The organism is Rhizobium sp. 2YAF20 (assembly GCF_052114685.1).
GTDB lineage: Bacteria > Pseudomonadota > Alphaproteobacteria > Rhizobiales > Rhizobiaceae > Rhizobium.
The window spans coordinates 1-56124 of sequence record NZ_JBFRFF010000028.1; the positions used below are offsets into that span (position 1 = coordinate 1).

Annotated in this window: 57 protein-coding genes and 9 pseudogenes (1 of these 66 only partly in view); 30 read left to right on the plus strand and 36 right to left on the minus strand. The window is 59.7% G+C overall.

The annotated features are described in order from the left end of the window. From AB4Z52_RS25005 to AB4Z52_RS25015, 3 genes are all read right to left on the minus strand, one after another. A partial coding sequence (locus AB4Z52_RS25005) for a 3'-5' exonuclease (RefSeq protein WP_442220601.1) occupies positions 1-745 on the minus strand: 745 nt, incomplete at its 3' end. Positions 746-1094: 349 nt separating this feature from the next. Continuing rightward, a complete protein-coding gene (locus AB4Z52_RS25010; RefSeq protein ID WP_442220602.1) occupies positions 1095-1421 on the minus strand; it encodes a helix-turn-helix domain-containing protein in 327 nt (108 codons plus the stop codon). Next, positions 1414-1707, minus strand: coding sequence for a type II toxin-antitoxin system RelE/ParE family toxin (locus AB4Z52_RS25015; RefSeq protein ID WP_442220603.1), 294 nt, complete (start codon positions 1705-1707; stop codon positions 1414-1416). The genes AB4Z52_RS25010 and AB4Z52_RS25015 overlap by 8 nt, the downstream gene beginning before the upstream one ends. A 222-nt stretch (positions 1708-1929) precedes the next feature. Between AB4Z52_RS25015 and AB4Z52_RS25020 the strand changes: the two are divergent. From AB4Z52_RS25020 to AB4Z52_RS25030, 3 genes and pseudogenes are all read left to right on the plus strand, one after another. Beyond that, positions 1930-2686 (plus strand): annotated as a pseudogene (locus tag AB4Z52_RS25020) (recombinase family protein); the annotation flags it as partial. Between the two features lie 86 nt (positions 2687-2772). After that, entirely contained in the window at positions 2773-2961 is a 189-nt protein-coding gene (locus AB4Z52_RS25025) for a type II toxin-antitoxin system TacA family antitoxin (protein WP_442220679.1), read from the plus strand. Next, entirely contained in the window at positions 2961-3326 is a 366-nt protein-coding gene (locus tag AB4Z52_RS25030; RefSeq protein ID WP_442220687.1) for a hypothetical protein, read from the plus strand. Before AB4Z52_RS25025 ends, AB4Z52_RS25030 begins: the two co-directional genes overlap by 1 nt. On the opposite strand, the gene AB4Z52_RS25035 is transcribed toward AB4Z52_RS25030, so the two are convergent. Then, on the minus strand, positions 3255-3722 hold the full coding sequence (locus AB4Z52_RS25035) for a DUF3309 family protein (protein WP_442220604.1): 468 nt from the start codon (positions 3720-3722) through the stop codon (positions 3255-3257). The genes AB4Z52_RS25030 and AB4Z52_RS25035 overlap by 72 nt on opposite strands. A gap of 4 nt (positions 3723-3726) precedes the next feature. Between AB4Z52_RS25035 and AB4Z52_RS25040 the strand changes: the two genes are divergently transcribed. From AB4Z52_RS25040 to AB4Z52_RS25065, 6 genes and pseudogenes are all read left to right on the plus strand, one after another. After that, on the plus strand, positions 3727-4740 hold the full coding sequence (locus AB4Z52_RS25040) for a sensor histidine kinase (RefSeq protein ID WP_442220680.1): 1014 nt from the start codon (positions 3727-3729) through the stop codon (positions 4738-4740). Positions 4741-5054: 314 nt separating this feature from the next. After that, positions 5055-5417: a response regulator gene (locus AB4Z52_RS25045; RefSeq protein WP_442220605.1), complete on the plus strand. Its 363-nt coding sequence runs from the start codon at positions 5055-5057 to the stop codon at positions 5415-5417. 180 nt (positions 5418-5597) lie between these two features. After that, complete coding sequence (locus tag AB4Z52_RS25050) at positions 5598-8294, plus strand: PAS domain S-box protein (RefSeq protein ID WP_442220681.1); 2697 nt, start codon at positions 5598-5600, stop codon at positions 8292-8294. 285 nt (positions 8295-8579) lie between these two features. Beyond that, positions 8580-9017: a DUF1810 domain-containing protein gene (locus AB4Z52_RS25055; RefSeq protein ID WP_442220606.1), complete on the plus strand. Its 438-nt coding sequence runs from the start codon at positions 8580-8582 to the stop codon at positions 9015-9017. A 266-nt stretch (positions 9018-9283) separates the two neighbouring features. Next, the gene (locus AB4Z52_RS25060; RefSeq protein WP_442220607.1) at positions 9284-9511 is read left to right on the plus strand and encodes a hypothetical protein; all 228 of its coding nucleotides are present in this window, start codon (positions 9284-9286) and stop codon (positions 9509-9511) included. Between the two features lie 799 nt (positions 9512-10310). Next, a pseudogene (locus AB4Z52_RS25065) lies at positions 10311-10445 on the plus strand (integrase); the annotation flags it as partial. Between the two features lie 95 nt (positions 10446-10540). Here AB4Z52_RS25065 and AB4Z52_RS25070 read toward each other — a convergent pair. Beyond that, positions 10541-10918 (minus strand): hypothetical protein, encoded by a 378-nt coding sequence (locus tag AB4Z52_RS25070; RefSeq protein ID WP_442220608.1) that lies wholly within the window; start codon positions 10916-10918, stop codon positions 10541-10543. Between the two features lie 314 nt (positions 10919-11232). Between AB4Z52_RS25070 and AB4Z52_RS25075 the strand changes: the two are divergent. The 6 genes and pseudogenes from AB4Z52_RS25075 to repC (AB4Z52_RS25100) all read left to right on the plus strand — a co-directional run bounded on the left by AB4Z52_RS25075 (position 11233) and on the right by repC (AB4Z52_RS25100) (position 18669). Further along, positions 11233-12400: pseudogene (locus tag AB4Z52_RS25075) on the plus strand (ATP-binding protein). A 90-nt stretch (positions 12401-12490) separates the two neighbouring features. After that, a pseudogene (locus tag AB4Z52_RS25080) lies at positions 12491-12754 on the plus strand (tyrosine-type recombinase/integrase); the annotation flags it as partial. Between the two features lie 297 nt (positions 12755-13051). Beyond that, positions 13052-13969: a DUF1003 domain-containing protein gene (locus AB4Z52_RS25085; RefSeq protein ID WP_442220609.1), complete on the plus strand. Its 918-nt coding sequence runs from the start codon at positions 13052-13054 to the stop codon at positions 13967-13969. A gap of 955 nt (positions 13970-14924) precedes the next feature. Further along, on the plus strand, positions 14925-16139 hold the full coding sequence (repA, locus tag AB4Z52_RS25090) for a plasmid partitioning protein RepA (RefSeq protein ID WP_442220610.1): 1215 nt from the start codon (positions 14925-14927) through the stop codon (positions 16137-16139). Further along, on the plus strand, positions 16136-17161 hold the full coding sequence (gene repB, locus AB4Z52_RS25095; protein WP_442220611.1) for a plasmid partitioning protein RepB: 1026 nt from the start codon (positions 16136-16138) through the stop codon (positions 17159-17161). The genes repA (AB4Z52_RS25090) and repB (AB4Z52_RS25095) overlap by 4 nt, the downstream gene beginning before the upstream one ends. A gap of 194 nt (positions 17162-17355) precedes the next feature. Beyond that, positions 17356-18669: a plasmid replication protein RepC gene (repC, locus tag AB4Z52_RS25100; RefSeq protein WP_442220612.1), complete on the plus strand. Its 1314-nt coding sequence runs from the start codon at positions 17356-17358 to the stop codon at positions 18667-18669. On the opposite strand, the gene AB4Z52_RS25105 is transcribed toward repC (AB4Z52_RS25100), so the two are convergent. Further along, positions 18561-18947, minus strand: coding sequence for a ProQ/FINO family protein (locus AB4Z52_RS25105; RefSeq protein WP_442220613.1), 387 nt, complete (start codon positions 18945-18947; stop codon positions 18561-18563). The genes repC (AB4Z52_RS25100) and AB4Z52_RS25105 overlap by 109 nt on opposite strands. Next, positions 18875-19060 (minus strand): hypothetical protein, encoded by a 186-nt coding sequence (locus AB4Z52_RS25110; RefSeq protein WP_442220688.1) that lies wholly within the window; start codon positions 19058-19060, stop codon positions 18875-18877. Before AB4Z52_RS25110 ends, AB4Z52_RS25105 begins: the two co-directional genes overlap by 73 nt. A gap of 101 nt (positions 19061-19161) precedes the next feature. On the opposite strand from AB4Z52_RS25110, the gene AB4Z52_RS25115 reads away from it, so the two are divergent. Beyond that, positions 19162-19716 carry a sigma factor-like helix-turn-helix DNA-binding protein gene (locus AB4Z52_RS25115; RefSeq protein WP_442220614.1) on the plus strand — a complete coding sequence of 185 codons (555 nt, stop codon included), beginning with the start codon at positions 19162-19164 and terminating at the stop codon, positions 19714-19716. Then, positions 19616-20155 carry a DUF6596 domain-containing protein gene (locus AB4Z52_RS25120; protein WP_442220682.1) on the plus strand — a complete coding sequence of 180 codons (540 nt, stop codon included), beginning with the start codon at positions 19616-19618 and terminating at the stop codon, positions 20153-20155. Before AB4Z52_RS25115 ends, AB4Z52_RS25120 begins: the two co-directional genes overlap by 101 nt. Before the next feature lie 221 nt (positions 20156-20376). Here AB4Z52_RS25120 and AB4Z52_RS25125 read toward each other — a convergent pair whose 3' ends face one another. The 5 genes from AB4Z52_RS25125 to repA (AB4Z52_RS25145) all read right to left on the minus strand — a co-directional run bounded on the left by AB4Z52_RS25125 (position 20377) and on the right by repA (AB4Z52_RS25145) (position 26355). After that, positions 20377-20826: a deoxycytidylate deaminase gene (locus tag AB4Z52_RS25125; RefSeq protein ID WP_442220615.1), complete on the minus strand. Its 450-nt coding sequence runs from the start codon at positions 20824-20826 to the stop codon at positions 20377-20379. Between the two features lie 75 nt (positions 20827-20901). Beyond that, complete coding sequence (locus AB4Z52_RS25130) at positions 20902-22566, minus strand: IS66 family transposase (RefSeq protein WP_442220616.1); 1665 nt, start codon at positions 22564-22566, stop codon at positions 20902-20904. 228 nt (positions 22567-22794) lie between these two features. Further along, positions 22795-24009, minus strand: a complete 1215-nt coding sequence (gene repC / locus AB4Z52_RS25135; RefSeq protein ID WP_442220617.1) for a plasmid replication protein RepC — start codon at positions 24007-24009, stop codon at positions 22795-22797. A 154-nt stretch (positions 24010-24163) separates the two neighbouring features. Continuing rightward, positions 24164-25159 (minus strand): plasmid partitioning protein RepB, encoded by a 996-nt coding sequence (gene repB, locus AB4Z52_RS25140; RefSeq protein ID WP_442220618.1) that lies wholly within the window; start codon positions 25157-25159, stop codon positions 24164-24166. Next, the gene (repA, locus tag AB4Z52_RS25145) at positions 25156-26355 is read right to left on the minus strand and encodes a plasmid partitioning protein RepA (protein WP_442220683.1); all 1200 of its coding nucleotides are present in this window, start codon (positions 26353-26355) and stop codon (positions 25156-25158) included. The genes repB (AB4Z52_RS25140) and repA (AB4Z52_RS25145) overlap by 4 nt, the downstream gene beginning before the upstream one ends. 200 nt (positions 26356-26555) lie before the next feature. On the opposite strand from repA (AB4Z52_RS25145), the gene cobF reads away from it, so the two are divergent. From cobF to AB4Z52_RS25170, 5 genes are all read left to right on the plus strand, one after another. Next, a complete protein-coding gene (cobF, locus tag AB4Z52_RS25150; RefSeq protein ID WP_442220619.1) occupies positions 26556-27326 on the plus strand; it encodes a precorrin-6A synthase (deacetylating) in 771 nt (256 codons plus the stop codon). 88 nt (positions 27327-27414) lie between these two features. Then, positions 27415-28827 (plus strand): precorrin-3B synthase, encoded by a 1413-nt coding sequence (gene cobG / locus AB4Z52_RS25155; protein ID WP_442220620.1) that lies wholly within the window; start codon positions 27415-27417, stop codon positions 28825-28827. Between the two features lie 2 nt (positions 28828-28829). Then, positions 28830-29462, plus strand: coding sequence for a precorrin-8X methylmutase (locus AB4Z52_RS25160; RefSeq protein WP_442220621.1), 633 nt, complete (start codon positions 28830-28832; stop codon positions 29460-29462). Beyond that, complete coding sequence (locus tag AB4Z52_RS25165) at positions 29459-30196, plus strand: precorrin-2 C(20)-methyltransferase (RefSeq protein WP_442220622.1); 738 nt, start codon at positions 29459-29461, stop codon at positions 30194-30196. Before AB4Z52_RS25160 ends, AB4Z52_RS25165 begins: the two co-directional genes overlap by 4 nt. Next, complete coding sequence (locus AB4Z52_RS25170; RefSeq protein ID WP_442220623.1) at positions 30193-30957, plus strand: precorrin-3B C(17)-methyltransferase; 765 nt, start codon at positions 30193-30195, stop codon at positions 30955-30957. Before AB4Z52_RS25165 ends, AB4Z52_RS25170 begins: the two co-directional genes overlap by 4 nt. On the opposite strand, the gene AB4Z52_RS25175 is transcribed toward AB4Z52_RS25170, so the two are convergent. Further along, positions 30921-31691 carry a cobalt-precorrin-6A reductase gene (locus tag AB4Z52_RS25175; protein WP_442220624.1) on the minus strand — a complete coding sequence of 257 codons (771 nt, stop codon included), beginning with the start codon at positions 31689-31691 and terminating at the stop codon, positions 30921-30923. The two genes, AB4Z52_RS25170 and AB4Z52_RS25175, sit on opposite strands and share 37 nt — an antisense overlap. Here AB4Z52_RS25175 and cbiE point away from each other — a divergent pair. The 3 genes from cbiE to AB4Z52_RS25190 all read left to right on the plus strand — a co-directional run bounded on the left by cbiE (position 31690) and on the right by AB4Z52_RS25190 (position 34276). Beyond that, entirely contained in the window at positions 31690-32937 is a 1248-nt protein-coding gene (gene cbiE, locus AB4Z52_RS25180) for a precorrin-6y C5,15-methyltransferase (decarboxylating) subunit CbiE (protein ID WP_442220625.1), read from the plus strand. The genes AB4Z52_RS25175 and cbiE overlap by 2 nt on opposite strands. Positions 32938-32940: 3 nt before the next feature. Then, the gene (gene cobM / locus AB4Z52_RS25185) at positions 32941-33699 is read left to right on the plus strand and encodes a precorrin-4 C(11)-methyltransferase (protein ID WP_442220626.1); all 759 of its coding nucleotides are present in this window, start codon (positions 32941-32943) and stop codon (positions 33697-33699) included. Positions 33700-33955: 256 nt separating this feature from the next. Next, complete coding sequence (locus AB4Z52_RS25190; protein ID WP_442220627.1) at positions 33956-34276, plus strand: hypothetical protein; 321 nt, start codon at positions 33956-33958, stop codon at positions 34274-34276. A gap of 228 nt (positions 34277-34504) precedes the next feature. Here AB4Z52_RS25190 and AB4Z52_RS25195 read toward each other — a convergent pair whose 3' ends face one another. Genes AB4Z52_RS25195 through AB4Z52_RS25210 form a run of 4 tightly spaced genes read right to left on the minus strand, consistent with a single transcriptional unit; the run spans position 34505 to position 36577 of the window. Next, complete coding sequence (locus tag AB4Z52_RS25195; protein WP_442220628.1) at positions 34505-34828, minus strand: YnfA family protein; 324 nt, start codon at positions 34826-34828, stop codon at positions 34505-34507. A 54-nt stretch (positions 34829-34882) separates the two neighbouring features. Beyond that, positions 34883-35590: a cytochrome c biogenesis CcdA family protein gene (locus AB4Z52_RS25200; protein WP_442220629.1), complete on the minus strand. Its 708-nt coding sequence runs from the start codon at positions 35588-35590 to the stop codon at positions 34883-34885. A 4-nt stretch (positions 35591-35594) separates the two neighbouring features. Beyond that, positions 35595-35978 (minus strand): thioredoxin family protein, encoded by a 384-nt coding sequence (locus tag AB4Z52_RS25205; protein ID WP_442220630.1) that lies wholly within the window; start codon positions 35976-35978, stop codon positions 35595-35597. Then, positions 35975-36577, minus strand: a complete 603-nt coding sequence (locus tag AB4Z52_RS25210) for a hypothetical protein (protein WP_442220631.1) — start codon at positions 36575-36577, stop codon at positions 35975-35977. Before AB4Z52_RS25210 ends, AB4Z52_RS25205 begins: the two co-directional genes overlap by 4 nt. Before the next feature lie 74 nt (positions 36578-36651). Here AB4Z52_RS25210 and AB4Z52_RS25215 point away from each other — a divergent pair, with 74 nt between their 5' ends. Next, on the plus strand, positions 36652-37095 hold the full coding sequence (locus AB4Z52_RS25215; RefSeq protein WP_442220632.1) for a MerR family transcriptional regulator: 444 nt from the start codon (positions 36652-36654) through the stop codon (positions 37093-37095). A 66-nt stretch (positions 37096-37161) separates the two neighbouring features. Here the strand turns inward: AB4Z52_RS25215 and AB4Z52_RS25220 are convergent. Beyond that, positions 37162-37299: pseudogene (locus AB4Z52_RS25220) on the minus strand (integrase); the annotation flags it as partial. Between AB4Z52_RS25220 and AB4Z52_RS25225 the strand changes: the two are divergent. Both AB4Z52_RS25225 and scpB read left to right on the plus strand, forming a co-directional pair. Further along, positions 37269-37940: pseudogene (locus AB4Z52_RS25225) on the plus strand (DUF1403 family protein); the annotation flags it as partial. The pseudogenes AB4Z52_RS25220 and AB4Z52_RS25225 overlap by 31 nt on opposite strands. A gap of 3 nt (positions 37941-37943) precedes the next feature. Further along, a pseudogene (gene scpB, locus AB4Z52_RS25230) lies at positions 37944-38618 on the plus strand (SMC-Scp complex subunit ScpB). Positions 38619-38744: 126 nt separating this feature from the next. On the opposite strand, the gene AB4Z52_RS25235 reads toward scpB, so the two are convergent. Then, entirely contained in the window at positions 38745-39008 is a 264-nt protein-coding gene (locus AB4Z52_RS25235) for an HIT family protein (protein WP_442220633.1), read from the minus strand. A 151-nt stretch (positions 39009-39159) separates the two neighbouring features. Here AB4Z52_RS25235 and AB4Z52_RS25240 point away from each other — a divergent pair, with 151 nt between their 5' ends. Continuing rightward, positions 39160-39963: a sulfite exporter TauE/SafE family protein gene (locus AB4Z52_RS25240; RefSeq protein WP_442220634.1), complete on the plus strand. Its 804-nt coding sequence runs from the start codon at positions 39160-39162 to the stop codon at positions 39961-39963. A gap of 44 nt (positions 39964-40007) precedes the next feature. Here the strand turns inward: AB4Z52_RS25240 and arsK are convergent, their stop codons facing one another. The 7 genes from arsK to AB4Z52_RS25275 are packed head-to-tail and all read right to left on the minus strand — an operon-like array spanning position 40008 to position 44386. Then, positions 40008-41243 (minus strand): arsenite efflux MFS transporter ArsK, encoded by a 1236-nt coding sequence (arsK, locus tag AB4Z52_RS25245; RefSeq protein WP_442220635.1) that lies wholly within the window; start codon positions 41241-41243, stop codon positions 40008-40010. Beyond that, on the minus strand, positions 41240-41983 hold the full coding sequence (gene arsH / locus AB4Z52_RS25250; protein WP_442220636.1) for an arsenical resistance protein ArsH: 744 nt from the start codon (positions 41981-41983) through the stop codon (positions 41240-41242). The genes arsK and arsH overlap by 4 nt, the downstream gene beginning before the upstream one ends. Continuing rightward, on the minus strand, positions 41940-42362 hold the full coding sequence (arsC, locus tag AB4Z52_RS25255; RefSeq protein ID WP_442220637.1) for an arsenate reductase (glutaredoxin): 423 nt from the start codon (positions 42360-42362) through the stop codon (positions 41940-41942). Before arsC ends, arsH begins: the two co-directional genes overlap by 44 nt. Next, entirely contained in the window at positions 42359-43063 is a 705-nt protein-coding gene (locus tag AB4Z52_RS25260; RefSeq protein WP_442220638.1) for an aquaporin, read from the minus strand. The genes arsC and AB4Z52_RS25260 overlap by 4 nt, the downstream gene beginning before the upstream one ends. After that, positions 43060-43503 carry an arsenic resistance N-acetyltransferase ArsN2 gene (gene arsN2 / locus AB4Z52_RS25265; protein WP_442220639.1) on the minus strand — a complete coding sequence of 148 codons (444 nt, stop codon included), beginning with the start codon at positions 43501-43503 and terminating at the stop codon, positions 43060-43062. Before arsN2 ends, AB4Z52_RS25260 begins: the two co-directional genes overlap by 4 nt. After that, positions 43503-44033, minus strand: a complete 531-nt coding sequence (locus AB4Z52_RS25270; protein ID WP_442220640.1) for an arsenate reductase ArsC — start codon at positions 44031-44033, stop codon at positions 43503-43505. The genes arsN2 and AB4Z52_RS25270 overlap by 1 nt, the downstream gene beginning before the upstream one ends. Beyond that, complete coding sequence (locus AB4Z52_RS25275) at positions 44030-44386, minus strand: ArsR/SmtB family transcription factor (RefSeq protein ID WP_442220641.1); 357 nt, start codon at positions 44384-44386, stop codon at positions 44030-44032. Before AB4Z52_RS25275 ends, AB4Z52_RS25270 begins: the two co-directional genes overlap by 4 nt. Positions 44387-44428: 42 nt before the next feature. Between AB4Z52_RS25275 and AB4Z52_RS25280 the strand changes: the two genes are divergently transcribed. Then, complete coding sequence (locus AB4Z52_RS25280) at positions 44429-44950, plus strand: DUF6428 family protein (RefSeq protein WP_442220642.1); 522 nt, start codon at positions 44429-44431, stop codon at positions 44948-44950. A 71-nt stretch (positions 44951-45021) separates the two neighbouring features. On the opposite strand, the gene AB4Z52_RS25285 is transcribed toward AB4Z52_RS25280, so the two are convergent. From AB4Z52_RS25285 to AB4Z52_RS25330, 10 genes and pseudogenes are all read right to left on the minus strand, one after another. Then, positions 45022-48195, minus strand: coding sequence for an efflux RND transporter permease subunit (locus AB4Z52_RS25285; protein WP_442220643.1), 3174 nt, complete (start codon positions 48193-48195; stop codon positions 45022-45024). After that, positions 48192-49634, minus strand: coding sequence for an efflux RND transporter periplasmic adaptor subunit (locus AB4Z52_RS25290; RefSeq protein WP_442220644.1), 1443 nt, complete (start codon positions 49632-49634; stop codon positions 48192-48194). Before AB4Z52_RS25290 ends, AB4Z52_RS25285 begins: the two co-directional genes overlap by 4 nt. Then, positions 49631-50005, minus strand: a complete 375-nt coding sequence (locus AB4Z52_RS25295; RefSeq protein ID WP_442220684.1) for a FixH family protein — start codon at positions 50003-50005, stop codon at positions 49631-49633. The genes AB4Z52_RS25290 and AB4Z52_RS25295 overlap by 4 nt, the downstream gene beginning before the upstream one ends. Before the next feature lie 157 nt (positions 50006-50162). Then, entirely contained in the window at positions 50163-50546 is a 384-nt protein-coding gene (locus AB4Z52_RS25300) for a hypothetical protein (RefSeq protein ID WP_442220645.1), read from the minus strand. A gap of 247 nt (positions 50547-50793) precedes the next feature. Next, positions 50794-51660, minus strand: coding sequence for a TniQ family protein (locus AB4Z52_RS25305; protein ID WP_442220646.1), 867 nt, complete (start codon positions 51658-51660; stop codon positions 50794-50796). After that, positions 51660-52537 (minus strand): annotated as a pseudogene (locus AB4Z52_RS25310) (TniB family NTP-binding protein). The gene AB4Z52_RS25305 and the pseudogene AB4Z52_RS25310 overlap by 1 nt, the downstream one beginning before the upstream one ends. A 6-nt stretch (positions 52538-52543) precedes the next feature. Further along, positions 52544-54196, minus strand: a complete 1653-nt coding sequence (locus AB4Z52_RS25315) for a transposase (protein ID WP_442220647.1) — start codon at positions 54194-54196, stop codon at positions 52544-52546. 44 nt (positions 54197-54240) lie between these two features. Continuing rightward, positions 54241-54534, minus strand: a pseudogene (locus tag AB4Z52_RS25320) (hypothetical protein); the annotation flags it as partial. Continuing rightward, positions 54444-54881 (minus strand): hypothetical protein, encoded by a 438-nt coding sequence (locus AB4Z52_RS25325; RefSeq protein WP_442220648.1) that lies wholly within the window; start codon positions 54879-54881, stop codon positions 54444-54446. The gene AB4Z52_RS25325 and the pseudogene AB4Z52_RS25320, both read right to left, overlap by 91 nt. A gap of 175 nt (positions 54882-55056) precedes the next feature. After that, positions 55057-56124, minus strand: the 3' portion of a protein-coding gene (locus AB4Z52_RS25330) for a sensor domain-containing protein (protein WP_442220649.1). Its footprint extends 1134 nt past the window's final position; only the last 1068 of its 2202 coding nucleotides appear in the window; the start codon falls outside the window, past its right edge; the stop codon is at positions 55057-55059.

A 56124-nucleotide genomic window follows, 5' to 3' on the forward strand; every position in this document is an offset into this window, starting at 1 on the left:
TTTGGCTTGCTTCATAGAGCTCGGCGAAAGCGGTGGAAGCCGGTCCGTCGATTTCTCGAGCCAGGACCTCCAGAAGGGCAAAGCAATCGTCGACCGCACGATGACCCTCATGAAAATATCCTGCTTGCCCGAGCAGATATCCGAGCTTGGTGCCTTCATATCCCCGCAACGACCAGTCGATCTCAGAGTTGGAGCAAGCCCAGGCCTTACCGGAAAACAGGTGAGAAAATGCCTCGCAGAATGGCCGGTCGAAACCGGCATTGTGGGCGATCAGCAGATCAGCCGGTTCAATCAGCGCCTGCAACGCAGCCATATCGATTGACTGCCCGGCCACCATATCATCTGTGATCCCGGTGAGCTTGGTGATTTCGGGGGGAATGGTAACGCTTGGCTGCTGAAGTCCACTATAGATGCCGGTCACGTCACCGATGCTTCCTGTCGCATCGAAGGTGAAAGCGATCACGCCAATCTCGATGATCTCATCCTTGCGAGCGTTGAGGCCCGTGGTCTCGGTGTCGAGAATGATGCCCTTGAGGGGGTACGCTGGTCGGGCAGATGGTACGATTGCGCGCGGCATAAGTTTCTGCAGGATCCGATATCGACCCGTTTCCGACAGATGTCGGACCATATCCTCTTCACTCATGGAGATGGCATGTTTGTCGGGTTTGGCGGATTTGGAGGGGCCACGCGCAACCACCTGGTTCCGTGGAGCCTGCTCCGAAAACATGTCAAACTGTTCTGCCATTCCTGTTGTCAAAGCCCCGCCGCCAATTTGCCTACTTCAAAACACGGCACGATCGGCAGATCAACCTTGTTGGTGAGGAGGCGATTTCAGCCAACCTGGCGAGCAAGTTTTGCAATCGCTCAATTTCACGCAGTCACAGCTCTTGGGTCGTTGCGCAGAAGCGTCCAGAAAGGAAGGGCATACCAGCTGTAGCGAAAATCGCCGATCAGCAGTCCGAAAGATAGATGGGGTATCCTACGCGCTTACGTTGGAAGTACTGTAAGCGGGTATCAGCGTCGTAGGGACCGTTTCCGCGTCAATCTCACCAAGTCCGCCGGCCTGGAAGGGCCATCCCCTACCACTGGTTCGCTCAGATCTTTGATCCGTGTCGGGAGCGTTCTGCAATGCTGGAAAGATCGACTTTCTTGCCGGCAACATCCGCGACGATTTTCAAAGTGCCGCCGAGGGATTCGACATAGTCGCGAAGCGTTGAAAGTTTCATATCGGCGCGCTTCTCGAGTCTCGAGACATTGGTCTGCTTAAAACCGGTCCCGGCAGAAACGTCTTCTTGCGTCCGCCCAGCGAGCGTCCGCAATTCACGCAGATTGTGCGCAGTCACAAGCTCCTCAGTGCGCTTGACAACTGCGCGCTGTTCTTCGTCGGGGAGCGACTGTATCAGCTTATCGAGATCATCCATGTTTCTTCTCCAACTTGCCCAAACGCTCATCGTATCGTCTGTCCGCCAGGTCGATCAGCCGCTTGTAGAACAGCTTCTGGCTCATGCCACTTTGCGCACCTCCGCAGAGGACGACGGCCTTTCGTTCCGGATCGAAGGCAAAGGCGAACCGCCATTGAACCTTCAACACCTTGATGCGCAGTTCCTTCATGTTCGCGTGTTTGGAACCTTCGAGTGTGCCGACCTCAGGTCGTCCCAGTCGAAACCCCTTTTCGCGAAGCAGCACAAGCTGTGCGAGCAATTCCACCCGGACATCGCCTGGAGATCTGTGATCTCGCCCTTGAATCGGTCATGAAACTCGACCTTCCATTCCGGCATTTCATATCCTGAATGATATAGATACTTCAGGATATATACGGCGCGTACTCATGTAATGCAATGGTGGCGTTGATCCAACGCGTAAACAAAGGAACCTTTTCTCACCCATTCCTTATCTGTACAAACGCCACTAAAAGCAGGTCGAAAATCAATGACGAAAGCGATAAAGGCCAGTCCCCCTCCCCTCGCCCAAAGACTGATCGGATACGCCCGGGTTTCGACCGACGATCAGCTCAATGACGCGCAGGGTGGACGAATTGCTGACAGCCGGCTGCCACCGCATTCATCAGGAGCACGGATCAGGCGCGTCACGCGCAAGACTGGTCCTTACCAAGCTGCTGAAAGATCTCAGCGCCGGCGACGTGCTCGTCGTCGTTCGTTTGGATCGCCTTGCCCGATCGGTCAGCCATCTGCTCGACGTCATCGAAGATCTCGAGAAACGGGGCATCCACTTTAGGTCCCTGCGCGATCCAATCGACACATCCACGCCGCAGGGCATGTTTTCCTTGCAGGTGCTCGGCGCCGTGGCCCAGCTTGAACGTGCGCTCATCGCGGAGCGAACCAAGTCCGGCATGCAAGCTGCCAAGGCGCGCGGCAGACTTGCCGGCAATCCTGGGCTTCGGGAGCGCCGGCCTGAGGCGGCGCGGGCGGTCTCGGCCGCTCGTGGCCGCGCCTATCTGGACGAACTGATTGTGTCGGCTCAGGCATGGCTGCCGACCGTGCGGCAGTTGCGCCCACAGCATAGTTGGGACGATGTCGTCCGGATCCTCAATCGGAAAGGTCATGGCTGGACTGTCGAACGACTGCGTCGTGCAGTCCACCGTATGGTGAGCCAGAAACTCGCCGAGCCGGAATTGCTTGCTCGCTCTCCTCGGCGGCCACCGGAGGATCATCTGATGCGGCTGGTCAAGTTGCGTACGGAATGAATCCGTACCATACCAACACTTATGCAGGAGAAATGTAATGGCCCGTCCACTGACCGAAACCAGATCGTATCGAGCTTAGGATCCCGCCGGAGGAGAAAGCGGTAATTGCACGTGCCGCTGCACTCGAACACCTCAATGTAGCGGGTTTTATCCTCCGCACGGTGCTGCCAAAGGCACGTGAACTCGTCGAAAAGGCCGAATATCTGAAACTTTCAGTGCCAAACGACAGCTGTCCACGTGGTCTCGGCGCCCCATGATGAAACTCATCCCCTCGTCCGGGCGGATGCGGGAAGACGGCATCACGATCCGAGAATTACATCAGCATGCAACGCGGCTGAACGTTCCGGATCGCAACACCGTCTACAACAAGGCCGGTGCGAAACGACACTGGAAGCGACTACTGTCATTTTTTTGCCGAGACCCTGAAATCTCAAATATAAGATTCAGCATGGGGGGCTCAAACGTGGTCGCCGTGGACGGGGCGCAACCGTCGGCTCAAGAGCGATCGACGTTGCCAACGCTGCTCGTCACATTCGGCGCCGATGCGCGATCAGATAGCGCCGCTGCCGAAGCCGTGAAGGCCACCCACAAGCCACAGGATAATCAAAATGACCAGAACTAGACCAAGAATGCCACCGAGACCGCGGCCTCCATATCTGCCGTGTGCGTAATAACCGCCGCCACCGCCAAACAGCAAAATCAAAATTACAATTATCAGGATCGTTCCCACAGGCTTGTCTTTCGTTCGTGGCTGAGGAACCCTGGTCATCTCCATCACGCTTGGCTGCGCGGTGCGTTGCCCTTGTCGTACCCCAACGATGAGTAATGTGCGGCCGTGGGTTTCGTTCCATTCAGGCACCCAGGCAAAAAGCGGCTTTGATCGATTTCCGTACTTTTCAGGGCGATCCGTGATAGGTTCCAAGAACCAAAAGAAATACTGCAGCTCGACCCAGCAATGTATTAGCCGGGGAAGGCTTTCGCTCCGCGAGCCTCCGGTCCCCCAAGGGACACTATTCATGACAATTGCCGCATCTCCTCCGCCAAATGGCGTGATGAGCCTTGGCCTTGCAATCGTCGCCTCGTCCAGCGCGCCGCTGTTGCTGTTGGATGGCACCTTAATGGTGATCGCCGGCAGTGCCTCGTTCTGCCGCGAGTTCCAGATTGATCCGGCATTGGTTTCAAATCGCCCATTGGCCGCGCTCGGTCATGGAGAATGGAACGTGCGGCAATTGTCATCGTTGCTGGAAGCCACGGCGTCTGGAAGTGCGGCCATCCACGCTTACGAAATGGACCTGAAGCGCGAGGGCAAAGGCTGTCGACGGTTGGTCCTGAACGCCCAGAAACTCGACTACGATGACACCGACGGCGTCCGCGTGCTCCTTTCCATCGCCGACGTTACCGATGCCCGCCTTGCCGAAAGGCTGAAAAACGACCTGCTGCGCGAAAAGGAAATCCTGCTGCAGGAGGTCCAGCATCGTGTCGCCAACAGCCTGCAGATCATTGCAAGCATCCTGTTGCAGAGTGCCCGCAAGGTCCAGTCGGAAGAGAGCCGCTCGCATTTACAGCTTGCCCATGGCCGCGTGATGTCCATTGCCGCCGTTCAGCGCCAGCTTGCGACGTCAAGTCAGGGGGATGTGCAACTGCGTCCCTATTTCATAGAGCTTTGTAAAAGCCTCGGGGCTTCGATGATCCTCGACCCGGAAGAAATCTGCATCGAAGTGAACGTCGACGACAGTAGCGCCAAGGCCAATGTCTCGGTCAGCCTCGGCCTGATCGTAACGGAATTGGTCATCAACGCGCTGAAGCACGCCTTCCCCGCTCATCGAAGTGGCAAGATCATCGTTGACTACCATTCCGATCAGGCTGGATGGTCGCTATCGGTCAGCGATGATGGGGTCGGCATTCCCTCCGATCCGACACTTTCGAAGCCAGGCCTTGGCACCGGGATCGTTGATGCGATGGCAAGGCAGCTCGATGCCAAGTTCAGTCACGCCGATGCAAATCCCGGAACGAGAGCTGGCGTGATCCATGTCTGAACCAGAAGTTGCCGGACCGATGGCCGCCAATTAAGATCGGCGCCACCTCTGGCCACCAAACAATCGACACGAGTGCTCTGCCGTCATGTGTTTGCTCCTACGAAAACCGTATAAGACGAGACGCGTCGTCCGAGCGCGCTTCAATTTGTTGCCCGCCGCCATTGGGGCAAGTCGCGCACAGTGGCTCTGAGATAATGTCAGAAATCGCCGTAAACCTTTGCATGGTTCACGGGTTTCGTGTAGCACGCTGAGAGCCAAACAGGGGACGCGTTGGGGATATTTGAAATGCCACGATCACACGCAATGGCCCTTTGATGGCCGTTGTTCTTTTGGTCGAGGACGAAATGTTCATTCGTCAGGCCGCCGAGTGGGCTCTCGAGGATCTGGGACATACGCCGCTAGTTGCAGAGGACCTCAGCGGCGCACTTTTACACCTTTCCGCCACTCAGCATATCGATGCACTCTTCGTTGACATACGCCTCAACAAGCTGGCGTTGGGCGGATACGATGTCGCCAATCAAGCCATCGGCATCAGGCCGAACTTGCGGGTGCTCTATACGTCCGGTAGCACGCTCACCGATGATATGACCGACATGTTCGTCGCGGGTGGCCAGTTCATACAGAAGCCATATTCACCGGCGCAGCTGGAGTTCGCCGTGCGCAAGCTGCTCCATTAGTTTCGAGTGAACCTTTCAATTTGAAAGCGTCACGGCCCGTTTATCTTGAGTTAGGAATTTTCCATCTCTATTTCGAAGACGGAAACAGGCGAGGAGGCTCCGCTCGCTCGGGCTACTGGATTCGCCATCTCCAGCCTGACGGAAGAATCGATCGTCGATGCCGGCGCGCTGCAGAGCGCGATCTTCAACAGTGCCAACTTCTCGAGCATTGCCACCGATGCCAAGGGCGTGATCCAGATCTTCAACGTTGGCGCCGAGCGGATGCTCGGCTACTTGGCCGCCGAGGTGATGAACACCATCACGCCGGCCGATATCTCTGATCCCCAGGAACTGATCGCACGGGCTGAAGCCTTGAGCGCGGAACTTTCAACCGCTATCAACCCCGGTTTCGAAGCGCTGGTGTTCAAGGCCTCTCGCGGCATCGAGGACATCTACGAGCTGACCTATATCCGCAAGGACGGAACCCGGTTTCCCGCCGTGGTGTCGGTGACGGCGCTGCGCGACGCTCAAGACGCCATCATTGGCTACCTGCTGATCGGCACCGACAACACCGCGCGCAAGGAGGCTGAAGAGGCACTGCTGAAAGCCGGCGCGCTGCAAAGCGCGATCTTCAACAGCGCCAACTTCTCCAGCATCGCCACCGACGCCAAGGGCGTGATCCAGATCTTCAACGTCGGCGCCGAGCGCATGCTCGGCTACGCGGCAGGCGACGTCGTCAACACCATTACCCCGGCCGACATTTCCGATCCCCAAGAACTGGTCGTCCGGGCCCGTGCCCTGAGCGCGGAACTGGCGACCCCGATCGAGCCCGGTTTCGAAGCCCTGGTGTTCAAGGCCTCGCGCGGCATCGAGGACATCTACGAGCTGACCTATATCCGCAAGGACGGAACCCGTTTCCCGGCTGTCGTCTCGGTAACGGCGCTGCGCGATGCCGCCGGCGCCATCATTGGCTACCTGCTGATCGGCACCGACAACACTGCGCGAAAACTGGTCGAGGAAGAGCAGAAGAAGTCTGACCAGCGCCTGCGCGATCAGCAATTTTACACCCGCTCGCTGATCGAATCCAACATCGACGCCCTGATCACAACCGACCCCGCGGGCATCATCACCGACGTCAACAAACAGACAGAGGCGCTGACCGGTTCGACCCGCGACGAGCTGATCGGCGCGCCGTTCAAGGATTGCTTCACCGACCCCGAGCGCGCCGAGGCGGGGATCCGGCGCGTGCTCGCTGAAAAATCGCTCACCGATTACGAGCTGACAGTGCGACGGCGCGACGGCAAGCAGACCGTGGTCTCCTACAACGCCACCACCTTCTATGACCGAGGCCGTACGCTGCAGGGTGTCTTTGCGGCAGCGCGCGACGTCACCGAACGCAAGCGGGTTGAGGCCGAGTTGCAGCAGGCCAAGGCCGACGCCGAGAGCGCCAGCCGGACGAAGTCCGAATTCCTCGCCAGCATGAGCCATGAGATCCGCACGCCGATGAACGCGGTCATGGGCATCGCCGACCTGCTGGCCAAGACTTCGCTCACGCCCGAGCAGGACAAATACGTCCAGATCTTCCGCCGCTCAGGCGACAACCTTCTAAACCTGATCAACGACATCCTGGATCTGTCCAAGGTCGAGGCCTCGCAGCTCGACCTCGAGCAGACCGGCTTCTCGTTGAGCGACCACCTCGAGAAGGTGATAGAGATGGTGGCACCCAAGGCACAGGAAAAGGGGCTGGCCTTGGTCTGCGAGATCGCGGCGAACGTTTACAACGATCTGGTCGGCGATCCGACTCGCCTCCGTCAGGTGCTACTCAACCTGCTCGGCAACGCCATTAAGTTCACGGAGACTGGCAAGGTCTGCCTGAAGGTCGAAAGGGACCAAGATGGCACCGTCCCGACCGCTCTTCGGTTCTCGGTGTCGGACACCGGCATCGGCATCGCCGACGACAAGCTCGCGCGCGTCTTCGAGCGCTTCACCCAGGCCGATTCCTCCACGACGCGCCGGTTCGGCGGCTCAGGCCTCGGCCTGACGATCTCCAAGCGCCTGGTCGAGTTGATGGGCGGTCAGATCTGGGTGACCAGCACAATGGGGCGGGGTAGCGTCTTCGCTTTTTCCGTCCCGTTCGAGATCTGGGTCGCCGCCAAGCGGCCTGTCAGCGCGCCCGTCGGCGCCGGCCCAGAGGCTCCGTTGCCTACCCTGCGCATCCTCATGGCCGAGGATTCTCCGGACAACTGCATCATCGCCTTAGCGTACCTCGAAGATACGCCCTATTTCGTCGATGTCGCGGAGACTGGGCTAATCGCCTGCGAGATGTTCAGGGCCGGCCACTATGACCTGCTGCTGATGGATCGGCAGATGCCCGTCATGGACGGTCTAACCGCTACACGCACGATCCGAGCTTGGGAAAAAGCCAATGACCGTGCGCCAACCCCAATCATCGCCCTGACCGCGTCAGCTTTGAAGGGCGACCGAGAGGCTTGCTTGGCAGCGGGATGCACGGCCTATCTGACTAAACCTATCAAACAGGATGTCCTGCTGCAGGCGATCAAGGACTACTCCGCGAGCGCGTTGCACGTTCGGCAACACGATGACCTCCGGGAATCCTCTGTATCCCGGCAGCCAAGCGCCCGTCTCGCGGCCCGCGTCCCCGCCTACCTAGAGAGTTGTAGACAGGATGCCATCGCCATGGGCGACGCGCTGGACCGGGCTGACTTTGAGGCGGTGACGATCCTTGGCCACAATATGAGGGGATCGGGCGGGGCGTTCGGCTTCCAAGCCATCACCGATTTCGGCGCAGAGCTCGAGCAGGCGGCCGAAGACGCCGATATCGGCAAGTCCCGCCGTCTGGTGGGCGATCTGGCCATCTATCTGGAAAATCAACGCTAAAAGCCGTTCATCGTTGCCGGCTTCGGTGGCGTGGGGTGCTCGGCTCACCATGAGTTGGCCGCTGTCGATTTCTCTTTAATACGGCTTGCGTTTTGTTACGATCACCAAGCCTGGACCGATCGGCCCTCTCCTGAAATTGATGGCCGAAACATGCTCGGAACAAAAATATTGCCCAGAACGCAAGACCGGAAAGTCTGGGGCCGAATGAAAATGGCCGCAACGGCGGTCTCCCTCGCAACACCCGATATGGGCGACAATGTCAAAGTCGAACTCTGAGTTTCAGACATGACCAGTATGCACACCTACGATCTACGTCGTTTTAGGGAAGCGCAGGAAGGCGTCTATCAAACTGCGCTCGCGGAGCTGCGGAATGGAAAGAAGCTTTCACACTGGATGTGGTTCATGTTTCCGCAGGTCAGCGGGCTCGGCATCTCGCCGATGGCGTTGCGATATGCCATTGGATCCGAGGCGGAAGCCAGGGCTTATCTTTCTGACAACATTCTCTATTCCCGGCTCACTGAAATGACCCGCGCGATGCTTGACCTCAAGGGAGTGAACGCAAGGGATGTCCTTGGATATCCCGATGATGCCAAGTTCAGATCTTGCATGACGCTGTTTGCAGCCGTCTCCAACGATGCTGTGTTCAACCGCGCCCTGGAGCGCTTCTTCAAAGGCGAGGCCGACGAATTGACGCTCGAATTTCTGCGAGGATCGAACGCGTGAAGGCCTAGGCAGTGCATCAGAGCCCACCCCTGAAATCGCGCAACCCTAAGCATCAGCGCGCGACAACTTTGAGGAGCGACGTCCCTACGCCTACTGTTGGACGTAGTTCGATCTGATTGGCTCCAACCCTGGAACTATAGGTGGCGGCGAGGGTTTGATCGAAAGATCAACAACCCGAAAGGGTGCAAGCCATGACGACGATCAAAGCCAAAGCATCTCTTTCGCCAACCCAAGCGAGGCAAGGCGGACGCGGAATGCGCGTTTTCGTGATCCTGATTGCTGCTCTGGTTCTGGCTGCGATCGCTTGGGCAGGAGTCGAAATGCGGGGTCAGCATATCGAATCAACAGGCTCGATCGCCCAACCAAGCAAAATCGACAACAGCGCTCCGGCCAGCCAGCCGACGCAATCGGCACCGACGGACAGAAGCGAGAACAAGCAGCAAGACATCAAAAACACGCCTGCGCAGCCGGGCCCTGACGGCGTTCAGAATTAGGGTGGAACGGCCTATTCGAAGTCGGAAATCTCCCCATGGTGATAAGGGAGTTGCGGCGCGATGACAAACAAGCGCTACCTGTCTGCGATTGGCGGCTTATCTCCACGGCGCTTCCAAATCACTTTAGCATGATTGGACGAGCGCCAATTGCATATGCGCCCAGGGGGCTGAGCCCTTCCCCGGCTCAGCGCCAGCGGCCCCTCGCCTTCAACTACGAGGTCGAGAATACCACCATGACTAACGCAGCCCAGAAAAGGGCGGACATTTCAGCGGCCAACAAAAAACCAAATGCTCTTTCGCTCATAAAGTCCTCCTCAGGCAACCTCCATTGCCATGAGAAGACTATACGGGACCCCAAATCGTTTCGCTAGCCACTGCTCCTATCGAGTTGATGTTCCTTACACGATTTTCGTCGTTTCCGGTTGTTGCGACGGGACTTGAATGGCACGCGGAGCGCTTGTCGCCGGAAGATGGCAACGCCGCAGGGCCGGGATCCAGCGGTTTGAGCGGAGACTGGATGAAGCCCTCTGCCTGAGGACGGCGACCAAATGCCCTCTCTCTGTTGAATTCAACCAGGAAATGACCCGCATTTCCATCTCTGTTTGACCCACTGAATTGTAAGTATTCTTCGGGCGGCCGGCATAAACCGGACTTTAAACCGGGTGCATGCCAAATGGAAAGATGGGTGAAATTATAAGGGAACTCAACAAGCATGCCGCATAAGCCCAACGCCTCCCATCGACCGACGCAAGACAAACGGAGGCCAGCCGCGTTACTCTGATCTGGCGATCGAAACTACTCTGAAGCGGCCAACCGCGGCATCCCGCTTCAGGAAGCCATGCAGCAGTCGCTACATAAATCGGTGGCGCAGGCTGCAAGGTACTACAACAATGCAGAACGGAAGAACGGGCGGGCCGCAAAGCTGGTGATTTGACGGAACTGACCCTCAAATCGCACAGTTGGCGCAAAAGTTCTACGAGGGCAATTCAGATCGCCGTCATAGAACGCTGGAAACCTACGTGGTCTGTATCAACGCCAACCACTGTCATAACGATAGCCTGTTCCGTCAAAATCGCGATAACCGGAGTTGTCCTCGTAACGCGGACCACCGCTGTAACGGTAGCCCGAGTCACCATAGTCGCGATAACCGACATTACCTTCATAGCGCGGGCCGCGGCTGTAGCGATAATCTGCACCTTCATCATACCGCGGACGATCCCTATCCTCGATGAGAGCACCGGCAACCAGTCCGCCGATGAGCCCCGCCGCCAGCCCACCAACGATGGCAGCACCCCTGTCGCCGTGCCGGTGCTCGCGATAATCATGTGCGCTCGCGGAGCCATAGGAAGTGAAGATGCTGCCGGTCGCGACCAGTGTGGCAAGTGTCGAGAGAATGATCTTTTTCATCGGCTACTCCATCAGAGCCTGTGTTGGGAGGTAAGGCTCTTTCTGGTTACTTGATGACATTGGCGCGCTGAACAGGCTGTGAATGTTGCGTTTCGCTGCCGTTCATCGACCGTTGGAGTTAAGGCCCCACGCCATCGGTCGCGGTAGAAATCAATCCAGTCATCGACCTTGGGTTAAAGATGGCGTTCCGAACGACCGACGCGGCGAGCCTTTAGCGCACAGCAACGTGAACGACGCGCGACGCGCCAGCCGACGCAGCCCAGGCATCAACAATCTTCCTTGCAATTGCGGAATTATACTCCATCAATGCAAGGATGATTGAACGTCGAATATCTACAAAAACTGACTGAGTTGATCGATTCGAGGCCCGCCGTTGCGCTCATTGGCCCGCGTCAGGTCGGCAAGACTACGCTGGCTCTCGCCATAGCCGAACAGCGCCCATCAATCTATCTCGACCTGGAATCGGATGCCGACCGCGCCAAACTCACCGAGCCAGAACTATATCTCAGCCAGCATAGCGACAAGCTTGTTATCCTGGATGAGGTTCACCGGCTACCAAATCTTTTTCAGAATTTGCGTGGGCTTATCGATCGGAGTCGGCGAAATGGGAGGAAGGCTGGCCATTTCCTCCTGCTCGGGTCCGCATCCATCGATCTATTGAAATAGTCGGGTGAGACGCTGGCCGGTCGCATCGCCTACCTTGAAATGCGTCCGATCGACGGCCTGGAAGTGCCAGTTGATGATCTGAATACGCTATGGGTGCGAGGCGGCTTCCCGGATAGTTTCCTTGCTGAAAATGATCGTGCAAGCCAGCGCTGGCGGCAGGACTTCATACGAACCTATCTGGAACGAGACATTCCAATGCTTGGTCCTCGTATTCCTGCCGAGACATTGCGGCGTTTCTGGATCATGCTCGCACATCGTCAATCCGGACTTCTGAATGCCGCAGAATTCGCGCGTTCCCTCGGCGTCGATGGCAAGACGGTCGCCTCCTATCTCGATCTCCTGGTTGATCTACTCCTCGTGCGACGCCTTGAGCCTTGGCATGCGAATGTTGGCAAGCGCCTGGTCAAATCACCGCGGGTCTATGTTCGCGATAGCGGCATCATCCACACCCTTTTGGGACTGACCACTCAGGAGGACCTACTCGGACACCCGGGCGCCGGGGCAAGCTGGGAAGGGTTAGTGATCGAGACGTTGATTGCAGCAGCACCGCCCGGAACTCAGTGCAATTTTTACCGGACGTCGGCTGGTGCGGAGATCGACCTCCTTCTGACGCCCCCGGGTGAACGACCTTGGGCTATACAAATCAAGCGGAGCCTGACGCCGAAACTCGAGAAGGGCTTCTATCTTGCATGCGAAGATCTCGACCCAGCACGACGTATCGTCGTTTACCCTGGGCAGGAAACTTTCTCCCTAAAGCACGATGTCGAAGCAATGCCCCTAGCCTCGATAGGCAAAGCGCTGGTTGACCTTACCTAGTGAATGGATAGATGCATCGCCTGTAGAAGCCCGCTCCAGTATCTCTCTGGGCATCAATGCGGGAACAATGCGATAGCGCTGCCATTCAAACACTGGGGCAATCTCGACCGGCGGCCCCTGACGCCGCAATCGATCAACTTGATCCTGAAGGCTCGGGTCCGGCAAGCCGGTCTCGATCCGATGATGTTCTCGGCGCATGGCTTGCGTTCTGGCTATCTAACCGAGGCCGCCAACCGCGGCATTCCGCTCGCCGAAGCGATGCAGCAGTCGCTACACAAATCACTGACCCAGGCGGCAAGCTTTTGCAACAACGCCGAACGGAAGAACGCTCGGGCGGCGCAGCTGATGATCTGAGCGCGGTCACGCGTCATAGAAGGGGCAGCCGGTGAATTTGTCCACTGAAAGATGCATACTGCAAGGCAACATGATGGTGCCCAAAAGGTTGCTGGAATCGTTCGCCGTTGGAAACAATCCGACGGATTTCCAGGAATGTCCCGGATAGGCTTTCGGAACGATTTAGCCTTCAACGGTCAAGCGGCAAACAACGGGACTGTATAATGCCAAGACCCGATCTTCACCGCTAATAAACTGTCATATTCTTGTTCTGATCATTGGTTAGACGGGCGGGAAACTACAAAAAGGGGTTCTTAAATGACAGACGCGAAGACATTTGATTCGGCGGAGGGAATAGTCGACTTCGATGCGGGCGAAGGCGAAGCCGCGACCGTTGAGATGCACGACTACACCAAAAGCCTTGCCCAGGCCAAAGCGAAGTCCGTCAAACTGGTCGATGCAATTACCGGCGCGGTGCTCAAAAAGAAGGACGCTGTGCATTTCGACGATCTACGCCCGTCTCTTGCGGAGTTCATGCGCCAGAAGCACCCGGGAATCCGCTCCGACGACTATATCAGCCGAAAGGCGATGGACGATTATCGCGGCCAGTATATCGCCGAATTGCTGAGGGACGAGCGGGGCGAGCTTTCAAATCTCGAGGACGAGGTTGTCGAAAGTCTGAAGACGCATGACACCTTGGCCGAGAATATCGAAGAAGATTACGAGGATCATCGGTCAATCGGCGACCGAATGGCCGATATCGTTGCGTCATTCGGCGGCAGCTGGACCTTCATAATCTCGTTCTGCCTGTTCCTGACGGTATGGATGGGTATAAATCTAGCCTTAGGCGCGACAGCAGCTTTCGATGTCTATCCGTTCATTCTGTTGAATCTGATCCTTTCGACGATTGCGGCACTGCAGGCGCCAATCATCATGATGAGCCAACGGCGGCAGGAAGCAAAGGATCGATTGCGCGCACTCAACGACTACAAGGTCAACCTGAAAGCCGAACTGGAAATCCGCCACCTCCATGAAAAGGTTGATCATCTTCTCAATCGCCAATGGGAGCGATTGACTGAAATCCAGCAGATTCAAATCGAGATGATGCTGGAGCAGGCAAAGGCAGCGAGCCGCGCGCTGAAGGTCAGCAAGGCGTCGAAAGCGAAGGCCAATACGTTGAAGGGCACGCCTGGAGCCACCACCAAGCCGCCAATGCCAGAAAGCTCGACGGACTAGGTTATGTGGACAGTTGGGGTTGGTCGCGATAAGGGGACGCCTCGCGACGCCGCCCCCTCCCACACGACCGGGCATACGGGTACGAACCACGACGGTTCGATCAGATTACGCTTGGGCAGGGACATGGAGACTGGGGAGACCGGGAGACTCGAAGTACTGGTTGCGGAGGGCCTGTTGGACCGCAGGGTGTCCTGACATGCGCCTGAATCCCGGCTGCGAGAGCGATGCTCTCGTAGGGCCTCATACATAGAGACGGGCCATGGACGAGACTATCACATACGTCGGACTGGATGTTCACAAAGTGCGGAGTATGGAAGGCGCTGAAGAGAGCCGTATTGGCAATGCTGTGACGACACGCCTACCGGGCTGGGGCCAGCCCGAATAAGTTGCCACATGGCAACTCAGTTTACCGGGGCATTGGCCCAACAAAAGTTGCCACATGGCAACTGCCGACCGCGACCGCGGCCGAGTGCGCCTTTTGACCCCTTACAGGGTTCCCTCGCGCCTGCCTGCCGAGCGCGTCGGCTCGACCATGACCCGCCCGCCATTATCCACCAAGGGCGCTCGACGGCGACATTCGGAGGCTTGGACCGGTGGCAGCCAGTGACAAAGCCCGGGCCGTCCCGGCGCTATAGCCTACGTCGCTTGACGCAGGACACTCGAGCCTTGAATCTTGAATGAAGCAGACCTGGCTGGAAGCCGGGTGGTGTCGGGGCCATCACGCCACACACAACTGGCGAGGTGACGTGTCTGGACGCGGGTCGAGATCTCGATGCGGCGACGTCGCGCAGGTGTTGATCAGGCTCGTTCTTCTCGGGGACCGAAGAGTTCGGACCACGAAATTCTCTGGGCACGCTGTTGTCCGTTCGTTAACCCTTATTTTCTTGCCAAGTATTGCGACTCGGGGCACGTTCGCCTACGGAATATTCGTCCACTAGGGAGAATTATCGTAGTTATGGCGAAGGCTCGTAGTCAGCTCGCGGAACCACTCGCACCCAAACGCCTGATGACGGAGATTATTGCGGCCGATGGAGCCGCTCTGTCCGAGGAGTTGTTGGCAATGCGGCAGGCGCTCTTCCCGCCGGTGTCGCACAAGGCGCTACGCTCGTTCTCGTCAGTGGAATCGGCAAAGCTCATCGGTATCGCCGATGCCTATCTCCGCCAGCTTTCACTAAACGGCAAGGGCCCTCAACCGACGATAAGTCCCGGCGGCAGGCGGTCATACACGCTCGACCAGATCAATCAGATCCGCACCGTTCTCGACGAGAATTCCAAGGGGAAGCAGTATGTGCCTCGTCGACGTGGCGACGAACATTGCCAGGTAATGGCTGTGGTGAACTTCAAGGGCGGCAGTGGTAAAACAACGACCGCCGCTCACCTGGCGCAATATCTGGCCCTGCAGGGGTATCGCGTCCTGGCCGTCGATCTGGACCCGCAGGCCTCTCTTACCGCTCTGCACGGTTATCAGCCGGAATATGACATTGGACCGAACGAGACGATGTATGGTGCTGTCAGGTACGATGACAATCGCCGACCGTTGAGCGAGATCATTCGCAAAAGTTACATTTCCGGGCTGGACCTTGTCCCCGGCAACCTTGAGCTCATGGAGTACGAACACGATACGCCGCGAGCGCTTGCCGAACGCTCGATCGAGCCCTTCTTCGGACGCGTCGCTTCCGCCCTTGGTACCGTTTCCGATGACTACGACGTGATGGTACTCGACTGCCCGCCCCAGCTCGGCTTCCTGACCCTCGGAGCCCTTTGCGCGTCGACTGGCCTGTTGATCACAGCCCATCCGCAAATGCTCGACGTAATGTCGATGTGCCAGTTCCTGCTGATGGCGTCCGACCTTTTGAGTGTCGTCCAAGAGGCAGGCGGTGATCTCGATTATGATTTCATCCGCTACGTCGTGACGCGCTACGAGCCGTCTGACGGCCCACAGGCTCAGATGGTCGGCTTCATGCGCTCATTGTTTCGCGAGCGCGTTCTGACGAATGCCATGCTGAAGTCCACGGCGGTTTCCGATGCAGGTTTATCCAAACAGACCTTGTATGAAGTCGGACGAGAGAACTTCTCGAAAAACACCTACGATAGGGCGATTGAATCGCTCGATGCCGTCAACGGGGAAATTGAGGGTCTGATCAGGCAGGCCTGGGGCAGGGCGATATGAGCAGGAAGGAGACTCTCAAGGCAATGCTCACCAGGCGCGAGCATGAGTTGCCAGGTGGCAACTCTGAGCCCGATCACAATGAGCCGCAGGCTGAGATAGCACCGGAAAAAAGGCTTCAGCACATCCGCTCCGGTGCGGTTGGCGCTATGGGCCGTTCGCTTGGAAATATTGCGAGCGCGGCCGACCATGCGAAAGCGCTAGTCGCTGCCGGCTCGGCTGTCGTGGAGATTCCAGCCGACAAGATCGAAGGATCATTCGTCGCCGACCGTCTGCTAGATGATGGTGAGGACTTTCAGAGGCTAACCGATGCAATTCGGGAATCCGGACAAAAGAGTCCAATTCTGGTGCGCCCGCATCCTTTAAAGCCGGAAAGCTACCAGATCGCCTTCGGTCACCGTCGCGTTCGAGTTCTCGCATCGCTCGGGCGCCCGGTGAAGGCCGTCGTCCAGAACCTCACCGACGAAGAACTCGTGGTGATACAGGGTCAAGAGAATTCGGCCCGCTCGGACCTCAGTTATATCGAGCGCGGTCTTTTCGCCCTCGCTCTGGAGGCGCGCGGGTTTGATCGCCGCGTCATCATGTCCTCGCTTGGCATGGAAAAAACGCAGCTCTCCAAGCTCATGAGTGTCGCCCATTCGGTGCCACGTAGGGTAATTGAGGCAATTGGACCAGCGCCGAAAGCCGGGCGCCCGCGCTGGATCGCGCTGGCCGAGCGCCTCGCCCAGACAAAAAAGGCCTCGACACTAGATACCTTGCTGGAGAGCCGGGAATTTAAGGACACCGACACTGACAGCCGCTTTGGCCAGGTGATGGCGTTCTTATCGGCACAGCGGGCGAAGAATAAGCCGGAGGCAATCAACAGCGGGCAGGGCGTAAAGCTTGCCTCGCTCGAGCGAGCCGGCGCGAAAATAAATCTGGTGTTCGATGACAGGGCAGTTCCGGCGTTTGCAGACTACGTCGCCGCCAAGCTGGAGCAGTTACACCAATCCTATCTTGCGGATCGACAAGCCGAGCAAGGCTGAGCCGCAAGGGCTGTTCTAAACGTAAATGAAGAGAAGGACGACACCGCAAAAGAAAAAAGCCCCCGAACGTTGCCGTCACGGAAGCTTTCCTCAAAGTCTCGCAGCTTGAGAATCGCATTTCCGGGAATCGCTGTCAAGAGTCTTGGCGCCGTTTGGTGAGCAGATTTCTTTTGCCTTGAAGAAGGTGAAAGACAATGGACAGCGGACATATGACGACGCCCTTCGGGCGGCGGTCGATGACGCTTGGCATGCTCGCAACTCAGATGATGAGTCGCCAGATTGACCCTGCCAAGACGGTCGACAAATGGAAGATCTATCGCGCGCTTTGTGAAGCCAGGCCGTTGCTCGGCATCACCGACCGCGCGCTTGCCGTTCTGAACGCCTTGCTCAGCTTCTATCCGAAGAACGACCTTTCCGAGGAAAATGGATTGGTCGTCTTCCCATCGAACGCACAGCTTTCGCTACGCTCGCACGGTATGGCCGAACAGACGATCCGCCGCCATCTTGCCGGCCTGGTCAAGGCTGGCCTTGTTATCCGCAAGGATAGCCCCAACGGCAAGCGTTATGCCCGTCGCGGCAGGGAAGGGCAGTTACACGAGGCGTTCGGCTTTTCGCTTGCGCCACTGCTTGCGCGCGCCGACGAGATTGAACACTTAGCCGCCGAAGTGGTTGCCGGAAAGCTTCACGTTCAGCGGCTACGCGAGCGCATAAGCCTTTGCCGGCGCGATATCACAAAACTGATCGAGACTGCGATCGCCGAGCGCCTCAAAGGAGATTGGGAACGCATTTACGCCGGGTTTCGCAGCCTGATCGAGGGGCTTCCACGGAATCCGACCACCTCAGAGCTCGAAAATTTGCTCGATGACCTCGCCACTGCACGCGAAGATGTCGTCAACCGATTGGAAATGCAGCTGAAAACAATAAAACAAAGCGTCAATCCCTATCAAAATGAGCGTCACATTCAGAATTCAGATTCCGAATCTATATTTGAACTTGAACCAGCCTTCGAAACGACGCAGGGCGAGCCAATCGCGGACAAAGCCGAACCGGTCACCAAGACGATGACCATTGAGGCTGATATGTCCGTCGCACGGCGTCGACCCGGCGACAAGAGAGCCTCTGGCGACCGGCGGGGAGCAATAGCCGGAGAACGCGCTAACTTGAAATCCTTCCCGCTCGGTCTCGTTTTGCGGGCTTGCCCAGAGATTTCCGCCTATGGCCCCGGTGGGTGCATCGGCAACTGGCGCGATCTCATGTCGGCAGCCGTTGTCGTGCGAACCATGCTCGGAGTTAGTCCGTCGGCCTACCAGGAAGCGGCGGCTGTCATGGGGCCGGAGAACGCCGCAACGGTCGTGGCGTGCATTCTCGAAAGGGGAGAGCTCGTCAATTCAGCAGGCGGCTACCTGCGCGATTTGACGCGGCGAACCGAAAACGAAGAGTTCGCTGTCGGTCCGATGCTGATGTCCTTGGTTCGTGCCAATGGCCCAATCGGACGGAAGACGGGCTGATCTAGACTGTCTCGCACAGGCTGTTTTTCAGGCTTTCGAAGATGAGTTGCGCAGCTCTCCCGGTCCACTACTTTGACCGGAGACATCGCGTTGCTGCCGATATCGCGGCGACGTGCATCCGGCTGAGCCCAGGCAAATATGTAGCGTTTGGAATGGGTATCGGCAGAGGTCGCCCGGCGGAGCGAGGTTACCAAAGTATTCGCTCTTAAGAGCGGACGAATATCCTTGCAAACGCCGATCGCAAAAGGCTTGATCGGGTCGCCGTCTGCTTGAGGCAAAAGACCAGAAGGCCAATTGGATAGACCAGCAGCGCGTTGATGGTAGCGGCCATTTCAAGTTCGCCAAGGCCAGCGTTGATGGCGCCTCTGCTTGCAGTCCAGGGTTTGGTCATCTGTCGTACTCCTTGTTGTCCTCCGACAAGCAACTGAACGTGCAATTTTCATGACGGATGCGGCGTCGCCGTATGGCCAGGGCTGTCTGCAGCGACGAAGATTGAACGGTATTCCTGCTTCGCATATCCATTGCCGCCGCAATGACGACCTTGCCGAGTTGGAACGCGAGACGCCCGACATCGAAGTAGTGCTCGACGAGGACATCAACGACGACCTGCTGCGGTTGATCTTCACCGCCTGCCATCCGGTCCTTCCCGCCGAGCAACGCGCCGCCCTGGCTTTGCGCTTGCTAGGCGGGTTGACGACGCCCGAGATCGCCCGCGCGTTCCTGCTTCCGGAAGCCACCGTCGCCCAGCGCATCGTGCGCGCCAAGCGGACACTTCGCCATGCCGCCATACCGTTCGAGACGCCGCGTGGGGAGGAACGGCGAGAACGCCTCGCCGCCGTGCTGGAGGTCGTCTACCTGATCTTCAATGAGGGCTATTGTGCCGACGGTTGGATCAGACTGGCTGCGCCCCGATCTGTGTGGCGAGGCGCTACGCCTGGGTCGCACGCTGGCGGCGCTGATGCCAGAGGAGCCCGAGGTGCTGGGGCTCGTCGTATTGATGGAGCTACAAGCCTCGCGCTTCGCTGCCCGCATCGACAAGGCGGGTGATCCGATCTTGCTTCTGGATCAGGATCGAAGCCGTTGGGATTGGCCGCTCATTCGCCGCGGTCTCGACGGGTTGAACCCCGCGATGGTTCTGACATTAACGCCTGGTCCCTATCTGTTGCAGGCGATGATCGCCGCCTGCCACGCCCGCGCGGTGACAGCCGCCGACACCGACTGGATTGCCATCGCCGCCTATTATCACGCGCTCACCCTTCCCGCCCCCTCGCCTATCGTTGACGTCAACCGGGCGGTGGCGGTCGGCTTTGCGTTCGGGCCGACACAGGGCTTGGCAATTGCCGACGCCTTGAGAGATGAGCCGCGATCTGTTGGAAAAGTTGGGACGAAGCACGGAAGCCCGGGCGGAGTTCCGTCACGCCGCCGAATTGACCGGGAGCGCGCTCTGTTGCTTGCCCGCGCCAATTCTCCCACCCTGCAGTCCTGAGATTAAACCGAGAAGCCGGTGCGCCCTCTTGGCGCCTGGTTCGGAAAATCCTGTTGCGCCACGAATTTTGGCCCACGGACCTTCAGGCACGATTTCATAGTAACCGGGGCAAATTTCCGGGCACAATGCTGATGCCGGGGCATCTCGCATCCAACAGGAGACGAATACCGATCCGGGACCCGATCGGGGCCTTCGAAGCTGGTGTAGCGAGGCGCTTGACCTCAGTCCAAGATGTCTGGATCCACGACTTCTACTATGACTCCAGTCTCCCCAAACATTTCTCGTGCTTCGTCAAATGCCTCTTTCCACCTGGGTGAATCAGACATGTGGTCGGTTACCACCCGGACGATGCCACTCTGGATTATGAGACCAGCACATGTGGCACAGGGGTGGAGAGGGCTCACATACAGCGTGCAACCTTTCAAGGATTGTCCCGCTGAGACGATCGCGTTAGCCTCTGCATGTACAATTCGAAGAAGCTTCCGGCGCCGATCCTCATATAGCGTTGGATCGTCATTGCATCCACGAGGGAAACCATTCCAGCCTTTGGAGGCAACCGTCCCATCGGACCTTAATATGCAGGCTCCCACCTTTCGCGCCGGGTCTTTCGACATTGTCGCCGACAGGCGCGCTTCCCTTAGGCCGTATTGGTCCCACCGTTTTCCTTCCAAAGTTCGTCTCCTAAATGCGTTTCTGTTTTGATCATCCGCATCGCTGGATCTGTCAAAAGCGATCTGAGGGGCCGGTTAACCGCGGCTTACCACGAGATGGGGAAGCGGCGGAATGCGAGGCCCTGACGTGAACGAGCCAAGCCGATCTCCAAGATAAGTGAAGAACGCGACGCCCAGCTTTATGCACGTCTTCATCAGACCAAGCAGAACGTCGCGAGCGTGGCGGCCGTTTTCACTCATCGTGCCGCCGGAGATCTTGCGCTTGGTGACCCATGCTCGAATATCGTTTTCCGAGGCATTGGTGTGCAGTGGGGTATCCGGGTAATCCAGCACTTTCAACAATTCGGACTTACGGCGATGCAATCGTCGCAGCAACTTGTCCAACACCTCATAGCCAGTCACGAGAGTGAAGATCCGCTCGAAGCGACGTCCAAGGGCTCGCGCCAAATCAGGAGAGGGCTTCTCTTTCAATTGTTTTAAGATGCCATAGAAGCGCCAAATGAGATCGCGAACTGTCTTGACGGATTTCTCCTGCTTTCGTGTCGCCGGCATCAGCTTGTGGACCAACCGCTCGGCAGGAACCCAGCATCGAGCATGATTGCCAACACGGAATTGTCCGGCATCATCGGAAACGATGACCGTGTCGTCGAGCAGGCCATGATCCCGGATCGAGCCCCATAGGGCACCTTCACTGAGCGCGCGTAACAACGAGCGATCAAAGACATCAATTGGCAATGCCGCCAGATGTTCGAGCCATTCCATCTGCGATGGGAACACCTTGTTTGGATGAGCGGCAAGTTTTGCGATGATCTGCGCTTCGACGCCGCGCTCGCGCATGTAGCCAAGTGCGTCGTCGTTGATGACATAATCCTCGTAACCGGCTCTCAGCCGAGACAGGAAATTCAGTCGCGATTTCGCCCGACCCGTACGGAAGACAGAAAAGCGATTACCGCCAATATGAGTGGTGTAGGCCGCGTGCCGGGCATGCCTCGCACCGGTATCATCGACGGTCACGAACGGCGCCGACTGCAAGCCGGCCCGCAACACCGCCTGATCTTCGGCACAAAACACATCGAGACCAGCGGTGAGCAATCGGACGACCTGACGTTTGGAGATGTCGACGCCAATCCCTGCAAGGATCGATGTCAGCCGCTCGCAGGTCACCTGTCCCTGTGCGTGCATGATCAGGCAAAACTGCCGTAAGGTCGGGCCGAAGCCTGCCGATACCCCATCTGGCATCGGTGCAATGATCGTCTTTCCATCGGGCGTGACCCAGCGTTCTCGACGATATCGCACCACCTCGGCACAGAGCACGATGTCACGCACCAGGCAGGTCTCATATCCCTTGAAACGCGATCCCGGCGGCACCTCTATTTTGACGACAACCTCGCGGTCGAGCCTGTCGCGATCGCGTTTGGCACCGCGCGCTTTTCGCTTGTCGCCGCTTCGGCTGGGTCTATCTTGCTCGGTCGCCTTTTCCATGCCCGACGGCTTTATCGGCGGACGAGGCGGCAGCTTCTTCAGCCGGGCAATCTCGTCACGCAGCGTGCCATTCTCGACCTTCATGGCCTCATTGGCCAAACGCAGTGGGCCGTTGACTTCCACAAGCTGACTATTTTCCGCGCGCAACGCGTCCACTTCCGACCGCAACATGCGCACGTCGCCAACAAGACCGACGATCAGCGACCGTAGTTCAGCAAGCGGCATCGTTTCAAAAGAATCATCGCGGCCAGAGCTCATCAGCCCATTGAGTCAGAACTCGTCCGCCGTGGGAATCCCCCGCCCGGAAATTTGCCCCGGTTACGATTTCATAGCCAGATTGTCGAAATCTCAAGGCTTTGACATAGTTCATATTTCTGAGATTTAAGGAAGCTAACTCACCCTTGATTTCTGCCATTCCGTCCCCCACCCAGGAAAGGTCCTGCCCTATAAAATTCAGGCTATCAATCGCAACTTCGATCGTGGGCGTCATGCGGCAAGTTTAGCGTCGTTCCCGCGCGCCCGCAACAAAGCCATCAGCATCGGTCCGGGAGAAAATGCTCCTGCCTCGGCCTTTTGCGTCAGATCGCGAAGATAGCCGCCGGGCGAGCTAATTTGGGGTGCCCGCTCGAGAATACAGGCAATGACTGTCGCGGTATTTTCTTGTCCCATGACCTCACAGGCCCTTTGATAGGCGGCAGGACTGACGGCGAATGTCGATCGAACGACGTGTCCGGCAACAATCAGGTCTTTCCAGCTTAAAATCCCGCCCGCAGGCCCATACATCCTGATTTCCGGGCAGGCTTGCAGCACAAGGTCAAGCGGAAAGGAATTTGCCCGCGACAGGTTTCTGCGATTGATCGCGGGAGATGGGGCTTTGGCAACCGTCGCCATGTCGCGTTCAGATTCAGATATAGGATTAATATCTGAACTCTGTATATGCCCGCCAATATGGCTGTCAGTGCCGCTCTCATTCGATAAATTTATGTGCGTTTCGAGGCATTTAACGATGCGATCGCGAAAAGTGTCGAGCGTTTCGAGAAGAGTGGCAATTTCCTGTGTCAGAGGCGCCTTAGGAAGGCTGTGGGAAAGCGCGTCGAACTGAAGCTGCAGCTCCGCCCAGTCGCCCGCGATACCCTCGCTAAGCGCCGTCTCGATCAGCTTTGCGATGTCGCGTCGGCAAAGGGATATTTGCTCCTTCAGCTGTTTTGCCAGTTGTCTTGCGGTGATGGCCTCTGCGGCCAGACGTTGGATTTCGTCGGCGCGGGAAAGCAGGGGCGCAATGCTGAACCCAAAGGCGTCGCTGATGACCCCTCCCCTTCCCTTGCGCGCATATCGTTTGCCATTGGGACTGTCTTTGCGGAAAATCAGGCCGGCATCGATCAACGCTGCCAGATGGCGCCGCAACGTCGTATCGGCCATTCCGTGCGTCCGCAGGGACAATTGGCTGTTCGAAGGGAATACGACCAAGCCGTTCTCCTCGGAGAGCTCCGTCTTTGGGTAGAAGCTGAGCAGCGCGTTCAGCACGGCAAGCGACCGGTCGGAGATGCCGACGGCCTTCCTTGCTTCGCAAAGCGCACGAAACAGCTTCCACTTGTCGATTGATCGAACAGGCGCCTTCTCGCGGGTGCTCAGTTGGTTTGCGAGCATGCCAAGCGTCATCGGCCGCCGCCCAAAAGGCGTCGTTACACGTCCAAATTCCATCTCCATCACCTTTTTCAAGGCAAAAGAAATCAGCTCACCAAAAATGGTGCCCAATACGCTTGACAGTTTTTCGAGGAAGTGCGAATCTCAGATTGTCCAGATATGAGAAAGGCTTCCGCGACGGCAACGTTCGGAGGCTTTTTTCTTTTGCGGTTTAGTCTCCTGCTTTCTTCGATTTGTCGGATCGGTAAGCTTCAAAGAGCTCATCCAAACGGCTTGAGAGGAAGTCGCCGAACGCCGGTGCATCAGCTGTTTTCAGCGCCAAGGTGAACGACGTACCGCTGGCCTTGATGACGCCACGGATGGCCTCGCCGGTTTTCGGCTTCCACTCATATTCAGTGGGCTCGGCTTTCACCGGCCTACGGGTCAATTCGCTGACGACCATCTCGAAGCGCTGATCTGATTCGATCTTTTCGAAGGCTTCGGTGGCGACCAGCTTATAAAGTTTAGCGACGGCCTGCTCGGTCATCGACTGCGCCAATGCAATCCACTTGCGTCGTCCTATCCCGGGTGACGCGCCGATGGCCTTGACGATATCTGCCGGCACCGCCCTTGCGACAAAGATTAATTTGGAGAGCTCTGTCTTGTCCGTGGCAAGCGCCCGCATGATGACTGGGCGGTCAAAACCGCTTTTTTCGAGGTTGACAGCGAAGATTGCCCGCTCGATGTAGGAAAGGTTGCGCCGCGCGGAGTTTTCGATGCCTTGAGCGATGACCACATCGACATCGTCGAGCTTGCGAACGATCGCAAAGACCTTGCGGCCGAGTAGTTTGACGGCCTGTAGACGACGGTGCCCATAGGCTATCTGATACCGTCCTTCGGATATTGGATGATTGCGAACGAGAATGGGAACTTCCTGGCCGTTCTCGGCAATCGACTGCACGAGCTCGTCGTCCATGTCGAGCGTGACATCGCCGAGACGATCCCGGATGAACGAGACATCGACCAGATCCGGATCAAGTTCGACGATCCTTTCTCCGGAGAGCAGGGCCTCCTGCATCGCCTTCGTCTCTTCCTCCATCCGCCCGAGCGTCAACGCCATGGAGCGTACGGGGCCTGCCGGACCGCGCGCCGAAACATCGAAGTTGGCCGCGGCCAACTCCTGGGCAGTGTCGTTGAAGAGACCCTTTAGTCGGTCGCGTCTGCTCATGTGCGCCCCCACGCTTTATGGATGCTTGCCAGGACTTCGCCATTGGCCGCGTTCACGGATTCCAATGCCCGATCGTAGGTCGAACGCCTGACCTGCCCGCGCTCGATCTCGTAAAGGGTCTGTTTCGTCAGACCCGCATCGGCGATTGCCGTTGACTTCAGGATCGTCGCAGTCAGAACGTCGTCGCTAAACAGGCTTCGCAGCAGGGCGACGATCTGGGACTGCGGTGCGTCGAAGGGTTCATGGCGCGTAACTATGTATTTGATGAAGTCGTGCTGCAGGTCGCCGCCGGCTTTGCGCACGACCGATAGCAGATCCGACGTCATCAGCAGGAACTGCGACATTGACGCGACGTCGACCATCTGCGGATGAATGGTGATAAGCAGCGAGGTTGCCGCGCAGACCGCACCAAGCGTGAGATAGCCGAGCTGCGGTGGGCAGTCGATGACGACGATGTCGTAGTCATCCTCGACCTCGCCAATGGCCATGCCGACGCGCTTGAAAAACATCTCGCCGTTGGAGCGCTGACGATCGGAAAGCGCCCGTGGCGTTTCGTGCTCGAACTCCATCAGTTCCAGGTTGCCCGGCACGAGATCGAGACCGTCGAAATAGGTCTTGCGGATAATATCACGCAGCGGTTTGCGGCTCTCGTCATAGCGGATGGCGCCGTAAAGCGTATCACCTTCTTCCAGATCGAATTCCGGCTGCAAACCGAGCATCGACGACAGGGATGCCTGGGGGTCGAGATCGATTGCCAGGACACGGTATCCGCAAAGCGCCAGATATTCCGCAAGGTACAACGTCGTCGTCGTCTTTGCCGAGCCACCCTTAAAATTGGTCACAGCGATCGTCTGCAGCTTTTCGCCGGCGCGTCGCCGCGGAACGTAGTTGCCGGCGTCCTTCGGCTTAACCTTTGCCATATGCTGGCGAAGCTCGTTGATCTGACCAAGCGTATAGGAACGCCGTCCGCTTGTGGTCGTTTCCGGGGACGGTCCTTTGCCATCAAGTGAGAGCTGCCTTAAATAGCCGTCGGAGACGCCGACCATCTGAGCGGCCTCGCCTGACGTGAAAGTACGTAGCGCCTTTTGCGACAAAGGCGGGAAGAGTTTTTCCCGCAGAAGCTTGAGCTGCCGCGACAGCTGTGTCGCGTGTCGTTCAATTCTCACGTCCGTGGGTGATACGCCTAAGGTGTCCAAAACACTCATTCCTTTTCGATGCGCTTTTTTGTCAGCATATCGTCAAAAAGCGTATTAGAAATGACACGATTCGGCATTGGCATGCAATATCGCCGGCTTTAGGGCCGAAATCGACCGTTCGGAAGTGATCGAGGAGCAGCAACGGCTCTTGAAATGACAGCGGGCTTCCGGCAAACAGCGGGTGGAGCGAGGGTCAAAACGTGAAACATCTCTATATCATCGGTATCGGATCGGGCAATCCAGAGCACATGACGGTGCAGGCGATCAATGCCCTGAACAAGGCCCAAGTCGTTTTTGTGCCCTCGAAGGGCGAAGTCAAAACCAAGCTCGCCGATGTCAGGAAAGAGATCTGCTCGCTCTACATAATCGCCCCCAACGTCCGCATCATCGACTACGACGTCGCGGCCCGGGACACCACCGGCCACAGTTACGCTCAAAGTGTCGATGCATGGCACGGCGGCATCGCTTCCACCTATGAGCATCTTTTGCTGGAGAACGTCCCCGACGACGGTGTTGCTGCATTCCTGGTCTGGGGCGATCCGAGCCTCTACGACAGCACCATCCGGATTGTCGAGCGCGTCAAGGCATGGGGCAATGTGGCCTTTGACTATAGCGTCATTCCAGGCATCACGAGTATCCAGGCCCTGACGGCCAGCCATCGCATCCCTCTCAACCTCGTTGGCAAACCTGTCCAGATTACCACCGGCCGGCGTCTGGCGGAAAGTCTCCCCGGGCTTGCGGACAATGCGGTCGTCATGCTGGACGGAGAGCAGGCATTTGCAAAGATCGACGATCCAGACGCCTACATCTATTGGGGCGCCTATGTTGGAACGCCGGACGAGATCCTGATCGCCGGGCGATTGGAGGATGTCTGCGAAGAGATCATTGCCACGCGCGCGGCAGCAAGAGAGCGGCACGGGTGGATCATGGATATCTATCTGCTGCGCAAGGGCCGCGATTTCGAGGAATGACACGCCGCGCGGCATGCGTCGCCCGAGGGTCAAACTATTTGCCAGCCTTGCGGGATCATGTAAGGACATCTCTAGGAAGGATGTTCGCATGACCGTCATCAACGGGCAGATATTCGAGGATGCCAGCGCCGGCTCTTGGATTGCCCCGGTATGCGCATCCGATATCTCCACGCCGTCCTCCTCCTATGCAAGGGGAGCCTGCCCCTCGCTTTCAACGCCGATGATGACCGGCGACGGGCTTCTTGTCAGGTTGCGCCCGACGAGCGCTGGCTTGACGTTTTCCCAGTTGCGGCTGCTTGCCGAAGCGGCAGGACGGCATGGCAACGGCATCATCGAGATCACTGCACGCGGCAATCTGCAGCTGCGCGGGTTGAAATCTCGGACTATCGGGCCGCTTTCGGACGAAATCAGCCGCGCAGGCATCATCGCCGAAACCGGCTTGACGATTGAGGTTCCACCCCTTTCAGATATTGACCCCCATCAGATAGCTGATGCGCGCGCGCTGGCCACAAGCCTCCGCCAGACGATCGCAGGGCTCGAGACGCCACTTCTGCTGGCGCCAAAGTTCACCATCGTCGTTGACGGCGGTGGGCTGCTCGGCCTTGACGGGCTGTCGGCTGATATTCGGCTGAAGGCGGTCCACAGAGCGAAGGAAGCGCCGGCGTGGAACGTGGCGATTGGCGGAACGGCGCAAACCGCCCGGTATGTCGGGACGGTGCCGCAGGCGGATGCAATTCCAGCTGTACTCGATATGCTGAAAGCCGTGGCGAGCCTCGGGCATGGCGCCAGGGGACGAGATCTTGATGTCGAGGCGATATCCCGCCTGTTATCCTGCGCTGCCATCCCGGCCGAATTTGTGATAAATGCGCAATCACCGGTGGGGCTCCATCATCTTGCCTGTGGCCAAGTCGTGCTGGGCCTTGGACTTGGTTTTGGACAAATCCGTGCTGCAGAGTTGATCGCGGTGGCAAATATTGCCGAGAGCCATGGGGCGCAGGAGGTCCGGGTGGCGCCTGGCCATACGATGCTGGTGCTTGGATTGGACGAGAAAACAGCAAGAGCGCTGCAGTTGGCCGCGGCCAACTTTGGGCTTCTGATCGATCCGCAGGACGTAGCCAAAGCCATCTCGGCCTGTGCCGGCGAGGGTGCTTGCGCCTCCGGCCTGTATCACACCAAGACGGCAGCAACAGAATTCCTCTGCGTGGCGGGCGAACTGCTCGACGGCAGCATCAGGCTCCACTTTTCCGGCTGTCCGAAAGGCTGCGCCCATCCCAGCTCAGCTGATATTGCCGTCGTCGGTACGCCAACAGGCTATGGACTTGTCGTAAACGGGGTCGCATCGGCAAAGCCTCTGGCCTATATCGGCAAGAACGGCCTTCAATCGGCCCTCCAGGCGGTGGCTCGATTGGTTCATGATAAGAAAGACGCTGGCGAATCGGTGAGTGCCTGCCTTAAACGGCTGGCGGCCGACGATATCGTCACAGCGCTACGACAGGGGTAGGAATGCCGGAATACGATTATATCCGCGAGGGGAACGCCATCTATGAGCGCTCCTTCGCGATCATTCGAGGCGAAGCCGACCTTTCGCGGTTCTCGGACGAGGAGAAGGAGGTCGCCGTGCGGATGATCCACGCTTGCGGATTGGTCGAGGCGGCGGCGCATTTTACCTTCTCGAGCGACTTCGTCGATGCGGCTCGGACCGCGCTGAGCGGTGGCGCCCCGGTTTTCTGCGATGCTGAGATGGTCGCTCATGGCGTTACCCGCGCCAGGCTGCCCTCTGCAAACGAGGTGATCTGCACGCTGCATGATCCGCGCACATTCGAGCTTGCCAAGCAGCATGGCAATACCCGTTCTGCCGCCGCGATGCACCTGTGGGGCAGCCGCATGGCCGGAGCCATCGTTGCGATCGGCAATGCGCCAACAGCACTTTTCCATCTGCTCGAGATGTTGCGCGACGGAGCGCCCAAGCCCGCGGCCATCATCGGCATGCCGGTCGGCTTCGTCGGCGCGGCCGAATCAAAAGATGCGCTTGCCGAAAATTCCTATGGCGTTCCCTATGCAATCGTGCGCGGCCGCTTGGGCGGCAGCGCGATTACCGCGGCAGCGATCAACGCCCTTGCAAGGCGCGGCCTATGACCGCGGGCAAAGTCGGAAGATTGATCGGCGTCGGCACGGGGCCGGGCGATCCCGAGCTATTGACGATCAAGGCAGTCAGGGCATTGGAGTGTGCGGATGTCGTCGCCTATTTCGCCAAACAGGGCCGCAACGGCAACGGACGGGCCGTGGTCGAGCATCTGTTGAGACCCGACGTGACGCTGCTGCCGCTCTATTATCCCGTCACGACGGAGATCGGGAGAGAGGAAAGCGGCTACAAGAGCCAGATTGCCGACTTCTACAACGCGTCGGCAAAATCGGTTGCCGATCATCTCGACGCGGGAAGAACGGTTGCCATTCTCAGTGAAGGCGATCCGCTGTTTTATGGGTCCTACATGCATCTGCATGTGCGGCTCGCAGCGCGCTATTCAGCCGAGGTCATCCCCGGCATAACGGCGATGTCGGGCTGCTGGTCGCTTGCCGGCGTACCGATCGTGCAGGGCGACGACGTCCTCTGCGTTCTTCCAGGCACGATGGACGAAGCGGAGCTTGCGCGGCGCCTTCGCGACACCGAGGCTGCGGTTATCATGAAGGTCGGGCGCAATCTGCCGAAGATCCGGCGCGCGCTCGAAGCATCGAAAAGACTGGGTGAAGCCGTCTATGTCGAGCGCGGCACGATGAAGAACGAAGCGATGATCCGGCTTTGCGAGCGCGACGATAGCGAGGCGCCCTATTTTTCGCTGATCCTCGTTCCCGGCTGGAAAGAGAAATCATGAGTGGGCGTCTCTTCGTCATCGGCACCGGTCCCGGTCACCCGGACCAGATGACGCCGGAAGCCAGGTCGGCCGTGGCAGAGTCCGGTGAGTTTTTCGGATACGGCCCCTATCTCGATCGCCTGTCGCTTCGGCCAGATCAGGCTTGCAACGTCTCCGACAATCGCGAGGAACTGGACAGGGCGAAGGCAGCACTGCAGCGTGCGGCAGCAGGCGCAAGCGTCTGCGTCGTCTCGGGTGGAGACCCCGGTGTATTCGCCATGGCTGCTGCCGTTTGCGAGGCGATCGACCAGGGGCCTGAGGCGTGGAAGGCGGTCGATCTCGTCATTGTGCCAGGGATAACCGCCATGCTGGCAGTTGCCGCTCGCATTGGCGCTCCGCTTGGCCACGATTTCTGCGCGATCTCCCTATCTGACAACCTAAAGCCCTGGGATATTATCGAAAACCGCCTGAGGCTGACGGCACAGGCAGGTCTCGTCATTGCGCTTTACAATCCGATCAGCAAGGCGCGGCCATGGCAACTCGGACAGGCGTTCGAGATCCTGCGCACAATCCTTCCCGCTGAAACGCCCGTCATCTTCGGACGGGCAGCGGGTCGCAACGACGAGCGGATTGCCGTCAGGTCTCTCAAGGACGCCGACGCGTCCATGGCCGATATGGCGACATGCGTGATCATAGGCTCGGCCGAAACCCGCGTCATACACCGGCCGGCCGGAACAGACCTCGTCTATACTCCACGCTTTATCTCCACGCGGATCAGGTGATCGATATGGGAGAGCGCAGCCTCTACGGTTTCGACGACAGGCATATCGCCGGCGGGCGCGCGCTCGACCATCACGACTTCCAAGCCGAGTGCGCGGGCAGCTTCGATCTTTGCGTAGGTCGCCGTGCCGCCGCTGTTCTTTGTGACGACGGCGTCGATGCGGTGATCTTGCAAAAGGCGCAGCTCCGCCACGAGGGCAAACGGCCCCCTGGCGAGGATATATTCCACGTAAGGTGCGCCGAGCGGCGGATCGACCGGGTCAACGCTGCGGACAAGATAATGATGGATGGGCGCGGCATTCGCAACGTCTGCTTCCTGGCGGCCAATCGCCAGAAAGACACGGCGGGGGAACGTGCCGAGCGCGGCGATCGCCGCTCTTACGGTCTTGACCGCAAGCCAGCGGTCACCTTCGACAGGCGACCAGGCGGCGCGGCGCAAGGAAAATGCCGACACTTGAGCGCGCCTGACCGCCGCGCCGGCGTTTGTCGAGATCCTTTCGGCGAAAGGGTGGGTGGCGTCGACCATGAGGTCGATCCGTTCCCGCTGCAGAAAGGCCACGAGGCCTTCAACGCCGCCGAAGCCGCCAAAACGCACGAAAACCGGCTGGGGCAGGGGATCCAGGGTCCTGCCGGCAAGCGAGAGCATAACGTCAAGGTCCAATCGAACGGAGAGCGCTCGCGCAAGCATCCGCGCCTCCGTCGTGCCGCCCAGGATCAGAATGCGGATCTTGCCCATGTCTGAAACGCCTTCTGTCTCTTCAAAAAGATGGCTCACCATTATCGGCCTTGGTGAGGACGGTCCAGCCGGACTTGGCAATGCGGCAAGGACGCTGATTTCGGATGCGCCCGTCGTCTTCGGTGGCGCGCGTCATCTGCAGCTTGTGTCTACCTTCATGAAAGGTAAGGGCCACAGCTGGCTCAGCCCGATAGAGCGTTCGATCGATATCGTCCTGGCAAGGCGTGGGACGCCGACGGTCGTTCTTGCCTCCGGTGACCCATTTTTCTACGGCATTGGCGCCACCTTGGTGCGTTTTGTCGAGCCGGGCGAAATGAACGTCTTCCCCGCACCTTCCGCCTTCAGCCTGGCCGCCTCTCGTCTTGGTTGGCCGTTGCAGGATGTCGCGACCCTTTCGCTTCACGGCCGGCCGCTGGATCTGATCCGACCATACCTTCACGACGGTCGGAAAATTCTGGCCCTGACTTCGGATGGGGAAGGGCCAGCGCAGCTTGCAAGACTGCTCGACGGGGCAGGCTTCGGATTGTCGCGTTTGACTGTGTTGGAGGCACTGGGCGGCCCGCGGGAGAGGCTGTCAGCCCAAACTGCCGATGAATTTTCGCTGATTGAGGTCGATCCGCTGAATGTTTGCGCCGTTGACGTCGTCGCAGGGGACAGGGCTCGCATCCAATCTTTCGCGGCGGGCCTGCCTGACGCTCTTTTCGAGCATGACGGACAGATAACCAAGCGTGAAATCCGGGCGCTGACGCTGTCGGCTCTCGCACCGCGCCACGGCGAACTCCTCTGGGATATCGGGGCCGGATCCGGCTCGATCGGCATCGAGTGGATGTTGGCGCATCCATCCATGCGGGCAATTGCCGTCGAAGCGTCAAAAGATCGAGCCGAGCGTATTCGAAGAAATGCCGGCAATTTCGGCGTTCCCGGCCTTGTCATCGTCGAAGGCGAGGCACCGGCGGCGCTCGCCGCACTTCAAAGCCCGGACGCGATCTTTATCGGCGGTGGCGGCAGCGATCCCGGCGTCGTCGATGCCGCTATTTCGGCCTTGAGGGCCGGTGGCCGGCTGGTTGCCAATGCCGTAACGACCGAAATGGAGGCGATCCTGCTTGCGCAACAGGCGCGTCGCGGTGGATTGCTGACCCGCATCGATATTGCCCGCGCGGCCCCGGTCGGAACCATGACCGGATGGCGCCCGGCAATGCCGGTGACGCAGTGGTCCTGGGTCAAACCGCTTGAGCAAAGAGGATAACAAATGACGGTGCATTTCATCGGCGCAGGCCCAGGTGCTGCGGATCTCATCACCGTGCGCGGCCGCGACCTGATCGCCGCCTGCCCCGTGTGCCTTTATGCCGGTTCGATCGTTTCGCCGGACTTGCTGCGATATTGCCCGCCGGGTGCCCGTATCGTCGATACTGCACCAATGTCGCTCGATGAGATCGAGGGCGAATATTTGAAGGCAGCCGCTTCCGGCGACGATATCGCCCGGCTTCATTCCGGCGACCTCTCGGTCTGGAGCGCCGTCGCCGAACAGATACGCCGACTTCAGAAGCACGGCATCGAGTATACGCTGACCCCTGGCGTTCCGGCCTTTGCCGCTGCAGCGTCTGCCCTTGGCCGCGAACTGACGATCCCCGCCATCGCCCAAAGCCTTGTTCTGACGCGTGTTTCCGGGCGGGCATCGCCGATGCCCGGCAACGAATCCCTTGCGAAATTCGGCGCGACCGGCGCAACGCTTGCCATTCATCTCGCCATCCACGCGCTTCATCAGGTCGTGGCAGAACTGGCGCCGCTCTACGGCCCCGACTGCCCGGTTGCGATCGTCGTCAAGGCGTCCTGGCCAGACGAGCGCATTGTCCTCGGAACGCTGGCCGATATCGAAGAGAAGGTCATCAAAGCACCAATCGAGCGCACCGCGATCATTTTCGTCGGCCCATCGCTCGCCGCTGACGAGTTTCGCGAAAGTTCGCTCTATGACCCTGCCTATCAGCGGCGATTTAGGGGTCGGGAGTGATGGGAGTGGCTGCCGCATGTCAAAGCGCGCCGCCGGTCGGTGGCGGAAGAAAACTGTCAGTTAGCTTCCTTATAAGGAAACTCTTTCTTTGTGACAAAGAGGTAGATCGCGGCGTCCTCGGGCGTCTTGCGGTACGTGGGGCAGAACGGGTGGCAAAGCCGAATGATAGCTGGCTGAAGGATACTGTGGGTAGCCGCTGATCGGCGTTGCATTGGGAAAGTTTCGGGGAGACGATCGCGGTGAACGGAGGCCCATGATGCACCGGATCGAGCTTGGAGACCTGAGTGAAGCGGAACTGATCGCATTACACGATGCGGTCGTTGATCGGCTTCACTTTCTGCATCAGCAGAAGACGACGCACGCGTTACTTGAACTATCGATCGGCGAGCGCGTGGTGTTCAAAGACAACAGTGGGCAAACGCAGGCCGGGATTGTCATCCGTCGGAACCGCAAAACGGTGACGGTGCATGGCGACAACGGTTGCCAATGGAATGTCTCGCCGCAATTGCTGCAGAAAGAAAAGCGCGCTGTCGAATTGCAGAGCGGCAAGCTGGTGCCGTTTTCGAGAAAAGGCTGATCAGTTCGCCGTCGTGACGAATGCCGATGTGGCTTTTAACTCCCGATTTCAATTGAAGCGCTAAGCTGAAATTTCAGCCCTCACTATTCGACCTAAGGGCTTCCCGCGGGGAAGGGAGGGCACCTTTCAAAGCCCGGATGGCCCGGTGAAATTGACCTGGAAGCGGTCGCGTCGACGTTCGAATTGCGGGCTATTCGGACCTGACATGGCGTGCTCGACCGTATTGCCTCAAGGTCGTGGCCCGGCCAGGATAATGCCGGCGCCGATCAGGCAGACCATTCCGCCGGTCAGATCCCAGCGGTCGGGGCGGTGGCCTTCGATCGCCCAAAGCCAAAAGATTGCGGCGACGATATAGACGCCCCCATAGGCCGCATACGTGCGCCCGGCGGCCTCACTGTCGACGAGGGTCAGCAGGTAAGCGAACACCGCGAGCGACAGCATGCCGGGCGCCAGCCACCACGGAGACTTGTCCAGCCGCAGCCAGGCCCAGAAGGCGAAGCAGCCGGCGATTTCAGCGAGGGCCGCGCCCACATATGCAAATAAGGTCAACATGCCTGTCACATTTTCACAATTCGGGAGGCGGCGCCAGACACTTAGGTTGGCTATTCAGATGGCAGTGGTGAGGGACAGCACCCAGTTCGGCAGGGCGTCAAGCAGGGCTGTTTGGACCGTACGGTCGAAGCCGGTGAGCGTCATAGCGCCGGCAAGAATGAGCAGCACGCCGAGCGCCATTTTGAGACCGCTGGCTGTGCTCATCATGCGCCCGCGCCAGCGAAGCAGCGCTGCGCGCGACAGCGCCGATAGCAACAGCAATGGCAAGCCGGTGCCGATGCCGAATGCCAGCATGGTCAAAGCGACCGTGCTGAGATTTTCGCCCCTGGCCGCCATGATCGAGGCGGCACCCAGCGTGGGGCCGACGCATGGCGTCCAGACAGCGCCGAGGAGCAGGCCCACACCGAACTGCCCCGAGATGCCCGAGGTGGACAGCCCTCTGAAGCGGTTTTGCGTCCAGTCGCTCGCGGGTCCCGCCGCGGTGGCAAAGCCAGTTTGCAGACGCGGCACAGCCAGCACCGCGCCGACAACGACCAGCAGCACGGCCGCGACGGCGCGGAAGACTGTCATGTCCAGGCCGATCGAGAATCCGATCGTGGCAACGAACAGACCGATCGCCGTGAAGGATAGCGCCACGCCGGCGGCCAAGGCCAGCGGCGCAAGCCGATGTTCCGCCACGGCACCGGTCAGCACGACGGGGACAAGCGGCAGAACACAGGGCGACAGGATAGAGAGGATACCGGCGAGCAGCGCGAGCAGCATCGACTTACAGCGCCTTGCGCATGATTGCCTCGATCACGGCCGGGTTGGTCTTGCCGGTCATCCGGTCGACCTCCTTGCCGCCCTTATAGACGATCAATGTGCTTTGCATCTGGACGTGCAGCAGTTTCAGCGCGTCCTTCTGCGTATCAAAATCAACCTTGAACTCTCTCATCTCCTTGAAATCAGGCGTGCCGAGAAGCTTGGCAACGACCGGCTTTTGGAGTCTGCATTCCCCGCACCAGGGCGCGGTGACGTGGACGAGGACCGGACCGCCGGCTGCAACTGCCTCCTTGAAGCCTGGCAGTGGGTCGTTGCCGGCAGCAAACATCGGTGTTGCGATCGCGAGGGTGATAGCGGCGAAGGAAAGAAGAATGTGGCGGCGGTTCATGCTGAAGTCTCCATGGTAAAGGATGCAGGGGCAAAGTGTGTAAACAGGTCGTCGGCAGCAGCAGCTGCGGCCTGTGGCGCGGTGATGGTGACGAATACGCCAGTGGCGTCGTGCGTCAGATCGAAGGTCAGGAAGGCACAGCAAGCTTGCTCCATCCGCACCAGGTCCCGGACCTCGGACAGCGCTTCGGGCGCATAGGTCAGGTTCAGGCGCAGGGCGGTTCGGCTTGCCTGGCGAAGATGGCGCGACGTCAGCGTGCGGATGAGCTCGGTCCGGGCCTTGAATTCGTTGGCGTCGAGCCTGCAGGCAATCGGTGCCTCTTGCTTGACGTCGGTGCTGCAAGAGCCGCAGCCACAGCCGTTTGCAGCCATCTGGTTTTCAAGGGTGGCCTGTGGCGCAGCCTTGCGGCGTGACAGCAGCAACAGGCCGGCTGCAGGCACAACAAGCAGAACCGCTACGGCGCCCCATTTGACAAGAGCGCTGCCGACCAGAACAGCGCTGGTGCTGGTGCTGGCGAGCACCAGCGGCACGACGCTGACCGCGCAGCACGCGGCACAGGCCGCAACCGCAGCACCTGTCAACTTAAATCCGGCATTCATCCTCGACCTCCCATTTTCAGGCTGGTCGAAGCCTACTCCTTCAAGTAACTTGAAGGGCAAGGAGATAATCTGCCATGAACGTTCACATCCGCGTGTTCACCATCGGCGCCCTTGCCAAGGCGACGGGGACCAGTACGCCGACGATCCGCTACTACGAGGAAATAGGACTTCTGCCGACTGCAAACCGGACGGCAAGCGGCCAGCGCAACTACGACGAATCCGACATCGGCCGGCTGACCTTCATCAAGCAGTGCCGTGACTTCGGCTTCAGCATCGAACAGGTTCGTGTGCTGGTGGATCTGTCGATCAGCACCGAGCGGGACTGTGTCGAGACGCGAGATATCGCCCAGGCGCATCTTGATGAGGTCCGCGCCAGGATGGTCGAACTGCGCGCGTTGGAGACCCGTCTGCAGGGTTTCGTCACGCGCTGCGATGACGCCTGTGCCGGCGGACCGGGCAGCGACTGCGTGATTGTCAAGGACATGGCAACGGCGCAGACCAAAAGCTGCTGCGGCTGACGTGATCCGCTCCTCTGAAATGCCCGAACTTGAGCTGCCCGCTTCATTTGGGGCAGGGGAGGGCCGTTAGAGCCCGGATACCTTGGTGAGATTGACCCGAAACCGGTCGCGCCGCCGCTGATAGCGCCGCGTCATCTCGGCGGAGGCATGGCCGAGCTGCTTCTGCACATAGCGTTCGTCCACCTCGGCCGAAGAGGCAAGATTCTGGCCCCGCCGGTCGGCTGCTCGGCACGTTCCGCGCCCTGGGTGAGCCGCGAGCGATGCGCCCAGAGCAGTGGCCGACACGCCTGCCGGCACTATTCGAGCTTGCGGAGGACCCGTCTCTGACGCTCGCAATCGAAATTGCGGTCGGCAATAGCAGCGGTGTGGGCGACGTGGTGCGGGCGGCCGCCTCGACGGCACTGGACGTCAGCCGTCGCCGGCCCGATGCCCGACCGCTGGCCATGTGGCTGGCGGATGCGGCCCGGCGGCTCGGCTGGCCGGCGCCAGTGCCGCTATTGTCAAGCATGTTGCGAGCACACGACTGGCGGGCGCTGCGGGAGGGCAGGGCGGAGGCCTGGGTCGAAGGCTTCCATTTTGCCTACGCCCGTGGTGCCGCTGCTGCCGTGGATCTTTACGCCGATCTTTGCCGCAGGACATCGCGCCTGTTCGATGTGGCGCCGCAGTTACGCAGCAAGGATGCCGATACGACGGTGGCGATTCTGATCAGCGAGAACGCACAGCCGGCGAAAACCGGGAAGACGACGAGTGACCGTTCGAGCCGACGGTTGTTCGATCGCCTGGTGGCGCTCGGCGGCGCGCGCGAGCTCACCGGCCGGTCCACCTCCCGGCTATACGGGTTATAGATGATGGGGCGGCGACCGCGACCGACAGAGGGGCTCGACACCGAACTTGTAGATTTGCCGGAGGCACTGCGATGGCGCGAGTGGATGGGGCGAGTCGAGGCGGCAATCTTCGCGTCGGCCGAGCCGGTGGCGCGCGAGATGCTCGCCCTCCTGGTCGGACGCGACTGCAGCATCGACCTGCTGATCGACGACATCCGCGAGGAACTGCGTGACCGCCCTTACGAACTGGTTTCGGTGGCCGGCGGCTGCCAGCACCGGACCCGAAGCCGGTTCGCCGATGCGATCCGCAGCGTCACCGGTTCCCAGCAGTAGGGGCGCTCGCTGTCGCCGGCCGATCTGCTGGTGCTGGCGATCGTCGCCTATCACCAACCTGTCACACGCGGCCAAATCTCGAAGATCACCGGCAAGGAGGTCAGCCGCGACACGATCGCCCATCTCCGATCGCTCGGCTTCGTGTCCTCCGGTCCCCGCAGCCCGCAGCCGGGCGCACCCTACACGCTGGTGACGACAAAGACCTTCCTGTCGCAGTTCGGGCTTGAGACCCTGCGCGATTTGCTGAACATCGAAGCGCTCGAGGATGCCGGACTGCTCAGCAAGGACATGCTGCTCGACGACGATATCCCGATAGCCTCGGACGAGCAGGATGAACCAGTCGACCAGGACGCCGACGACAGCTAAGAAGAACAAGGCTCGCGAAGCCGGCGATCTCGACGATGACAAGAATCGGGATCGAGGCGTGCTTCAGCCTGCCCAATGTCGTCATGTGAGGCGCGGGCTAGCTGAGCGTCCATCGGTGATGACACTTCACCGCAAGAAGTCACGAATTCCCTGGCCAGCCCTCGGATCTTTTTCGTAGCGACACACCACATGCATATGCGCATGGAAGATATGCTGGCCGCCGGTCGCCCCGACATTCCATCCGATCGTGAACCCATCCGGCCGGAACTGGTCGAGTCGGCGTTTCGCTTCCGCCAGCATCTCACCGAGGTCGGCCCATTCCTCCGGTGTGAACTGGAACGGCGTCTCGACGTGCCGGTAGGGAATGACCATCGCGGACGGGTTCGGCATGGTCGGCTTCAGCATGAGGTATTGGGACCGATTGCTTGCCGCCGGCTCCGAATCAGACAAACCATTCGCAAGACAACGACGACAATTTTCTGTGTTTCCCTCTGTCATTCCGACTGTCCAGCCTCGTGATATTTGTGCATACATATCGCCCATGACTGACGCCGCCAACACATCACTTCCCCGTCATCCCGCTGCTGCTTTCGGTGGAGGCGCCATTATTGGTGCCCTCGGCGGCCTCATAGGTCTTGGAGGCGCCGAGTTTCGCCTTCCGATCCTGATCGGGTTCTTTAATTTCGCAGCCCTGGAGGCGGTGATCCTCAACAAGGCCATGAGCCTCGTCGTCGTCGCGACCGCGCTTCCCTTCCGGGCGGGTACCGTTCCCTTCGGCGCCATAGCCGATAACTGGCCGATCGTTCTCAACCTCCTCGCGGGAAGCCTGATCGGCGCCTGGTTCGGCGCAGGCTGGGCAACAAGACTCCGATCGGAGACACTCTACAAGGTCATCGCCATTATGCTGGTGGCGATCGCCATCGTCCTGATGTTGGGCCACCATGCCACAGCGGGCCAACCGCTGCTGACGGGCGTAGCCCAGATGATTGCCGGAGTTATCGCTGGTTTCATCATCGGCATTGTCGCCGCACTCCTGGGTGTCGCAGGCGGCGAGCTGCTGATCCCGACGCTCGTCCTCCTGTTCGGCGCGGACATCAAGCTCGCCGGTAGCCTCTCGCTCGCGGTGAGCCTGCCCACGATGCTGGTCGGCTTCACCCGCTACAGTCGCGACCAGAGCTTTTCCGTCATCGGCCGCAACAAGGCTTTGCTGCTCATCATGGCTGCCGGATCGATCGTCGGCACGTTTATCGGCGGCCTGCTGCTTGGCATCGTCCCCAACGCGATATTGCTGCCCGCCCTGGCGGTCATCCTGCTGATCTCGGCAGTAAAAGTCTGGCGGCACTAGGCGCCTGGCAAACATCCGGCCGGTCCCAAAGGAGCTGGAAAAGATCAGGTCTCAGCGCGACCGAGAGTGTGACGCGATCGGTCGAGCAGGTGCGCTAACCGGCCAATCGCGATGAACGCGACCACGGCAATGGCACCAATCACGGCCGCAACCGAGAGCGACCACAGCACCCCGATGTTCTCCATCAGGAACGCCAGGACGAATGGCGCGGCCGACGAGATCACCAATCGGATCGCCAACACTTGTCCCTGTCGTTGGCCGTAACCCTCGCTACCGAACAGCGCCAGCGGCAGAGTGCCCTGGACGATGCTGCTCAGCCCGGAGCCGAGACCGAAGACGACCGCGAACGCCACTGCGCCTGGAACCGAGGGGGCGGTGACGATTAGGATGGCCAGCGCCGCCGGCAGCAACACGGCGGAGATCAACGCCAGCGTCAACTGCGACAGACCGCCGCCGAAGACCATATTGGTGAAGCGGCTCAGCACCTGCGACGGACCAAACAGCGTTCCGACCATCACTGCCATGGCTCCAAGCCCGAGCCCGGAGAGAACGGGAACCATGTGCACGAGCAGTGCCGCGTTGACGAAGCTTTCCAGGGCAAAGCCCATGACCATCAGGATGAATGCTGGTGTACGCACCGATGGCGGAAGGCTCGGTTCGACGTGCTTCACCGTTTCGCCTTTATCCCGTTTGCGGGTTTCGCTGACGCTGCGCGACAACCACGCATGGGTGGGAAGGCAAACCAGAAGATTGAGAGCCGCAAAGATCAGATAGACCGCCTGCCATGACATATGCGCGTGAAGTGCGCTCGTAATCGGCCAGAAGATCGTCGAAGCAAACCCTGCGATCAGCGTGAGATAGGTGATGCTGCGTTGCGCGACCTTCGGCTTGATCTGTACGAGCAGTGCGAAGGCGGCTCCATATTGCACCAGATTGGATGCCGTCTCGATGGCGATCAGCGCCGCGACGAAGGCGACCTTACCGGAAGAGAAGGCGCAAGCCACAAGGGCAGCGGCGGCGATCGCCGAGCCGCACGTCATCACACGGCCAGCGCCAAAACGGTCGATCCTCTTGCCCGTCGTCGGCGCGGCGAGACCACCGATCAGGAGAGCGGCGGACAATGCGCCAAAAATCCATTCCGACGACCAGTTCAAATCCCGCGCCATGGCAGGCGCGAGAATGCTGAAGCTATAATAGAGCGATCCGTAGCCGATGATCTGCGTCAGACCGAGCGCAAGGATTGCGGCGACAGGCGGCTTCTCGGCGAGGGTCGTGCTCATATGGATTTGAGACTCACGCGTTGTTCGAGCTTTTCGGCCTCCTCTTTCCGCTCGCTGTAGCGGTCAGTGAGGTAGTCGGATGCATCGCGCGTCAGCCAGGTGAACTTCACCAGTTCCTCGCAAACGTCGACGACGCGATCGTAATAGGAAGAGGGTTTCATGCGGCCGTCGGCGTCGAACTCCTGGAAAGCCTTCGCCACCGACGACTGGTTCGGGATGGTGATCATCCGCATCCAGCGGCCGAGAACCCGCAGCTGATTGATGGCATTGAACGACTGCGAGCCGCCAGAGACCTGCATCACCGCCAGCGTCTTGCCCTGGGTCGGCCGGACCGATCCCACCGAAAGCGGGATCCAGTCGATCTGCGCCTTCATGATGCCGGTCATCGCACCATGGCGCTCCGGACTGACCCAGACCTGGCCTTCCGACCAGGCCGACAAATCACGCAGTTCCTGCACCTTCGGATGTGTTACCGGCGCGGCGTCGGGAAGCGGCAGGCCTTCGGGATTGAAGATCCGCACTTCGCAGCCAAAATGTTCCAGCAACCGTCCGGCTTCCTGCGCCAGCAAGCGGCTGTAGGAGACCACGCGCAGCGAGCCATAGAGGATCAGAATGCGCGGCTTGTGCGTCGAGAACGGCGGCCGCAGTGCCTCCATGTCGAGTTGGTGCAGGTGCACTGGGGAGACGGCGGGCAGATCAGACAATGCGCTTGCCCTCGGCGTCCAATACCTTCTCACCATCTTCCTTGGTGAAGGCGCCCTGATGCGTTTCCGGCAGGATTTCCAGCACGACCTCGGACGGCCGGGCAAGGCGCGCGCCGAGCGGGGTGATGACGAACGGCCGATTGATCAGGATCGGGTCTTTCAGCATCGCATCGAGCAATTGCTCGTCCGTCAAATCGGGGTTGTCGAGGCCGAGCTCGGCATAGGGCGTGCCTTTCTCGCGGATCGCCTCGCGAACGCTTAAACCGGCATCGGCAATCATCTTCACCAGTTCTTCGCGCGACGGCGGGGTTTTCAGATATTCGATAACGTTGGGCTCAATGCCGGCGTTCTGAATCATCGCCAGCGTATTGCGCGAGGTACCGCATTCAGGGTTGTGATAGATCGTTACGTTCATGGGGCGGTTTCCGTCTTGGTGAGGGTTTCAGGGTTGCGGGCGTCTATCAGCAGCCAGCCCGCGAGCATCAGCGCCAGCAGGGCGCCGGAGATTTCAGCGACGACAAAGCCCGGCAGATCGATCGGCCGGATGCCAGAAAAGGTGTTGGTCAGCGACCGGGCAATGGCCACGGCCGGATTGGCGAACGACGTGGATGCGGTGAACCAGTAGGCGGCTGTGATATAGAGGCCGACCAGCCACGCCACGGCATCAGCGCGAAAGCGGATGCCCGAAAGGATGACGAAGACGAGGCCGAAGGTCGCCGTCACCTCGGCGAGCCACTGCGCCCCGCCGGTGCGCACGGTTTCCGAAGCCTGCAGCAGCGGCAGCGCGAACATGCCATGGGCAAGCACGGTACCGGCAATGCCGCCGACGATCTGCGCTGCGATGTAGGCCGGAAGGGAAGAGCCGGACAGTTCCCGCCTGAGCGCGAAGACCATCGATACGACCGGGTTAAAATGCGCCCCGGAAATCGGCCCGAGGATGGTAATCAGCACGACGAGCATTGCCCCGGTTGCCAGCGTGTTGCCGAGCAGCGCAAGTGCCGTATCGTCCGTCAGCTTGTCGGCCATGATGCCGGAACCAACGACGGTCGCAACAAGCAGCAGCGTGCCGAGCGCTTCGGCGACCAGCCGGCGCGATAGCGGAAATACCGCGCTCATGCCAGCAGGCTCCGCACCATCAGGACGGCCGATGCCGGGCAGAGGCTTGCGGCCTGCCGCGTCGTCAGGATTTCAGACGGCGCTTCATCGCGGGCAATCGGGCGAAAGCCGAGCGATTGGAAGAAGGGGGCTGCCGATTCCGTCAGCAGATAGGCAGCGCCCGCACCCCTCCGATGGGCCTGGTTGAGCAAGCCAAGGGTGATCGCATGGCCGAAACCGAAACCCTGCCGATCGGAGAGCACGACGATAGACCGCAGGAGTGCGGCCTCGCCGTAAAGTTCCAGCCCGCCGAAGCCGACCGTCTCGCCGTCACGCGAAAATCGGAAGAAGCTTCGGCCGGCGTCTGTCAGGTCATCGATCGGAAGCCCGGCGCCAGAAAGTGCGGCACGCAGGCTTTCGTCATCGCCTTCCAAGGGCTGTTGGTTCAAATCGACGCTCATCAGCTCGCCTTGGACTGCTTGATGCTGGCGCCTTCCATCGTGCCGATCTGGCGCAGGTGCGTTTCCAGGGCGAGCTTGTCGATCGAGGCGATCGGCAGGCTTATGAAGGACATGATGCGATTCTTCAGGAAGCGGGCGGCCTGCACGAAGGCGCGGCTCTTCTCGATCTCACTGCCTTCGACGGCAGCGGGGTCTTCGATGCCCCAATGAGCGGTCATCGGATGGCCGATCCAGACCGGGCAGGCCTCGCCGGCGGCGCTGTCGCAGACCGTGAAAATGAAATCCATTTCCGGAGCGCCGGCTTCTGCGAACTCATCCCAGCTTTTCGAGCGGAAGCCCGTCGATTGATAGCCGAGGGTCACAAGCTCTTTGAGGGCATGCGGATTGACCTCGCCCTTCGGCTGACTACCGGCTGAATAGGCCTTGAAGCGGCCTTTGCCTTCCGTATTCAGGATGGATTCGGCCAAGATCGAACGGGCAGAATTGCCCGTGCAGAGAAAGAGCACGTTGTAAACGCGGTCTGTGGTCATTGCAGTTTCTCCTCCATTGTAGGGGTGCAGCAGGCCGCAACCTCGGCGGCCGGGGCGCATATTTCCGGATGACCGGAACAGCAGTCTTCCATCAGGAAGCGGACAAGGCCGCCAAGCGCTTCATAATTCGCCGTGTAGATGATCGAGCGCGATTCCCGCTGCTGGGCAATCAGCCCCGACCGTTCCAGCTCCTTCAGGTGGAAGGAGACATTGGACGGCGAGACTTCGAGCTTCTCCGCGATCGCACCAGCCGCCATGCCTTCAGGGCCGGCGACGACAAGCATTCGAATGACGTGCAGTCGCGTCTCCTGGGACAATGCGCCGAATGCGATCAGGGCTTGACGTTGGTCCATATTTCAACAATCCTTGAATGATTGAAACGAGGATTAGCGCAAGTGAACGCCATCGACAACAGCAAAATGCAGAAGAACGATATCAGCCTCGGCGAGCTGATGAGCATTCTCTCAGGCGCCGAGGATTCTCCGTTGGTCTTTTACTATGACGGTCAGCCGGTGAAGCCCGGCTATCATGTCACCGAGGTCAAGGCCGGCCAGTTCTCGGCTCTCGACTGCGGCGCCAATCCGGAAGCCTGGAGCGAGATCTTCATTCAGGTTTGGGATATCGAAGAAGATGACTGCACCCATATGCCGGCCGGCAAGTTCGATGCGATCATCCGCAAGGTTACGCAGCATGTGAAACTCGATGATTCGGCCAAGCTGACGTTTGAGGTCAGCGACGGCGTGAAGCCGATGCAGCTCTATTGCGCGGCAGTGCCGACGCTCCGCGCCGGCGCCGTCCATGTCGACCTTTCGCCTCGGCCGGCAAGCTGCAAGCCGCGCGACCGGTGGCTCGCCGAACAAGCCCAAACATCCACCTGCTGTGGACCTTCGGTCGGAAAGAGCGCCTGCTGCGCCTAGCTTTCTGCCGATGGCCTTAATCACAACGAAGGGCGATCGGCTGGAGCCGCTTAACGGCTCCGGCCACATTCTCACTCTGCGGCCTGGAGACCACGTTGGTCGTCCTCAGTGACAGATATATCGGCGGCAGCCGCAGTCGGCAGCCGCCACCCCTTGACCAGCCCGTAGACCGCCGGAATGACGATCAGCGTCAATAACGTCGACGATACCATCCCGCCGATCATCGGCACCGCGATACGCTGCATGATCTCCGAGCCCGTACCGGTTCTCCAGAGGATCGGCACCAGCCCCGCCATGATGGCGACGACGGTCATCATCTTCGGCCGTACGCGCTCGACTGCCCCGACCATGATCGCCCTGTTGAGATCCAGCTTCGAGAAGACGCGACCTTCCTTCTCGCAGACTTCGCGCTGCTCCTTCATCGCGTGGTCGAGGTAGATCAGCATGATCACCCCTGTCTCCGCCGCGACGCCCGCAAGCGCGATGAATCCGACAGCAACCGCGACGGATGCATTGAAGCCCAGCCACCACATCAGCCAGATGCCGCCGACCAGTGCGAACGGCAGGGACAGCATAACGATCAGCGTCTCCGTCAGTGCCTTGAAGTTGAGGTAGAGCAGCAGGAAGATCAGCGCTAGTGTCAGAGGAACGACGATAGCGAGCCGCGCCTCGGCCCGTTCGAGATATTCGAACTGGCCGCTCCAGGCGACGGAATAGCCGGGGGGCATCTTCACGCTTTTGGCAACCGCCTGCTGGGCCTCGGCGACATAGCCGCCGAGGTCGCGGTTGGCGATGTCGACGTAGATGTAGACGGCGAGCTGGCCGTTCTCGGTGCGAATGGTCGTCGCCCCACGGGTCAGCTTGACGTCCGCTACCTCGCCGAGAGGCACCGTGCCTCCGCCCGGCAGGGAGATCTGCACGTCCCTGGCGATCGACTGCGGATCGCTTCGCGACGCCCGCGGATACCGGATCGCCACGCCGTAGCGTTCCCGGCCTTCGACCGTCGAGGTGACGACCTCGGAGCCGAGCGCCGTGCCGACGACGTCCTGAACGTCGTTGATGGTCAAGCCATAGCGGCCGAGCGCCGTCCGATCGGGAACGATGTCGAGATAATAGCCGCCGATTACCCGCTCCGCATAGGCGCTGGATGTTCCAGGCACCGTCTTCAGTACGGTCTCGATCTGGCGGGCGATCTTCTCCATCTCGCCGAGATCGGTGCCGTAGACCTTGACGCCGACAGGCGTCCTGATGCCGGTCGAGAGCATGTCGATGCGGGCGCGGATCGGCATGGTCCAGGCGCTGGAGACGCCGGGAAACTGCAGCGCCGCGTCCATTTCCTGTTTCAGGCTATCGGTCGTCACCCCCGGCCGCCATTCGGATTTCGGCTTCAGCGTGATGATCGTTTCGAACATCTCGGTCGGCGCCGGATCGGTGGCGGTGAGCGCACGGCCGGCCTTGCCGACGACGCTCTGCACTTCGGGGAAGGATTTGATGATGCGGTCCTGCGTCTGCATCAGTTCGGCCGCCTTGGTAATCGATATGCCGGGCAGGGTGGTCGGCATGTACATCAGCGTGCCCTCGTCGAGATTGGGCATGAATTCGCTGCCGATGTGCTGGACCGGCCAGATAGTGACCCCGAGGATGGCCAGTGCTGTCAGGATGGTCAGCGTTTTCAGTCTGAGAACGCCCGATATGACCGGACGGTAGATCCAGATCAGGAATCTATTCAGGGGGTTGTTATGTTCCGGGACGATATATCCCCTGACGAACAGGATCATCAGGGCCGGTACCAGCGTTACCGAGAGCAGAGCTGCTGCCGCCATGGAGAAGGTCTTGGTGAAGGCGAGCGGACCGAACAGGCGGCCTTCCTGTGATTCCAGCGTGAAGATCGGCAGGAACGACACGGTGATGATCAGCAGGCTGAGGAACAGCGCCTGGCCGACCTCGCTTGCGGCCTCCACGAGGATTTCCACCCGTGGCTTGTCGGGCGGCGCTCGCTCAAGATGCTTGTGTGCATTCTCGATCATCACGATCGCCGCGTCGATCATCGCGCCGATGGCGATGGCGATGCCGCCGAGGCTCATGATGTTCGCGCCAATGCCCAGCAGCTTCATGGCGATGAAGGCCATCAGGATGCCGACCGGCAGCATGATGATGGCCACGAGAGCGCTGCGGACATGCAGCAGGAAGGCAATCGTAACCAATGCGACGACGATGGATTCCTCGACAAGCGTGCCTTTCAGCGTTTCGATCGCGGCCTCGATCAGCGTCGAGCGGTCGTAGACAGGGACGATCTCGGTACCGGCCGGAAGGCTGCTCTTGATCGACTCGAGACTCTTCTTGGCATTGTCGATGACCGTCAGGGCGTTGGCACCGAACCGCTGCAGGACGATGCCGCTTGCGACCTCGCCTTCGCCATTCAGTTCGGTAATACCGCGGCGTTCGTCGGGTACAAGCTCCACTCTGGCGACGTCGCTCAGTTTGAGCGGCACGCCGTTCTGGCTTTTCAGGACGATGTTCTCGATGTCGGGGATGCCCTTTAGATAGCCGCGCCCACGCACCATGAACTCGAATTCGGAGAGCTCGACGGTGCGGCCACCGACATCCGTATTGCTGGCGCGCACCGCATTGGCAACGTCGTTGAGCGTGACGCCCTGCGCCTTCAGCCGGGCCGGATCAACCACGATGGAATACTGCTTGACGAAGCCGCCAACGCTTGCGACTTCAGACACGCCTTCGGACTTGGAAACGGCGAAGCGCACCACCCAATCCTGCAGGGATCGCAACTCGGCGAGCGACAAGTGCTTGGCGACAACGGCGTATTGATAAACCCAGCCGACACCTGTGGCATCCGGACCAAGCGTCGGCGTGATGCCCTGCGGCAGGCGGCTCTGCGCGGCGTTCAGATATTCGAGAACGCGGCTTCGCGCCCAATAGGGATCGGTGCCATCGTCGAAGATCACATAGACGAAGGAGACGCCGAAGAACGAGAAGCCACGCACGACCTTCGACTTCGGCACCGTCAGCATCGACGTCGTCAGCGGATAGGTGACCTGGTCCTCAACCACCTGCGGCGCTTGGCCCGGATATTCGGTGTAGACGATCACTTGGATGTCGGAGAGATCCGGGATGGCATCGAGCGGCAGGGATCGCAGCGCGTAGACGCCACCTGCGACGGCAAGCGCCGCACCGACGAAGATCAAGACAAGATTGTGGGCGGACCACGAGATGACGCGGGAGATCATGGCTTCGCCTCCTCTGATGTCATGGCGCTGAGCGCGGAGTTCAGGTTGCTTTCGGCGTCGAGCAGGAAGTTGGCGGCAACCACCACCTTGTCCCCAGCGGCGACGCCCTGGGTGATTTCCGTCTGATCCTCGCCGCGGACGCCAAGCTTGACATCCTTCGGCTCGAAATGACCGTCGCCCTTGTCGAGGAACACGACCTGGCGGTCGCCCGTATCAATGACGGCGCTGTTGGGGACGGCGACGACGGGTGTAGGAGCTCCGGCCTCAATTTCGACCTCGGCATACATGTTGGCCAGCAGCAGGCCATCGGGATTGGGAAGCTCGATGCGGACCTTGGTCGTGCGCGTCTGCATGTCGACCTGCGGATAGATCAGATCGACCACGCCTTCAAACGTCCGGCCGGGAAGGCTTCTGACCGTTACATGGACTTCGGCTTCATTGTGGACCGAGGCCAAATCGTATTCCGGCACGTCGGCGAGCACCCAGACGTTGGAGATATCGGCGATGCGGAACAGCACGTCGCCGGGCTTGGCCATCATCCCCGTTGTCGCCATGCGCTCAAGGATGATGCCGTCGCGGGGAGCGACATAGCTGATGCTCGGCGGCACCTGACGCGTGCTTGCGATATTGTCGATGACCTCCTGCGGAACCCCGAGGTTCCTCAGGCGCAGCGCCGAACCCGCGTCGCCGTTGCCACGCGCATCGCCCCGGCCGGCGGCATATTCAGACGCCGCGGCGGCGATCTCCCTCGAATAGAAGCGGAAGAGTTTTTCGCCCTTGCTGATGTGATCGCCCGTCGTGACGTTGGCGACATCGTCGACGAAAGAGTCCGTTCGCATCGAGATGAGGCTGACGAGACGTTCGTCGAGGGTGATGGTTCCCGGCACTTGGATTTTGCGGCTTATACTGGCCATCTCCGCGGTGGCCGTCTTGACGCCCGTGCGCTGCAGCTTGCCGAGCGAGACCTTCACAGTCGAGGCATCGCTTTGATCGCCCTCGAAGACAGGAATGTAGTCCATGCCCATCGAGTCCTTCTTCGGCATCTTGGAGGTATCCGGAAGGCCCATCGGGTTGCGGTAGAAGAGCAGTTTTCCTTTCGCTGGCGCGGTTCCGGAGGAACCGACGGTCGCGGCGGCTTCGGCGGGCTTGGGCGCGGTGTCGGCGAAGCTTAGATCTTCGCTCGCATGCACGGCGATGAACGGCCGACCATCGTCGGCGTTCTTCGGCATTGCGGAGAACTGCGGAAGGTTGTCCGGATGACGGTAGTAGATGATCGCCCCGCTCGGTGCGAGCATAGAGGCTGCGGGCGTGGCGAGAGCCGCTTCGACGACGTGAAGGCCGAACCGCGCGCCAAGATCGTTCGTGACAGCCCAATAGCCTCCCCCGCCGAGCAATACGGCGAAGGAGAGCGTGACTGCCACACGAGATGGCGTGTTCAAGGCGCTGCCTTCAGGACAAGTTCGCCCTGAACGGTGTCAGGTTCGCCCTGAACCTTGGCGGCGAGTTTGAAGCGCCAGCCGCCCGCCATGGCGAAGTCGGTCTTGAAGGCATAGACGCCCGGTTCCGTAGAGGTCGCGGCCTCCACGGGCGTCGTCATCATCTCCATGCCTTCCGGAGCCATGTCCATGCGGGTGGTGAAGATAACGGCGTCGGGAACGGGCTTACCCGTGCGCTTGTCGATCAGGCGGACGGAGACTAGCGATCCCTGACCCTGTTTCACATCGGTCGAGACGGGCTGGAATTCGTAATCCTGCGAGGCCGCAAGCGTCACAGTGGCGGAGCCGACGATCAGCACGCCGGAAAGGAGCATCGCTCCTGCGGAAAGAGAAGTCTTGTTCATGATTTTCGATCTCATCGGGACGGATGCCTTGGTCGCGTCCTCGGGTCAAAATTGATCGCCATCGGATCAGCACGGACGCAGTGAAGCGCGTGGCGCGAACCTAGGCTCGTTCAAAAATGGCTTGAGATCAGGCTCTCGGAGGTCGGGCCGGAGGCTCGATGAGTGCGGACGTCAACTGCGACGCCGGTAGGAGATCGTACCGATGCGACACCCAGGAGATCGCGAACGACCAGCCATGGAGGTCGGGAGCATGGGCGAAAATCGAGGTTGTGCAAACCAGGGCCAGCGGGCATCCCTTGGCGCAGTCGGGTTTGACGGGCTGCTGTTCCGGGCAGCACGGCATGTCTTCCGCCATCTGCATTCCGGGCATGGCGCTGGCCATAGCCTCCATCATCGCGGCACTGGAAGACGCCATGGCGCTGCTTGCCAACCCGATGCTAGTCGGGCCGACAATGACCGCGAGCAGGGCGACGATCAAAAACAGACGATGGACGATCCTCAGGACGGTCATGGCCCAGTTCTGGCATGCTGTCGCGGGGATTGGAAGTGGGTTCACGGAGATGTGCGCGCACCCAGGATGAAGACGCGCTGGACCAGCCCGCGGTAGCGAGCCTCATTTCACGATCTGCGGATGGGCCGGCGACTGGTTACCCGGAGGTAGGCTTGCAACAACGCTGCGAGGTCAGCGGTCCTCTTTCGGCGAATTCGGCGCGCGTGCTGCTGATGCCGCCTGTCGAGGCGATCCGCAAGCAGCCCAATCAATGGAGCGAGACCTCCCACCAGCAAAATGGACCGTCGCAGTGTGAGACAGCAATGTCATCATCATCCGTGAGCCAGTCGTTGGGCTGCGCTGCTAGCCGTCCCATGCACCGAATGCGCGCTGATGCAGATAGATTGACGAGTGGGGTTGCTGGATCCAGTGAACAAATGCCGGGACTGTGCAGCAGGCGTCGAACAAGGGAACTACGGTCCAGCGATCCGGTCATCGCCTCGAGCTTGCAGATGTCGAAAATGCACTGATCCAACAGCCGTGCCGACGGGCTGACAGGTACTTTCGATGACAGACGCAAATCGAACCCACAGCGCGCGCAATAGTGTTGTGGAACGAGCGCTGCCTGATTGAAGGCTGCGATCCGGTTACGGCAGAATGGACATCGATCGCGCAATCCGCATCGATGCTTCGAGCATGAGATCTTGATCGCCAATCGCCAGTGCTTGCGAAAATTCGGCTGGCCGTCCTCCGCTAGGCATTGCGGGCAGAATTGAAGCCAGGTCGGGCCGCGGCGGCTTCCGTCATCGCGCAGAGGAAGGAGCAGGCGTTTCAGTGGCGATCCCTTCAGGGACATCGCGGAAAGTCGTGGCAGGGGAACGCCGGTGTGCGCCCTGAGGATATTGACCGCGTCAGTCTGGAAATTCATGTCGAGGGATGGAGACCACATCCCCCCGCTAAAGCCAAGCACGCGGCCGAAGGACCGGGGGGCAATGCCGTTCGCGAATGCGAGCCGATGCACCCAGCTGGAGAGCAACTCGTCGCGTTGCGGTCGGACGAAACCGGGCCACCGGTCCGATACCACCTCGTCGTATCGCTCGCGGATGGCGATCGTCGGACCGCCCTCGAGGGTCATCACAGTAGATCCTCGCGCAGGGCAGCGCCATGCCGCCGCGAGATCGGCACATAGCGGAGTTCGTCGAGGCCTGCCTTGGTGACTCTTTCTGCCGCCGAGCGTATCGAGGCGATTACCGCCTTCGTGACGATGGCGACGGTTTCGCCGATCAATCCCTCCGATAGGTCGAATATGCGTCGCGCCGAACGTTCGCCGGACAGATCCGAAACATTGGCGAGAGGCAAGGCCGCTTCCAGGCTGTCGAGGAGCATCAGATACTCCTCGTTATATTGCCACCGCGGAACGGCAAAAAGGTCAAACCGGCTTGCCATTTCGCTGGTGGTGTTGATGAAGTCGTATACGGCCACCTCGCCAATCAACACCGGGGATATGTCGACTGGCGCCCGATCCGCCGCAGAAAGGCAAAGGCAGCCTCGACATCGCGCGTGCGTCCGCGCAGCGCATTGTGGAACTCGTAGAAGATCAGCATCCTCGGTTTGAGGGTTGCCAGCAAATGATCGAGTTGCTCAGCTTTGCGGCCGACGTCATGAAGATCGCCGCCGGGCGCTCGCAGCGCATGGAGAATGCTGCCGTAGAAGTGTCCGAGCCCAGCTCCCTCGCGGGTCTGGATCATCCATATTCTCTGCTCGGGCGAGTGGCGCAGATGTTCGACGGAGAACCGCTCGGCAATCATGGTCTTGCCATTGGCGTACGGACCAACCAGCATCAGACCCTGCGTGCGCAACGACGGCGGTCGCGAGAGCAGGTCTGCCAGCCGTCCATGGCCGCGTTGCGCCACCTGATGTCCGACCCAGCGCGACGCTCGGACATAGGCAATGCGTTCTTCCGGATCACGATCAAGATAGGAGCGAACATTCTCAAGCAGATGGTCCGTCATGTCCGGTCACCAATCTTCGACCGGCAGAGTGCGCTTATGACGGACAGGATGCTCGGCTGTCGCCGGCTTTGGTGGCCGCATCGCTGAATACGGCTTCACCGTCGCGGCGGCATGCGCGGCGCGAACGGCATCGCGCAACTGGCTCTTCGAAGGTTTGGCTGCAGCGGCAATGGTGGCAATTTCCCGGCGGAAGGCCACCTGTTCGACGCTCGAACGCTGGTTTGCCCTGCGTCGACGGGCGCGCTCCGCTTCAAACTCCCACAGCGTCAGCGACTTCAGTCGACCATCGCGCCGCTCAACGGGCCGATACTGCCGGGTTTGCGGATCTCGGACGTAGACGTGGCTAATGTCTCGCGGATCGTATCGAACCTCCAGCTTTCCGAGCCGGTCGCGCTGCGGAACGAGTGCGCCAAGCCACGGTGAATAGTAGTGCAAAGCGAACATGCTGATGCCCTGCTGCGATAATTGTCTCTCCGTTCCCGGCAGAAACGACAACAACACGTGCTGCGGGTCGTCCCCGAAGCGAGGCAAGTTTGCGCTGTTCGACTGCCATTCCGTGAACGGCACTTTCAGCGTCTTGGAGTTTTCCTGCAGATGGTGATCGATTGCCGCCAGAGCGATGCAACGCTCCAGTTCCACGAAACTCAGTCGGGCACGCCGCTCGGCAGGATATCCGTCTCGGTCGTCCACCGATCGGCCCGACGATCCCGGATGGATGGCGAGCCCCGCGTTGAGCTTGCCCAGGAGCCGTTCGACCACGCCACCTTGGTGTACCCGACCGCGATCACGGTAGCGGATCCGGATGCCATAGTCGTCGCAGCCGCGTTGAAACGCATGCCCTTTGAATTCTTTTGCCGAGTCCGTCACGATCAGCCGCGGCCGACCGAACATCGGCCATGCGTGATCAAGGTCCCGGGCGGCAAGCCAGGTCTCTTTCGGACACATGGCCTGGGCAAGGCAAAGCGCGACAGACAGTACCGACGGTTTTTCCAGTGTTAGGCAGAAGCCGAGGATCGATCGTGTCGCGACGTCCGTGACGATCGTCAGATAGGGACGGCCGACAAACACACCGCTTCCGTCAACGACCTCCACGAAATTGATGTCGGCCGGCGTATGGTCGATCTGACAGGCGTCCAGCGGGTGCGCTGCGTGAATGTAACCCGGCCGAGGTTTCAGGCGAAGCAGGTGCTTTGGATTAGCCGATCGCTTCCTGGCTATTTCTTCGGGCCCGAATAGTGCCGGAATACGCCGAGCGACGGAAACGTAGGACGGCAAGGCAAGGCCGGCCTCTTCACAGCGGGCACGGATTTCGGCAACGACGGGCGCGAGCGGCGGCGCCTCCAGTTTCAGCCATTGCTCGCGTAACGTCGTACTGATGATCGCCTCCACTTCGGCCGGAAGCCGTTTGAGCCGGGTCTCGGCAGCGCGAGGCAGCAAGGCCGTCACGGTCCGGGCAGTACGGTAGCGAGCGAACAGATTGTAGATTTGGCGGGTGGTCAGGCGTAATGCGGTCGCGGCTCGGGCGATGGCTTCCTGCTTCAAACCACCATCATCGAGGACCTTGTCCAGTTCACGAGCCGCGCGGCGCGCCGCCGACCATTGCTCGTCCGCGACCTCGGCGGCCACCTTGGCAGTTCGATCGCGCAATCGCTTTGGCAAACGGCGGCTCTCGCTGAAATCGTTAGCGGAAAATCGCGTTGTATTTACCGGCTAAACCTAACGGAGGTATGACATTTCCCTGATTGAAATCGCAACGTAAAAGCCACAGCCGACAAAGGCGGTATTGGTTGCCCGGCAACTCCAAGCCCGAGGCGATCACCCAGATAGTGGTAGAATGAGATGCCGAGCTTTTGGCAGGTCTTCAACAGCCCGAGCATGACGTCGCGGGCGGTGCGACCATCAAGACTCATCGTGCCGCCGGAGATCTTGCGCCTGGTGACGAAGGAACGAACATCGTTTTCTGACGCGCTGGTGTGCAGCGGAATATGGGGGTGATCCGATTCTTGTCACGCTTGGTGCCGCGCGGCGATTTGCCGGAAGCGCGATCGCCCGCACCCGGTTCCGTTGCTTTTTCCATGCCCGAGGGACGAAACGGAGGGCGCGGAGGCAAATTCTTCAGGCGTGCAATCTCGTCGTGCAGCTGCTGGTTCTCAGTCTTCAGGCAAGCATTGTCGAGCCGAAGCTGTGCATTGTCTGCTCGCAGAAGCTTGTTCTCAGACCGCAAGGTTGCGACCTTGGCCTTGATAGCGTGCAACTCCTCGGCCAGGCCGCCGACGAGCCAGCGCATCGCGATGAGCGAGAGCGTCTCAACATGTTCGACCGAGGGCAGCGGCTTCTTCGTCATGATCGAAAAGAATTATGATTTGGCCTCCTTACGGAATCGCGACCATTTTTTTTTGGTTTCACGATCCGGATTTATGCACAGCTAAATGAATGTTCGACCGCGCTATGCCCGGACCGGAGATCTGTGACCCGTTGCCACCCATTCTGCCCCACGTACCTGCGCATGAGCAGTCAGGCTAAGCCCATTCGTTGTCCTGCAAGTGAATGCTGCCGGTCTTCTGCAGCATGGCTGTAAATTGCCCTTCTGCAACAGGGCGACTGAAGAGATATCCCTGGATCTCGTCGCAACCGCTCTCAATGAGAAAGTCCGCTTGTTCCTCTGTCTCCACTCCTTCGGCAATCACTTTTAGGCCCAGCTTCTGGGCAAGTGAGATGATCGCAGAAGTGATCGCCATGTCATCGGCGTCGCGCGGGATGTCGGTAATGAACGAACGGTCGATCTTAAGGCGCGACAGGGGAAATCTCTTAAGCGCGCTGAGACTTGAATAGCCCGTGCCAAAGTCATCGACAGCAAGGCTTACTCCAAGCGCCTTGAGGTCGTGCATTCTGGCGACCGAGCCGGCCAGGTCCTTCATGATCAGACTTTCGGTAACTTCAAGTTCGAGCCATGCCGGATCCAGGCCGCTTTCGGCCAGCGCCGATGCCACCGTCTCGATCAAGCGCTTCTCCTGGAACTGTCTCGGCGAGACGTTGACGCTGAGCCTGATTGGATCAAGGCCCATGTCCTGCCAGGCCTTGGCGCGGCGACACGCGGTGCGGATTACCCAGTCGCCGATCGGAACAATCAACCCGGTTTCCTCGGCGATAGAAATGAAATCTCCGGGATGTAGAAGGCCCTCGCTTGGATGGTTCCAGCGGATCAGCGCCTCCGCGCCAACGATTCTGCCCATTCGAATGTCCACCTGCGGCTGGAAATGCAACGCAAACTCGTCGCGAAGCAGCGCCTGACGGAGCTCGTCGGTGCGGGAAAGCTTTCTTCGCACGCTTGCTGCCATTTCCGACGTGAATATGGCAATGCCGTCGCGACCCAGCTCCTTTGCCCGATACATGGCCATGTCGGCAGAGGCGAGCAGTTCTCCGGCCGTCCCGCCATTGGCCGGATAGCAGGCGACGCCAATGCTGCATGTCACCCTGATTTCTATGCCGCTGAGGACTATGGGACGCGCGACGGCATCCCTGATCGCTGACAGCTGAGCTGGATAGCGTTCGCAGTCCGCCTCATCGAGGATGATGACGAACTCGTC

Bases quoted from the DNA above. Each gene is read 5' to 3' on its own strand.
- AB4Z52_RS25190 (WP_442220627.1), top strand. From the start codon at position 33,956: ATGCACCGGATCGAGCTTGGAGACCTGAGTGAAGCGGAACTGATCGCA.
- AB4Z52_RS25010 (WP_442220602.1), bottom strand. From the start codon at position 1,421: ATGGATGATCTCGATAAGCTGATACAGTCGCTCCCCGACGAAGAACAG.
- AB4Z52_RS25235 (WP_442220633.1), bottom strand. From the start codon at position 39,008: ATGCCGAACCCGTCCGCGATGGTCATTCCCTACCGGCACGTCGAGACG.
- arsH (WP_442220636.1), bottom strand. From the start codon at position 41,983: ATGGTGAGAAGGTATTGGACGCCGAGGGCAAGCGCATTGTCTGATCTG.
- repA (WP_442220610.1), top strand. From the start codon at position 14,925: ATGGCGAAGGCTCGTAGTCAGCTCGCGGAACCACTCGCACCCAAACGC.
- AB4Z52_RS25200 (WP_442220629.1), bottom strand. From the start codon at position 35,590: ATGCTGCTCGCGCTGCTCGCCGGTATCCTCTCTATCCTGTCGCCCTGT.
- AB4Z52_RS25165 (WP_442220622.1), top strand. From the start codon at position 29,459: ATGACCGCGGGCAAAGTCGGAAGATTGATCGGCGTCGGCACGGGGCCG.
- repC (WP_442220612.1), top strand. From the start codon at position 17,356: ATGGACAGCGGACATATGACGACGCCCTTCGGGCGGCGGTCGATGACG.
- AB4Z52_RS25210 (WP_442220631.1), bottom strand. From the start codon at position 36,577: ATGAATGCCGGATTTAAGTTGACAGGTGCTGCGGTTGCGGCCTGTGCC.
- AB4Z52_RS25300 (WP_442220645.1), bottom strand. From the start codon at position 50,546: ATGACCGTCCTGAGGATCGTCCATCGTCTGTTTTTGATCGTCGCCCTG.
- AB4Z52_RS25175 (WP_442220624.1), bottom strand. From the start codon at position 31,691: ATGGGCAAGATCCGCATTCTGATCCTGGGCGGCACGACGGAGGCGCGG.
- AB4Z52_RS25275 (WP_442220641.1), bottom strand. From the start codon at position 44,386: ATGGACCAACGTCAAGCCCTGATCGCATTCGGCGCATTGTCCCAGGAG.
- AB4Z52_RS25270 (WP_442220640.1), bottom strand. From the start codon at position 44,033: ATGACCACAGACCGCGTTTACAACGTGCTCTTTCTCTGCACGGGCAAT.
- arsN2 (WP_442220639.1), bottom strand. From the start codon at position 43,503: ATGAGCGTCGATTTGAACCAACAGCCCTTGGAAGGCGATGACGAAAGC.
- AB4Z52_RS25240 (WP_442220634.1), top strand. From the start codon at position 39,160: ATGACTGACGCCGCCAACACATCACTTCCCCGTCATCCCGCTGCTGCT.
- AB4Z52_RS25070 (WP_442220608.1), bottom strand. From the start codon at position 10,918: ATGAAAAAGATCATTCTCTCGACACTTGCCACACTGGTCGCGACCGGC.
- repB (WP_442220618.1), bottom strand. From the start codon at position 25,159: ATGAGCAGACGCGACCGACTAAAGGGTCTCTTCAACGACACTGCCCAG.
- AB4Z52_RS25160 (WP_442220621.1), top strand. From the start codon at position 28,830: ATGCCGGAATACGATTATATCCGCGAGGGGAACGCCATCTATGAGCGC.
- arsK (WP_442220635.1), bottom strand. From the start codon at position 41,243: ATGAGCACGACCCTCGCCGAGAAGCCGCCTGTCGCCGCAATCCTTGCG.
- repC (WP_442220617.1), bottom strand. From the start codon at position 24,009: ATGGAATTTGGACGTGTAACGACGCCTTTTGGGCGGCGGCCGATGACG.
- cobG (WP_442220620.1), top strand. From the start codon at position 27,415: ATGACCGTCATCAACGGGCAGATATTCGAGGATGCCAGCGCCGGCTCT.
- AB4Z52_RS25260 (WP_442220638.1), bottom strand. From the start codon at position 43,063: ATGAGCGCGGTATTTCCGCTATCGCGCCGGCTGGTCGCCGAAGCGCTC.
- AB4Z52_RS25295 (WP_442220684.1), bottom strand. From the start codon at position 50,005: ATGCTCCTTTCCGGCGTGCTGATCGTCGGCTCCGCCACTGTGACGCTT.
- AB4Z52_RS25130 (WP_442220616.1), bottom strand. From the start codon at position 22,566: ATGAGCTCTGGCCGCGATGATTCTTTTGAAACGATGCCGCTTGCTGAA.
- arsC (WP_442220637.1), bottom strand. From the start codon at position 42,362: ATGAACGTAACGATCTATCACAACCCTGAATGCGGTACCTCGCGCAAT.
- AB4Z52_RS25170 (WP_442220623.1), top strand. From the start codon at position 30,193: ATGAGTGGGCGTCTCTTCGTCATCGGCACCGGTCCCGGTCACCCGGAC.
- AB4Z52_RS25110 (WP_442220688.1), bottom strand. From the start codon at position 19,060: ATGACCAAACCCTGGACTGCAAGCAGAGGCGCCATCAACGCTGGCCTT.
- AB4Z52_RS25055 (WP_442220606.1), top strand. From the start codon at position 8,580: ATGACCAGTATGCACACCTACGATCTACGTCGTTTTAGGGAAGCGCAG.
- cbiE (WP_442220625.1), top strand. From the start codon at position 31,690: ATGTCTGAAACGCCTTCTGTCTCTTCAAAAAGATGGCTCACCATTATC.
- AB4Z52_RS25035 (WP_442220604.1), bottom strand. From the start codon at position 3,722: ATGAATAGTGTCCCTTGGGGGACCGGAGGCTCGCGGAGCGAAAGCCTT.
- AB4Z52_RS25085 (WP_442220609.1), top strand. From the start codon at position 13,052: ATGACAGACGCGAAGACATTTGATTCGGCGGAGGGAATAGTCGACTTC.
- AB4Z52_RS25045 (WP_442220605.1), top strand. From the start codon at position 5,055: ATGGCCGTTGTTCTTTTGGTCGAGGACGAAATGTTCATTCGTCAGGCC.
- AB4Z52_RS25305 (WP_442220646.1), bottom strand. From the start codon at position 51,660: ATGACCCTCGAGGGCGGTCCGACGATCGCCATCCGCGAGCGATACGAC.
- cobM (WP_442220626.1), top strand. From the start codon at position 32,941: ATGACGGTGCATTTCATCGGCGCAGGCCCAGGTGCTGCGGATCTCATC.
- repB (WP_442220611.1), top strand. From the start codon at position 16,136: ATGAGCAGGAAGGAGACTCTCAAGGCAATGCTCACCAGGCGCGAGCAT.
- AB4Z52_RS25195 (WP_442220628.1), bottom strand. From the start codon at position 34,828: ATGTTGACCTTATTTGCATATGTGGGCGCGGCCCTCGCTGAAATCGCC.
- AB4Z52_RS25325 (WP_442220648.1), bottom strand. From the start codon at position 54,881: ATGACGAAGAAGCCGCTGCCCTCGGTCGAACATGTTGAGACGCTCTCG.
- AB4Z52_RS25285 (WP_442220643.1), bottom strand. From the start codon at position 48,195: ATGATCTCCCGCGTCATCTCGTGGTCCGCCCACAATCTTGTCTTGATC.
- AB4Z52_RS25215 (WP_442220632.1), top strand. From the start codon at position 36,652: ATGAACGTTCACATCCGCGTGTTCACCATCGGCGCCCTTGCCAAGGCG.
- AB4Z52_RS25205 (WP_442220630.1), bottom strand. From the start codon at position 35,978: ATGAACCGCCGCCACATTCTTCTTTCCTTCGCCGCTATCACCCTCGCG.
- AB4Z52_RS25030 (WP_442220687.1), top strand. From the start codon at position 2,961: ATGAAACTCATCCCCTCGTCCGGGCGGATGCGGGAAGACGGCATCACG.